Raw genomic sequence first — 57,671 nt, 5'->3', positions numbered from 1 at the left:
ACACTGACAATTGGTTTGTGAATACCGGCTCTCCACATGATGTACGATTGGTTAAAGACTTGCACTCGTACGATGTATACACAGAAGGAAAGCAGATCCGTAACAGCGTTTATGGAAAGGAAGGTAGCAATGTCAATTTTGTAGAACAACTCAACGACGACACCTTTAAAGTACGAACCTATGAACGCGGAGTTGAAAACGAAACACTTGCTTGTGGTACAGGGGTTACCGCAGTAGCACTGGCGATGTATACAGGTAACTACACCCAAAGTCAAACCGTAAAACTCCCTGTGCAAGGCGGACAATTGGAAGTTAGCTTCAAAGCAACGCCGAACGGATTTACAGATATCTTCCTGACCGGACCTGCCCAACAAGTATTTCAAGGAACCATTAAAGCGGCAGACTCATGACCATTTTACAAGGAAACCGAATAGGCCTGCGCCCGTTAGAACCGGAAGACTTGGACTTTTTGTATACTGTTGAGAATACTGAGGATTTCTGGGAAGTAAGTCATACCCAAACTCCGTACTCGCGATTTGTACTGCACCAATACCTCGAAAATGCGCATCAAGACATTTACGAAGCCAAACAACTGCGTTTAATAGCATACCTTAAAAGCAGCCAAGAAGCTATTGGAGCGGTTGACCTCTTTGATTTCAACCCGCAACACAGACGCGCAGGTATTGGCATCCTTATCACCAAAGAACAGCAACATCAAGGATACGCATCAGAAGCCTTGGACCTTATTATCCCCTATTGTTTTAAGCATTTACAACTACACCAGCTCTTCGCAAATATTACAGAAGACAATAAGGCCAGCTTAAATTTATTTAAAAGCAAAAATTTTCGTAAAATTGGTTCCAAGAAAGACTGGATTTTCCACGCAGGAAAATTTAAGGACGAACTACTATTTCAATTAATCAATGACTAAAAAAACACTACTTATAGCAGGAGGCGCCCTGCTTTTAATTGCTCTTATTGCCGGCGGTTTCCTCCGACAAAAAATATACAGTTCCTCAGTTACAAAAGACACAGAACTCTACGTAAAAACAGGTACTACGTTCGAAGAACTGGAACAACAGCTAGGACCACTTTTAGCCAATCCAGCTAGTTTTTCATGGGTGGCCGGCTTAAAAAAATTCAAAACTCCGAAAGCAGGAAAATACGAGCTAAAAAAAGGAATGAATAACGACGAACTCGTCAATCTATTGAGAAGCGGACGACAAACGGCTATCAAAGTCGCTTTCAACAATCAAGACACATTAGAAAAATTGGCAGGTCGAATCGCTACTCAGATTGAAGCAGACTCCACTGCCTTGATCACCGCTTTCAAAGATCCTGACTTCTTATCCAAAAACAACCTAAACAAGGCTACTGTACTCGCTATTTTTATTCCCAATAGTTATCAATTTTACTGGAACACTTCTGCGGAGGGCTTCCGTAACAAAATGCTCAAAGAATACAAACGATTTTGGAATAAAGAACGTTTACAAAAAGCAAAGGCACTTAAGTTAAGTCCGCTAGAGGTAAGTTCGTTGGCTGCGATTGTACACAAAGAAACTGCTAAAATTAGTGAGCGTCCTGTTGTTGCCGGACTCTACCTTAACAGACTTAAGAAAAATATGATGCTTCAAGCCGATCCGACCCTTATTTACTGTTTAAAGCAGTTGCACGGGCAAGATTACGTCGTGAAAAGAGTCCTATCAAAAGATCTCACGATTGCATCGCCTTACAACACCTATCAAAATACGGGGGTTCCTCCCAGTCCTATAGGCATGCCTGATATCTCAGCAATTGATGCGGTATTAAACCACACAAAGCACAACTATTACTACATGTGTGCCAGTATTGATAAACCAGGATATCACGCCTTTGCCAAAACACTCCGACAACACAACAGAAATGCCATCAAATACCATAAATGGATTAACCAACAAGGTATCAGGAGATAATCGTAAAACTTACAGCCGAGTTCTTGCTCGGCTATTTTTTTACCCCTTCACAACTCACTACATATCAGTATTTTGACTAATTTTTAACAGTTTTGTCATTTTACCCAAGAAAACAGACATTTATTAACATATCCTCAATACAAACACTCAAATACAGCATTTAACGCAAAAAGAAATAGCAATCCACGTAAAATCAGGATTTTACCCCTACAAACTGGAGTGTTACCCTTAGACTTAATTACAGTATTTGTCGTATCTTTGCCCCCGCTTAACAGAAAGTTATTCATTATCAAACATTTAATTGTAAGTATTTTTGGGATACTCTTGCTTTCGAGCTTTGCTAGTAAACCCGAAAAAAAAGAAAAAAAGGAAATCTTACCTCCAATTGTAGCAGTAGCTAAAAAGGAAGTATTTACCTTTCCTTTTTTAAAAAGAGACTTTATCGGCTTTAGAGAAGCTTTGGCCTTTAAGGAATCACAGGGGAACTATACTGTAATTAACAGCTTAGGATATTTGGGGAAATATCAATTTGGGAAATCTACTTTAAAACGATTCAGAATTTACAACACTCGAACTTTTTTAAAGGATCCAGAATTACAGGAACGCACATTTATAGCCTTGTGTAAGGTTAATAAATGGATATTGCGAAGAGATATTCGTCGCAGTGTTGGTAAGCGTATTAACGGTATTACCATCACCGAATCCGGAATTTTAGCAGCAGCCCACCTCAGTGGTGCTGGAAATGTAAAAAAGTTTTTAAGATCGCGCGGAAAGCACAAATTTAACGATGCCTACGGAACGTCTATTGAAGACTACTTAAAGAAATTTAGCGGATACGACGTATCGAACATAACGGCCAATAAAAAGGCCACTGTTTAACAACAAAAACTTCAGAACCGATTTACGACCTGTGGACTATAAATATACTAGGACGCTTGTGTAAATCGGTTTTAATTTTCTTCCACTCTCTTATTGTATAGGTCTTAATATACTCTGTTGGCAATGTGATATCACAAGCTACACAAACACGTGTGTCTGGTGCTAAAATAGCCCTTAAATCGTCTAACATCTTTTCATTGCGGTACGGCGTTTCAATAAATACCTGCGATTGATTTTTATCTTTTGAAAGTTTCTCTAATTCTTTTATAGCGCGTTTGCGATCACTTTTATCAATAGGTAGGTAACCGTTAAACGCAAAACTCTGACCGTTCATTCCCGAAGCCATCATAGCCATTAAAATAGAGGAAGGCCCTACTAAAGGCACCACTTGAATTCCTTTTTCGTGCGCCAATTTTACAATAGTTGCTCCTGGATCAGCAACAGCCGGCACGCCAGCTTCCGAAAGCAAACCTACTGAAACACCTTCCTGACACATATCTAAGTAATGACGTGTTTCCAGTTCGTCAGAATACTTATCTAACAACATTAAATTCAGGGAAGGTTGCGGCTTATTAGGAGTAATTTTTTTAATAAAACGCCTAGCAGATTTTTCGTTTTCCACGATAAAATAATCGAGGTGTTCGATCACCTTTTTCACCGAAATTGGCATTACTTCTAGAGGTTCAGTATCTCCTAAGGTAGTCGGAATTAAATAAAGCTTAGCGTTCGTCATAAGGTTACATTTTAGAGGAAATTACATCACAAGCATCGTCGAGCATCGCATATACATTTTCAAAGCCATCAGTCCCTCCGTAATACGGATCTGGGACATTGGCAGTACTGCCCAATTCACTGAGAATCATTTTTACTTTCAAAGCATCTTCATCATTTCTGGCCAATGAAAGCACGTTGTGATAGTTGCTGTCATCCATCACATAAATAAGGTCAAAATAATCAAAATCAGCGACCGTAAACTTTCGCGATCGCTGATTTGTAATATCTATTCCGTATTTCTTTGCTACTGCTATAGAGCGTGTATCGGGCAATTCCCCTTCGTGATACCCAGCCGTTCCGGCTGAATCTACCTCTACTTCAGAAGATACTTTAGACTTTAAAATACCTTCGGCTAACGGAGAACGACAAATGTTCCCCAAACACACCATTAGTATTTTCATAATATATCGTTTAAAGAGTTAACTTCTTTGTCAAGTCTTCCACGTATTTTTTAAACTGTTTATCGGTCTCTGTCAAGTTATCAACAGTTTTGCATGCATGCAATACTGTAGCGTGATCGCGTTGTCCGATTTGGCTACCGATACTCGCAAGTGACGATTTTGTCATTCTCTTGGCAAAGTACATTGCCAACTGTCTCGCTTGTACGATATGACGCTTACGTGTTTTTGACTGTAAAGTAGCAACGTCCATATCAAAGTATTTCGATACTACTTTTTGTATATAATCAATAGATAATTCCTTTTTGGTATTCTTAACGAACTTATCTACGATTTGTTTTGCCAATTCAATGGTAAACTCCTTTCGGTTAAACGAAGCTTGTGCAATCATCGAAATGATGACTCCCTCTAACTCACGTACGTTTGACTTGATATTCTTGGCGATGTATTCAACAATTTCTTCAGGCATTTCAACACCATCTCTGTACAATTTATTTTGTAAGATAGAAACACGAGTTTCGTAATCTGGTGATTGGAGTTCAGCTGACAACCCCCATTTAAAACGCGACAATAAACGCTGCTCGATATCTTGCATATCAACAGGTGCCTTATCCGAGGTCAGGATCACTTGCTTTCCATTTTGGTGTAAATGGTTAAAGATGTGGAAGAACACGTCTTGTGTACCCGCCTTTCCTGATAAGAATTGAACGTCATCAATAATAAGTACATCTATCATTTGATAGAAGTGAATAAAATCATTACGCGTGTTCGACTTTACAGAATCGATAAATTGCTGTGTAAACTTCTCAGATGAGATGTACAATACCGTTTTATCTGGGTACTTATCTTTGATCTCAACTCCTATGGCGTGTGCAAGGTGAGTTTTACCTAACCCTACTCCACCGTAAATCAACAAGGGGTTGAAAGAAGTTCCTCCAGGCTTATTGGCAACAGCCATACCTGCAGATCGCGCTAATCGGTTTGAATCACCTTCTACAAAATTCAAAAAATTGTAGTTAGGGTTCAATTGAGATTCAATTTTAACCTTTTGTAATCCTGGAATCACAAATGGATTTTTCAATTCTCTCTTCGACTCTAATGGAACAGTAACCTTTTGAGGTTTCAAAGGGTTTCTATTCGAACTTGGAATTTTTACCGTTTGTGGATTATTACTACTATACGTATTTTCCATACGTACATCATACACCAACTTGGCATCGTTTCCAAGTTGTCTTACCAAAGCGACTCTTAGTAATTTGATGTAATGCTCTTCTAACCACTCGTAAAAAAACTTACTAGGTACTTGAATAGTCAAAGCCTCCCCTGACAATTTAATGGGCTTAATCGGCTCAAACCAAGTCTTATATGCCTGTGGCTTGATATTGTCCTTTATAAAGGACAAGCATTCCATCCAAACTGAATCAGCTGTTTTAGTCATATTGGTGAAAAAGGATTAATTTGTTTAATTTTATTTAGATTATAGGGGACTCTAAACTCACTTATTTGGAGGAACAAAAGTGTGAATAATTTTCAGTAAAAAAAAACCAAATCACTATTGATTTTTATTTTTTTTTTGCGTAACGTTAATACTAAATAACAAGAAAAAAACATGTTCTATCAGCATACCAGCACCTTACGTATTCGATACGGTGAAACCGACCAAATGGGCGTGGTTTATCACGGTAATTATGCACAATTCTTTGAAGTCGGACGCACCGAATGGCTACGCCAACAAGGGGTCACTTACAAAGATATGGAAAATTCAGGCATCATTTTACCGGTAATATCCCTACAATGTAATTTTAAAAAATCAGCTTACTACGATGAGTGTATATATATAAGGACTCGCTTAAAGAAATTGCCAACTGTCAAAATTGAATTTGACTATGAAATTATCAACGAAGCAGGCGAGTTATTATGCACGGGAAATACGGTCCTGGCATTCATGGATCGCGCCAAACAAAAACCCATGCGCTGCCCAGAAGAACTCATCGAAAAATTCTCACTAAATACCTTGAACTAACAACACATGAAGATTTATACAAAAACAGGAGACAAAGGAACCACTGCCCTATTCGGAGGTAGCAGAGTTCCAAAACACCATTTGCGCATTGAAAGTTACGGTACTGTCGATGAGCTCAACTCACATATTGGCCTTATTCGCGACTGTGTTGCCGACGAAATACTCCGCGAACAACTCATTAAAATTCAACACGACTTGTTTACCTTGGGAGCGATGCTCGCTACCCCACCAGAGAAAGCTACCTTAAAAAACGGTAAAGACCGATTAAACATACCCAAAATCACCGAAGCCTCAGTGAGCTATTTAGAGACTGCCATGGACGAGATGAATGAAGACTTACCGCAGATGACACATTTTGTATTGCCAGGGGGTCACCCAACCGTGTCATATTGTCATATAGCTCGTTGTGTGTGCCGTCGTGCCGAGCGTTTATCAGTGGCTTTACAGGAAGAAACTGCCGTTGAAGAGACCGTTTTACAATATTTAAACCGACTTTCTGACTACCTTTTTGTGTTGGCACGGAAGTTGACACAGGATTTACAAGCAACGGAAGTTAAATGGATTCCGGAGAAGCTTAACTAAGTTCTTTAATTTACGAAATTAGATTTTATAAAAAAAACTTGACTTTTTAGAAAAAAAAAATTATTTTTGCGAAAATCAAAAAAACCGATAAAGAAATGTATTGGACACTTGAATTAGCATCGTATTTAGCAGATGCACCATGGCCAGCCACAAAAGACGAATTAATTGATTATGCAATTCGTACAGGAGCCCCTCTTGAAGTAGTAGAAAATTTACAGGATATTGAAGATGAAGGTGAAGCATACGATTCAATTATAGAGATTTGGCCTGATTACCCATCAGAAGAAGATTATCTTTGGAATGAAGATGAATATTAGAAAATAACACCCTAAAAAGTCTCTTTACGAGGCTTTTTTTTTGCTTATTTTTAAGCACTTATACTATATCATAAAATATATGTTAGGCATCACCAGATAACTAACTATAAACCAATAAATTAAAATGAGTATCTTAAATTCGATCATAAAGATGTTTGTTGGAGACAAACAACAAAAAGACCTGAAATTACTTCAACCTATCGTTGAAAAAGTAAAGATGTATGAAGACCAGCTTGCGAGTTTGTCTCACGATGAGCTGCGTGCTAAAACTGTCGAATTTAAGCAAAAAATTCAGGAGGCTACTGCGCCTTTTGACAATCAAATTGCTGAATTAGAAACCAAAATTATCGATGCAGACATCGATATGCAAGAAGAATTGTACACTCAAATTGACAAGTTAAAAGACGAAGCCTACGAAGCTTCAGAACTTGTTTTACAAGATATCATGCCAGAGGCTTTTGCCGTTGTTAAAGAAACGGGAAAGCGCTTTGCTTCTAATCCAGAAGTAGAGGTTACCGCTACTCCATTTGACAGAGAGCTTTCAGGTACCCACGAACACATTCGCCTCGAAGGAGACAAGGCATTTTGGGCCAATTCATGGGATGCTGCCGGAAAAGCAGTGACCTGGGATATGGTGCACTACGACGTACAGTTAATTGGTGGATCTGTTTTACATCAAGGTAAAATTGCTGAGATGATGACGGGAGAAGGGAAAACCTTAGTATCTACCCTACCTGTATATTTAAATGCCCTTTCAGGTAAAGGAGTTCACGTAGTAACCGTAAATGATTACTTAGCAAAACGTGACCGCGCTTGGATGGCTCCAATTTTTGAATTCCACGGATTAAGTACGGATTGTATTGATTTCCACCAACCGAATTCAGAAGCTCGTAGAAAAGCCTATAATGCGGACATTACCTACGGAACCAACAATGAATTTGGTTTTGACTACCTCCGTGACAATATGGCCAACTCAAAAGAAGATTTAGTGCAACGCGCACCGAACTACGCTATTATTGACGAGGTCGATTCTGTATTGATTGACGATGCGAGAACACCGTTGATTATTTCAGGAGCTGTGCCACTAGGAGATCGTCACGAATTTAATGAGTTAAAGCCTTTAGTAGCCGACTTAGTAACCCTGCAAAATAAATATTTAGTAGGAGTATTAGCAGAAGCTAAAAAATTACTCAAGGAAGGAGATACTAAAGAAGGAGGTTTCTTACTGTATCGCGTATACCGCGGTTTGCCTAAAAACAAAGCTTTAATTAAGTTCTTATCACAAGAGGGAATTAAGCAAATTCTACAAAAAACTGAAAACTACTACATGCAAGACAACAACAAGCTCATGCCTGAAGTGGATGCAGAATTGTGGTTTACCGTAGAAGAGAAGAACAGTCAAATTGATTTAACTGACAAAGGTATTGCTCACCTATCAGCTGTCACCAATAACAATACGTTCTTCGTATTACCAGATATCAGTGTAAAAGTTGGTGAAATTGAATCAAGCGATAACAGCCCAGAACAAAAGGCTGAATTAAAAGAAGAATTGTACCGCGACTTTAGTGTAAAAAGTGAGCGTATCCATACGATGAATCAATTATTGAAAGCTTATACTGTTTTCGAGAAAGATATTCAATACGTAGTTATGGATAACAAGGTAATGATCGTTGACGAGCAAACTGGACGTATCATGGATGGACGCCGTTACTCAGATGGTCTTCACCAAGCAATTGAAGCTAAAGAAAGCGTAAAAATTGAAGATGCTACGCAAACCTTTGCTACAGTAACCTTACAAAATTACTTCAGAATGTACCGCAAATTATCAGGAATGACTGGTACCGCAATTACAGAAGCTGGGGAATTTTGGGAAATTTACAAATTGGATGTAGTAGAAATTCCTACCAACCGTCCAATTGCTAGAGATGACAAGCAAGATTTAGTGTATAAAACTACCCGTGAAAAATACAATGCCGTTATTGACGATGTTGTGAAATTAGTAAACGAAGGTCGTCCTGTATTAGTAGGTACTACTTCTGTTGAAATTTCGGAATTACTTGGACGTATGTTACAAATGCGTAAAATTCCTCACAATATCTTAAATGCGAAACTACACAAAAAAGAAGCGGACGTCGTTGCGGAAGCAGGAAAGCCTGGACAGGTAACTATCGCGACAAACATGGCGGGACGTGGAACGGATATTAAACTTTCTGACGAGGTTAAAGCCGCAGGTGGTTTAGCTATTATCGGTACAGAGCGTCACGATTCACGTCGTGTTGACCGTCAGTTAAGAGGTCGTGCAGGACGTCAGGGAGACGTAGGTTCTTCTCAGTTCTACGTAGCCTTAGACGATCACCTAATGCGTTTGTTTGGTTCGGAAAGAATTGCAAAAATGATGGACCGCATGGGATTACAAGAAGGTGAAGTTATCCAGCACTCAATGATTTCTAAATCGATTGAACGCGCTCAGAAAAAAGTTGAGGAAAACAACTTCGGTATTCGTAAACGCTTATTAGAATACGATGACGTGATGAACGCTCAACGTGAATTTGTTTACAAACGCCGTAGACACGCCTTAGATGGACAACGCTTACAAATCGATATCGCAAACATGATTTACGATACCTGTGATGTGATTGTTAGAGCCAACAAAGGAACCAACAACTTCCAAAATTTCGAATTTGAGTTGATTCGTTTCTCATCGATGACTTCTCCTTTCTCAGAAGAAGAATTCAAAACTGGAGATGAACAAGCCTTAATAGACAAGTTGTATAAAATTGTTTCTGAACACTACCAAAACGATGCAGAGCGCAATGCAACTCAGGCATTCCCAGTGATCAAAAACGTTTTTGAAACAGAAGGTGACCGCTATGTAAACATTTTAGTTCCTTTTACCGATGGTACCAAAACACTCCAAGTAGTGACCAACTTAAAGGAAGCCTATGAGACAGAAGGTAAATCGCTCGTTCGAGATTTTGAGAAAAACATCACACTTGCGATCATCGATGAAAACTGGAAAGATCACTTGCGTAAGATGGACGAGTTAAAACACACCTCTCAAAACGCTTCGTACGAGCAAAAAGATCCTTTATTAGTATACAAGTTTGAAGCATTTGAATTGTTCCAAACAACGATTGATAAAATCAACAAAGAGGTGCTTTCTTTCCTTTTCAAAGGGAAATTACCAACTTATGATGAGTCACAGATTTCAGAGGCTGAAGAACAACAACAAGAAGCCTTAGAGTTGCATAAAGACGAAGTTCAGAATTCAACGCAGCAGGCAATTAGCCAAGCTCGTCAGCAACAAACGCAGCAAGAACAACCCGTTATTGAAACTGTAATTCGCGAGCAACCAAAAATTGGAAGAAACGAACGCGTTACGATCAAAAACATCAGAACAGGTGAAGAGAAAGAAGTTAAATTCAAACAAGCAATCCCTCTTTTAGAAGAAGGTACTTGGGTACTTTACAACCACTAGTCACCAATTCACATACGATACAAAGCCCGGTTTTTACCGGGCTTTTTACTTTTATATAACACTGAACTTACAGTAGGGTAATTATTTGATTACCAATTATTGATAATTACATTTCACAGTCAAAACATAGGCCAACTACCTTTGTTAAGGTATCCATACTGAATATTTTCATTCCTTAAACAGTACCTATGACCAACCTTAGAAAGCGAAAATTAGAGATAGCTGTAATATCAGATGTACATTTAGGCACCTTCGGGTGCAGAGCAACTGAGCTCAACAATTACCTCAAAACCATCGATCCCGAAATTCTAATTCTGAACGGAGATATCATTGATATATGGCAATTTAACAAACGTTACTTTCCCAAACCACATTTAAAGGTTATTAAACAATTAATGAGTTTTATAACCTCTGGGACCAAAGTCTATTACATTACGGGGAATCACGATGAAACACTCCGAAAATTCAAAGGATTTCGATTGGGGAGCTTTGAAATTGTCAATAAAGTAGTTTTGAATATCGATGGTAAAAAAGCATGGTTTTTTCACGGGGACGTTTTCGATGTCACCATGCAGCATTCTAAGTGGTTGGCCAAACTAGGAGGCGTGGGTTACGACACCCTCATCATGATTAACACCGCCGTCAACTGGATTAGTGAAAAGCTAGGCTACGGACGTCTGTCCTTTTCAAAAAAAATTAAAAATAGCGTAAAAAGCGCTGTAAAGTTTATCAATGACTTCGAGACCACGGCGTCTGATATTGCCATTGAGGAAGGCTATGATTACGTAGTATGCGGCCACATTCATCAGCCCGAAATGAAACGCATTGAACGCGAAAATGGAACGACCATGTACCTCAACTCCGGTGACTGGATAGAGAATTTGACAGCCTTAGAGTACCAGCATCAACGCTGGAGTCTCTACGAGTACGAAAAGGACGAACTCGCTCAAAAACCTCACCTCAACCAACAGGTAAACGACCTTGAACTCGTCAGTGTAGAAAGTAACAACGCTCAACTATTTGCAGCGTTACTCGCCGAATTTAACATTACAAAACACCATAAATAAACGCCCTTATGAAGATTTTATACGCCATTCAAGGTACGGGAAATGGGCACGCTAGTAGAGCCATCGAAATCATCCCCTACCTCCAACAAAAAGCAGACGTTGATGTATTGATTAGCGGGTATCAATGTGAACTTGATTTTCCTTTTGACATCAACTATAAAATGTATGGTTTGAGTTTTATTTTTGGAAAAAAGGGAGGCATCGATTTTTCTCAAACGCTGAAAAAACTTCGGCTTAAAACACTCTATCAAGAAATAAAATCACTCCCCGTAAAAGAGTACGATTTGGTGATCAATGATTTTGAACCCGTTTCAGCTTGGGCTGCAAAAATCAACAATGTTCCCATTATTTCTCTAAGTCATCAAAATGCTGTACTCGATGAGAACGCACCAAAATTTGGGGTTTATAAAATTGAGCGCTTACTATTAAAGTACTACGCTCCTGCCCGAATCAAATTCGGTTTTCATTTCAAACCCTATTCTTCGGCAATATTCACACCGATTATTCGAAAGCAAATCCGCTATCGAAACAGCACCAACAAAGGACATTACACCGTTTACTTGCCCGCCTACAGCGATAAAAAAATCATCAAGGTCCTCTCCGAAATTAGCCAAGTTAAATGGGAAGTATTTTCCAAGCATACAGACAAACACAAATACAAAAACAATATTACCATACGTCCAATTAACGGATCTGATTTTATTAAGAGTATTGCTACCTCTGCAGGAGTGCTCTGTGGCGCAGGTTTTGAAACCCCGGCAGAAGCTCTTTTTTTAGGAAAGAAGCTGTTAGTTATCCCAATGAAAAATCAATACGAACAGCAATGCAATGCCTTGAGTTTACAAGAAATGGGAGTTCCCGTACTTAAAAAATTCAATAAAAAACAGTATCAAAAAATCGCGCAGTGGATTAAATCAACGGAAACTGTCTCAGTACACTACCCAGACTGTACCGAAGATATATTAGCAGCCATCACCCTTCCGTTTTACAACCAAACTATATTACCTACCATTGTATAGGGGAAAGATTGCGCTGTTCGAGCGCTCTATTGGCCGACGAAAAGTGTTTATTACCAAACCAAAACCCGCGATTTGCACTCAAGGGAGAAGGATGTCCTGCTTCAAGTACCGTATGTTTTGAAGTCGCAATCTTTCTTCCTTTCTTCTTTGCATACCCTCCCCACAACATAAATACCAGTCCTTCCTTTTCTTCTGAAAGCTTAGCAATCACAGCATCGGTAAACTGTTCCCAGCCTTTGCGTTGATGACTTCCGGCCTCACCTTCTCTCACTGTAAGTGTAGCATTTAGCAACAGTACTCCTTGTGAAGCCCAAGACGATAAATCACCCGAAGCTGGATACAACTGATTCGTATCGACGGTCAATTCTTTAAAAATATTTACGAGTGATGGTGGATGCTTAATTCCATCGTGCACAGAAAAACACAGACCGTTTGCTTGTCCTTGACCGTGGTAAGGGTCTTGCCCTAAAATAACGACCTTTACTTCCGAGAAAGAGCAATGCTGAAATGCCGCAAAAATCTCCTCTTCTGGAGGAAAACAACGCTGATGTTCGTATTCGTGTGCTACAAATTGACGCAGTTCCTCAAAATACGGCTTTTCGAACTCCTCTTTTAAAACATTTTTCCAGCTATCCTCTATTTTTAGCTCCATAGTTTGTTATTTTTGTGCACCCTAGCAAATGTAGACGTCAAACGTCGGTTAGGCCTTAATTTTAATCAAAAATAAACATTGAAAACTGTAATTACCGATAAAACTTTACAAGATTTAGAATTCACGACTGTTCTCGAACAAATTGCTACCTATTGCCTTTCGGGCTTGGGAAAAGAACGCGTACTTCAAATTCGACCGTTTACGGATTATAAGCAGCTTTTTTTTGAGCTCGCTCTCGTAAACGAATATTTGAGTTCGTTTGTCAATGAAAACAGAATACCGAATCACGGGTTTGATAACATTACAGAACATATCAAAAGATTAGCTATAGAAAACAGCTTTTTAGAAGCTGAAGCATTTTTACAACTCGCTACTACCAGTAGCACAGTAAACGAGCACATCAAATTTTTTGACAAGTTCAAAGAATACTATCCAAAATTAGCCGAATTAACAGGGGAAATCCCCTTGACTAACGATATTATTACTGCAATTCAACGCGTGGTCACTTCTTATGGTGAAATTCACGACAACGCCTCTCCTGCCCTAAAACAAATTAGAAGGGATATTAAAGGGGTTCGCGGTAAAATATCAGAGAGCTTTTCTAGAGCCCTCAGCCGAAGTCACAGCAATGGATACTTAGATGATATCAAAGAAACCATTGTCGACAATCAACGTGTATTGGCCGTACTCGCCATGCACAGACGAAAGGTTCAAGGAAGCCTCATGGGATCGTCCAAATCAGGAAATATCGTTTATATAGCTCCACAGGCTACGTTGAGTTTTAGCCGAGAGTTACAAAATCTCCTCTACGAAGAAAAGCAAGAAATTGTGAGAGTACTGAGGAGCCTAGCAGAAGAAATACGTCCTTATACGGCACTGCTCGACGAATACCTAAAATACCTTGTCCACATCGATAGCATTCGCGCAAAAGCGACCTATGCACATGAAATAAACGGGTTATTACCCACCATTCGCAAAGACAAAAAACTGTTGTTACGCGATGCCTACCACCCTATTTTGTGGAAGAAGAACAAAGCTCAGGGAATTACCACAATTCCGCAGACCATTACACTGCATCCAAAGCAACAGATCATCGTTATATCTGGTCCTAATGCCGGCGGTAAAAGTATTACGCTAAAAACCATTGGGCTCTTGCAATTAATGTTGCAAAGTGGGATGCTCATACCGGTTCACGAACGCAGTGAAACAACGTTGTTTTCAAATATCCTAACAGATATCGGAGACAATCAGAGTATCGAAAACCAGTTGAGTACCTATAGCTACCGATTAAAGAACATGCGTTCATTTTTAAAAAAATGCAACGACCGAACACTTTTCTTAATCGATGAATTTGGAACCGGATCTGATCCGGAATTAGGAGGTGCCTTGGCTGAAATTTTCTTGGAAGAATTCTATGAGAAAAAAGCATATGGAATCATTACAACACATTACGCGAATTTAAAAGTATTAGCTAATGAATTAGAGAATGTGACCAATGCGAATATGCAATTCGACGAACGCAGCTTAGAACCTCTTTACAAATTGTTTATCGGGCAAGCAGGAAGTTCGTTCACCTTTGAAGTAGCTCAGAAAAATGGAATTCCATTTAGTTTAATCAACAGAGCTAAAAAACGTGTTGAAAACGAAAAAATTAGACTGGATAAAACCATTTCTAAACTTCAAAAAGAACGCAATCGCTTACAAAAGACCTCTGATAATTTGGAAAAACAACAATCCAAAGAGCAGGAACAATTGGAGAGCTTGCAACAAAAAGAACTCAAAATCCGAGAAAAACTCGAAGGATTCCAAGAGCTTTACGATAATAATCAACGCATGTTGAGCCTAGGAAGAACCATTAACGAGTTGCTAAACAAGTATTTTCAGACCAACAACAAAAAAGAGTTGTCTACTGGTTTCTTTAAATGGGTAGCTGCGGAAAAAACAAAATACACCAAAAAAAATCCGCCTAAAAAGAAAACCAAAACCGAAAAGAAACAAGACAAAATTGCCGAACAAAAACAACAGGCAACGATCAAGCAAGTAGAAAAAGAAGTACTGCAAAAAGTTGTTAAGGTTCGTGAGGAAAAGAAAAAAGAGGCTGCCATAGAAGCACAAAAACGAGCTGCCTATGTGTATAAGATTAACGACAGAGTTCGATTAATCGATGGTAATGCAGTGGGAACTATTGATAAAATTGAAAAGAATACCGTATTTATCAACTACGGTTTGTTTACCACCAAAGCCAAAATAGAACAATTAGAACTCGTTCAAAAAGCAAAATAACGAGCTCCTTATAAAACCCAATAGCTTGCCAGTAAAATTCATCGTATATTGAACTTTGTATGAAGCATTTTAAATCTATCGATGACTACTGTCAAGCTATTTGCATTCCCGCTCCCAAGCATCCCTACTTCGATATACGAAGTTTTGAAGAAAACATGCCAACGGTTGTTGCTCAAATGCCTTCTTTTAAGCATGAATTTTATGCCATAGCCATCAAAATTGAAGGTGGAGGAACCGTTACTTCAGGTGTACATCAGCAACTTCCTAAGGGCGCCAGTGTTTTTTTTAACACTCCTTTCCAAGTACTTTCTTGGGATATTATCCCCGATTGGCAAGGATACTACCTCATGTTTACCAAAGAGTTTATCGCTCAATCTCAATACCTACAATCGCTGTTACACGAGTTTCCCTTTTTAAAGATTGACACCTCTCAACCCTTTAAGGTCTTTCCTCACGAAATTCAGCGATTGCTTCATATTTACGAAGGCATACACAGAGAATACCAGCACCTACAACCCGACTCTCTCCGTATTATAGAAAGCCAGGTGCTCGTATTGCTAAATTATGTAAAACGGTATTTTACGCGACAATTCGATGCCCGTGAAGCCCAAAATGCGATTAGAAAAGCTGACATTAACCTGCTTTCTCGTTTCCAACACCTACTCGAAGCGGCTTTTTACAAGGAAAGTCTTAGCGATCAAAAAACACACTCTCCCAGTTTTTATGCCGATCAGCTCGCAGTGCACACCAACCACTTGAATGCCATACTTAAACAAATAACAGGCAAAACGACAAAAAATCACATACACCTACACCTACTCGGTTTAGCCAAGTCAAAACTAATTCACAGTAATTTGAGTATTAAGGAAATTGCTTACGAATTGCACTTCGAATCTCCGAATAGATTTAGTAGTTTTTTCAAAAAAATGACCGATACTACCCCAAACAAATACAGAAAACAACAGGTTCTTTGATTTCTGTACTTTTCACTTTGATTCTGTAAATTAAGACTTCTGGAGTTATGAGACCTTTGTATTGTTCAACAAAGACAATATGAAACAGCTCTTAATTTTATTCATAGGACTGAATTGCCTCACGGCAAAACATCCTGAAACACCAGAAGAAAACATGTATCCATTAAGCAACCCTGTACAAACCGTTACCGACCTTTTTATCGCAACTGACCGAGGAGACTGGAATACACTCCACCAACTATTCGCTCCAGAGGTACGCCTTGATTATTCATCTATGAACGGGCAACCAGCGCAAATACTCACTCCAAAAGCCATCAGTTCGGCTTGGAAATCTATTTTACCCGGTTTTGAATACACGCACCATCAAATCGGAAACTTTAATTCCAAAAGTACCGAAACCACTGCGAAGGTGTTTTGTTATGGAACAGCACAGCACTACCTTTCAGACCCACAGGGCTCAGTGTGGACTGTGGTTGGAAGCTACGATTTCGAATTACAATTGATCCATAAAGAATGGCGCATTACGGCCATGACTTTCCATTACAAATTTCAAACGGGAAACAGTTCATTAATTAAAAAAGCACAAGAACATGCAAAAACTCACTAAGTTATCACTGGTAGCGTCAGTCCTACTCTGGTGCTACTCTTGTCAGACTCCACAGTCCAGTAGTACGCCTCCCCACAAAGCTACCTCAGCTGCGATGAAAATTGCTACCCGTAATAAAACGACTGTGACGAATTTTTTTACAGCACTCGAAACTAAGAATCTCGAGAAACTCGTTTCGCTATTCGCCGACGATGCGCAGCACATTAATCCGTATCATTCGGATATATTTCCCAGAGGGGCCATCGGTAAAGAGGAAATAGCATCTTACTGGAAACCTGTCTTTCCTGCAATTAACTCTATGCGTTTCGTCATTGAAGAAATGTATACGCTGGAATCACCAACCAGCCTTTTTGTCAAGTTTAAAGGCGCCATTGATTTTCTGAATACTACAGATGTGTATACCAATCAATACTATGCGACTTTTACTTTTAACAGTCGTGGAGAAATATTAGAATACGTTGAAATTTTTAACCCCATACCTGCGGCTAAAGCTTTTGGCTTGTCCGTAGCTACTAAAACCTCAAACACTATGAAACAACAAATAATCCCAGTCCAATTTAACAGTGAAGGACTACGTATCAAAGGAAATTTATTTTTACCTAAGAACTATGAAAAAGGAAAAAAATACCCAACCATTATTTCAGTTGGAAGTTGGACAACGGTAAAAGAGCAAATGGCCGGATTGTATGCCAAGCGTTTTGCTGAGCAAGGATTTATCAGCTTGGTCTTTGACTTTAGAAATTTTGGTGAAAGTGAAGGATTACCAAGAGCATGGGAAAATCCAACCATGAAAATCAAAGACATACAAAACGCTGTAAGCTTCTTGCAAACACTACCCGAAGTAGCTGCTGACAACATTGGAATCTTTGGTGTTTGTGCAGGGTCTATGTACGCCTTAATGGCAACCGCTGAAACCCCTAGCATTAAAGCGGTAGCAACAACGGCTTCTTGGTTACACGACGCCGAGGCTGTCACCCTATTTTACGGAGGTGAAGCCGGAGTTCAAGAAAAGATTAAAGCTGCACAACGAGCGAAAAAACACTACGCCGAAACAGGTGACATTGCGTATATCAAGGCCATCTCAACTACCGATTCCACGGCTGCCATGTACGGAGAGTTTGACTACTACCTCAACCCTTCACGAGGAGCCGTCAAGCAATGGGATCCCAATCAGTTTGCGCTAGCGAGTTGGGAAGACTGGCTTACTTTGGACCCCTTTCCATCGGCAGCTCAAATACAGCAACCCGTTTTAATGATTCATTCTGATGGTTGTGTACTACCAGACTATACCAAAAAGTATTTTGAAGAGCTCCAAAGTAGTGACAAAGAACTGTTATGGGTACCTACAACACTAGCATCCCCTATGCATCAATTCAACTTTTATGATCAAGAACCAGAAGTGAGCTTGGCCGTAGAAAAAACCAGTAAATTTTTTCATCAAAAACTGCGTTAAAATAACAGCAACTCGTCGAGTTGCTGTTTTTGTATTCATTTATAATCTCTATTTTTACAGCAAAGAAAATCACCTGATGAACACCCCTAAAAAAATTGACATTAGCACATGGAACCGTCGTGAAATTTTTAATTTCTTCAAAGATTTTGACGAACCCTTTTACGGTCTTACAGTCAATGTTACCTGTACCAAAGCATTTGAATATTGCAAAGCCACTACCTGCTCTTTCTTCTTGTACTATTTACACGCCTCATTGAAAGCTATCAACCAAACAACGGCCTTTAAATACCGTATCAAAGAAGATGCTGTATATCTTTACGAACAAATAAATGCCTCTCCAACCATAGACAAACCCGATGGAACTTTTGGTTTTTCCTATATGAATTACCATCCCGATTTCGAAGAATTTCAGAAAATTGCTAATCTGGAAATAGACCGCGTTCGAGGTAGAGCCCCATTAATCCCTGCTGTGGGTGGTGAAAATGTAGTCCATTTCTCTTCTTTGCCATGGATAAAATTTACGTCCTTATCACATGCGCGACACTATGCTTACAAAGACAGTTGCCCGAAAATTTCCTTTGGAAAAGTATTTGAAACTAATGGCCAATTAGAAATGCCCGTGTCTATTCACGTACATCACGCCCTGGTTGACGGTAAAGAAGTTAGTCAGTTTATTGATCTATTTCAAAAACTACTAGAAACTCCACCTTACTAAATAATTAGGCATACTATTTGATGCCTATTTGACAATAAAAAAAATAACACTATGAAAAAACTACTACTGCTTTTAGTACTCATGAGCAGCAACATCTCAATGGCTCAAGAACAAGGCTTTACCAAACCCGACTATAACGGTATTCGCAAAGCAATTCAACAACCAAACACTCCCCTATTCTATAAAAGACTCATGGAGCGCTTTCACGAGGGAGACAGCAGTATGACCTTGCAACAAAAAAGACATTTGTATTACGGATTTATTCATCAAACCCATTATCGACCTTACCACCGTTCTGAATACGGGGACAGTCTTCGACAAGTAGTGAAAACTATCAAAGAATTGATACCTCTACAAAACAAAATCCTCAAATACACTGACGCTATGCTCCAAGAGAATCCATTTGACTTACAGGCAATCACCTACCAAATGAATTTGCTAGACGTACTCGGTAAAACACAGACTTTAAACAAAAGGCGAGCGCAAATGCACATTATTTTCGATGCCATCGTTAGTACAGGAGACGGGAAATCCAAAGAAACTGCTTATTACGTAATCTTTGCGGCACATGAATACGCGCTCCTATCCGCTCTGGGCTATGACTTCGGAGGTTTACAAAGACTTACTCGTCCCTGCGATTATTTACAACTAGCCGAAAACGACGAAGGGATTACGGGGCTCTATTTCAACATCGCTCCTTGCTTAGATCATTTGAGAGCCATGTTCAAAAAGGATTAAGCTCATGATAAAAAAACGAGTCATCCTAGGCTGTCTTCTATTATCACTGAGTTCTTGCCGTCTCTTTTTCGAATCACAGGTAAGCATGCGACGTTTTAATAATGACTTGACCAACACCCATAGAAAGTTAGAAAAACCTGTACTAATCTCTCTGATATACGAACCCAAAATAAATATCCATATCGATCGAGAACAGGGAGAGTTTCTCCAAAAAGTGGATAGTAGCTTTATTAAAGCCTTCCCGAGTAAACTCATGAATGCGTTGAAAGATGTAAATATCATTCCATCTGAAACTGGAAAACCTCAACACACCATTTATATAAGCGAGCTAATACTCAGCGAAGCTACCTTTGAAGGTACTGATTCTAACCATGAAACAACTACTGAATTAGCTGTTGAACTGTTACTTTCGGGCTATATACACGATGTAAAAACTGGGCAAAACCAACCGGTGAAAGCCTACCTACACACGCAAACTCATTCAGGAAGTTCTTTAATGATGGAGGCACTTTTTAACGACACCACCAATTATCGTAAAAACGACAGCTATACCGCGGGTACTGCTGAAAATAATCTCATAAAACTCTTTGCTAGAAAATGCGCTTCAAAACTATCCTCATCACCTTCATACTGACACAGCTATTCGTCGCTTGCTGCGGCCAAAAGAATTTGATGTTAAGTAACGGACCTCACGATTATAAAATTGTGCGAAGTTATCGCATAAAGCGGATTGCACATAAAGATACGCTGGCTAATACGTCGTATATATATCGACAAGTACCCCTTAGTAAAAGTCATTTTATATACCAGAATTTTCAGACGTATTACCGTTTTCAAAACGATAAGGAAGTACTGCGTTTTGAAGTACTAGATGGTGAAACTGTAAATCTAGATCTGCTAAAACCTGTGGCCATTGGTGAAAATGGCTCCTGTCGACTCAGTTTTGTATCGGAACAACGCTATTTCAAAGTACTCCGTGAGCATCCCGACAGTCTAACACTCCACAATACAGATAAAAATACTTGGCACGTGCTGAGTAAAATCCATTAAAAAAGCCCTGGCTATTACCGGGGCTTATTGAAGTTGTGTCTAAAAAGTATTACTGCACGTATTTCGTTTTCTTCAAAGTACTCAAAACTATAAATGAAGCTAAGAAAAACAATGCCAAACACAATACTGACCACTGCATAGAATCCGTTTTAGAATACAAAAATCCATAAACGAAGGTTCCTAATACAATGGCTATCTTTTCTGTTACATCGTAAAAACTAAAATAGGTAGCATGGTCTTCTGTTTCCGGTAATAACTTAGAATAAGTTGAACGTGTTAACGACTGAATAGCACCCTGTACCAAACCGAGTAAACCTCCCAATCCATAAAAATATACAGCGACATTTTCTTGATTTTTATCTAATAAAAAGGCACAAAAACACACCAAAGTCCAAATACCTAAAGTAATTTTTAACGCAGAAATATTACCGTATCGCTCTGACAATCTCGAAAATATAAAAGCACCAACAATGGCCACAATTTGTACCAAGAGTATGGTGACAATCAGATTCATTTTTCCCAATCCTAACTCCGATGAACCAAAAATGGCAGCCATCAAAATAATCGTTTGTACCCCTACGCTCAAGAAAAAGAAAGACAATAAAAACTTAGATAAGGATGGATATCCTGCAAGTTCTTTCAATACTTTACGCAATTCTATATATCCCTTCCAGATATAATCAGCATCGGGCTTTCTATTGTAAATATCATCGGGTAATCGCTTGAAAGTAATCTGAGCAAAGCCCAGCCACCAAAGACCGACCATTACGAATGAAATTCGAGAGGCCATCCCCGTGGTTATCCCAAAAACGTCGGGAAACTGTATCATTACCAAATTGATAATCAACAAAATTACGGACCCTATATAACCGTAGATAAATCCACGTGCACTGGCCCTATCCTGTTGTTCTGGGTGTGCTACTTCGGGTAAAAAAGCATTGTAAAACACCAAACTGGACCAAAATCCAATACTTGCCAATATGGTGAATACAATTCCTACCCAAACGGTATCTAATCCATCAAAAAAGTACAAACTCATCACGGACAACGATCCCATCCAGCAAAAAAACTTCATGAATTTTTTCTTGCTTCCCGTGTAATCTGCAATTCCCGACAATACTGGAGACATCAAGGCTACGACCAAAAAAGAGAAGGAAAGTGAATAGCTGTATAAGCTATCGGGATGTTCCCAATCAATACCCAAGAACTGTACGACGCTCTTATCTGTTACTGCGTCGTAATACAGCGGAAAAACTGCCGTACTGATCACTAGTGAATATACCGAATTGGCCCAATCGTAAAACGCCCATCCGTTGATTAATTTTTTGCTTCCAATTTTATACATAAACTAAAAAAACCGTTCGAATTGACGAACGGCTTGCAATATAGTATAAAATACTAGTTATTTTATTTTTTAGCTGGGACATTGTATTTCGCCGCTAACTGTCGTGCTTCGGGTAAAAATGCACGCAGTGTTTTAATTCTCGTTTCATTAGAAGGGTGGGTACTTAAAAACTCAGGTGTACCTCCTTTACCACCTCTTTTACTCATACGAACCCAAACCTCAGCGGCTTCTTCACCCTTATATCCGGCCATGAGCATAAACACCAATCCGAGTTTATCGGCTTCTGTTTCGTGATTACGACTAAACTTTAGCATCCCTACCTGTGAACCAATCCCGTAGGCCATGTTCCAAAGTTGTGAATTTTTATTATTACGGGTACCGTAGGCAACTCCAACAGCAAGTCCTTGTTGAATCATGGCGTTTGACATACGTTCTTGTCCGTGTTTGGCAAAGGCATGTGCTACTTCGTGTCCCATTACTGCCGCTACTCCATCTTCATTTGCACAAATAGGCATAATTCCAGTATAAAACACCACCTTACCACCTGGCAAACACCAAGCATTTACGGTTTTATCATCTACTAGATTAAACTCCCACTTATAAGAATTTGCTTCAGCAACCATTCCATTGGCACGCATAAAACGGTCAACTGCAGCAGAAATTCGCTTTCCTACACGTTTAATCTGGTTTGTTTTAGCCTTGTCTTTTGATAATTTGTTTTTCTCCAGAAATCCTTTGTACTGTGCAAAACTCGCAGGTAAGACCTTCGAATCGCTCACCATATTTAATCGTTTTCTTCCGGTAATTGGCACCGTGCTACACTGAACCAAAAAAGCACTGGCACATGCGAAAGCAATTAATTTTTTCATGCTGTATATTGTTTGGGTTATATTCATCTGACACAAAATTTAGACTTGCGTCACACCTAATACCAAAATTAAGTTTATAAATTTACAAATCCTATTTTAGCATTAAATCTATTTGAATGGACTTTATTAACGAACGAAAAAACCCAAAAAGTATACTCATTCCAACATTTATAAAAATTAGCGCACAAGTACTGCAGTTTTTTTCCAAATCACTGGCAACGAAATTCGCTACCAAACTCTTTATCACTCCTGTAAATTTCCCGATTCCTAAACGGGAAAAAGCACTCTACAAAAGTGCGCAAAAGAAGCGATTACAAATTCCTGCTATCGACAAGGAAATTGACTTGATATCGTATGGGTACTCTAAAAAGAAAGTTCTTTTTGTACACGGATGGGCAGGTCGTGGCACCCAACTGTTCTTAACCGCTGACAAGTTGTTGGAAAAAGGCTATATGATGATTGCCTTCGACGGCCCAGCACATGGGAAATCGACTGGTAAAACCACTTCACTACCCGAATTTGTCGCGACCATTCAAGAGGTGAACGCTCAATACGGTCCTTTTGATATAGCCATTGGGCATTCTTTTGGAGGGCTCTGCCTATACAATGCAGTCAATGAAGGTTTTGAGGTACAAAAATTAATTACCATTGGGGCGGCTGATAAAATAGAAGACGTCCTTTTAAATTTCGCAGCAAGCCTAGATATAAAACCCGTAATTGGTAAAAAAATCAAACAAGCCTTTGATAAACAATGGAATAAAAACATCGATGAACACGCTGCTAGTGAGATGGCTAAGAGCATTGACATCCCTACCCTTGTCATTCACGACAGTTGTGATGGTGATGTCGATGTAAGTTGTGCATTGAATATACGTCAAAACTTAAAGAACGGAGAACTTTACATTACCAATGGTCTTGGTCATACCAAGATTTTGAGGTCACCTGAAGTTTCCAGAAAGATTATTGACTTTATTGTAAGTGACGTATGAAAAAATTAATGTACTGCCTGGTATTGCTGTTCGCAATAAGCACAGCGACCACAGCGCAAACCAAGAGAAAAAAAATTAACAAAACGGAACGAGAGTGGAAACAACTCCTAAGTCCTGAACAGTTTCGAATTTTGAGAAAAGCAGGAACAGAAGCGCGCTTTTCTAGCCCGTTAAACAAGAACTACAAAAAAGGGATTTACGTCTGTGCTGCATGTAAAACTCCCTTGTACAAATCAGAGCACAAGTACGACTCGCGTTCTGGCTGGCCTTCTTTTGACCGAGAAATCAAAGGAAACGTAAGTTTTGACGTCGATTACAAAATTGGTTATGCACGTACAGAATTAAAATGTGCTACCTGCGATGGGCATTTAGGACATTCTTTTTCTGATGGTCCGAGAGAAACCACCGGAAAGCGCCATTGTATTAATGGAGTTGCCTTAAAATTCATACCCAGAAAATAAACTATTTATTTTTAGTATTTTAGAGCTGATAACCAATCAGCTCTTTTTTTATGTCCAAATCCTATCTTAACAGCGCGCTTAAACAAGCCAACTACTACAAATCGTTGGGCGATAAAACGCTCGAAAGATTAACGACCGCCCAACTTTTCTACACGGTCAATTCGAACAGTAACTCGATTGCTGTACTTGTAAAGCACCTCGCTGGTAATATGTGTTCACGATGGACCCGGATTTTTACAGAAGACGGAGAAAAGCCTGACAGAAATAGAGATGATGAATTCGTAAACACCTTTGCTGACAAAGAAGAAATGCTCGCCTATTGGGAACGCGGTTGGCATTGTTTTATCCATACTCTTGAGCATTTAGAAACGGAAGATTTAGAACGCATTATCTATATCAGAAATCACGGTCATACCGTAGTTGAAGCTATTAACAGACAATTGAGTCATTATCCATATCACATTGGTCAAATGGTTTTTATTGCCAAACTTTTACTAGACGATGAGTGGCAATCACTTTCCATAGCTAAAAACGCTTCTGAGACGTACAACCACGAAAAGTTTCAAAAAGAAAAAAGTAGAAAGCACTTTACTGACGACCTGTAATCCGTTACTTTTGTGCAATGCAATCTTATGAATTTACCAGCGAACGACTAGGCTTTAGAACTTGGAAAACTAGTGATTTCCCAAAGCTTCTAGAAATGAATACCCATCAGGAAGTGATGCGTTACTTCCCTACTATTCAAACAGCTATTCAATGTAGAGAATTTATAGAACGCATGAAAACGCACTACCTACAACACGGATACTGTTATTTTGCTGTAGAAGAATTAGCTACCGAGGAATTTATTGGTTTTATTGGACTCTCGCTACAAACCTACGACATCGACTTTAATCCTTCGACAGATATTGGATGGCGTTTACTCCCTAACTATTGGGGTAAAGGATACGCCACCGAAGGTGCAAAGGCATGCCTAAATTACGGTTTTAAAGAGCTCAACTTAAAAGAAATTGTTTCGGTGGCTCCGACCGTGAACCTCCCTTCTCTAGCGGTAATGAAAAAAATTGGGATGGTCAAAGTCAAAGATTTTAAACATCCCTTGCTCACTGCATATCCTGAACTTGAAACCTGTAGCCTCTTTGCAATACAGGCCTAAGATTCACGTTACAAAACTTCCTGTGGGTCGTCTTGCACTTAGAAACCTAATCTTAAGTTCGAGTTTATGCGCACACTACCTTCAGGATATTTTTTTGGATCTCACTATTCGGAAAATCAATTTGAGCAACTCAAAATAACCGATACCGTTTACACGCATGAACGGGTAGATTGGCATCGACACGAACACCCTTATTTTACTTTTTTACTCCGAGGAAAACTCTATGAGGAAAACAAGAAAGAAGCGTACTATTTACAGCCAGGAAATTTGGTATTCCACTATTGGCAGGATGCGCATTACAACAAAAAACCCCCTGAATATACACGAGGCTTTCACATCGAAATCAATACGGAATGGCTCGATAAATACGAATTGAACCTCTGGCATTTGGAAGGGAGTCATCAGCTCGACCATCCTGCAATTATCCGAGAGATCCAGCAACTATTTCTCGCTACAAAACGCAACACTTCCGATACTAAACTCATTGTTGAAAGTGCACTTATCAACGCATTATGCCACTCCAATTCGCCTGTTGGCACTCAACGGAAGCCAGCGCCAAACTGGGTTGCACAACTCAAAGACCTTCTTCACAGCGATCCAACAGCTCAGCTTGACCTGAGCTATATTAGCAATATCCTCGGTGTGCACCCCGTACATATTTCAAGGGCATTTCCGAAGTACTTTGGTCAAAGTTTCACCGATTACCTCCGCACCTTGCGCATTAACCAAGCCTTTACCCTTATGAGTAATCCTGAATACAACCTAACAAACATCAGTCATACCTGTGGATTTTTTGACCAGAGTCATTTTATAAAAACTATTCAAAAACATCATACCCTCACTCCAAAACAATTGGTAAAACTTCTTCACAGTGTTAAGCAGGTACAATTTTAACTGCTCAGGATACTCCAACTTTGACATCTAAATACATTACCAATGAAAAACATTTTACTTCTTTGTTTATTAGTGAGTTTTCACACACTTATAGCACAACAACACAGCATGAATTCGTACCGAGGTCAATGGGAAGGTGAATTTGACAATGCCCAACCTCTCAACTTTACCATCAACCTTGAAAAAATCAGTGATCACGTGTACAATTTTACCATTAACGCGCACCATATCCGTTATACCCAACGCATAGAAAGTTCAACCTCCACTCCTGACAAATACTCCATAGGCAACGAGCAATACCTCCTACTGGATACTGAGAACCCCAACCAATTACGCGGTTTTATTAGCAGTGGTATTTACTTTTATCAGCTATCATTTACCCAAATTGATGAGACGCACTTTCAAAGCCGTTGGGATCTCTTTCAAGTTCGAAGGCTTCTCAATAAAAAGGTATTTTTAAGTATTGAGAATGTCAGTGCCTCCTCCTTTGATGCCTATCCTTTTTTTGGGGAACGTCGATTTCCAGGAACTTGGTGTTTTGGTGCCAAGCAACGAGCAAGCACTATAAATTTCCAAGATTTCCGCACCGGCTTGCAGTTCGAAGCTGATTTAAAAGAGAAAGCAATACTCCTTAAGTTCAAACTTTTCGACACCGTTTTCACAAGTGTATTACTCCGTCGCAGCACCACTGACTGGGACCTATCAGACTCCAAACTCACCGACAAAAACGAAAATTTACCCAACCCCATTCATCATCCATCACTTAGAGAAATGGAGCAAAAAATCATTGCTGGAAGCTATCCTAAAATCCACAGTATACTTCTTATGAAGGAAGGGAAAATAGGCTATGAACACTATTTTAGTGGGTTTAATGCAACAGCGCTACACGATCAACGTTCTGCCTCAAAAAGTATTAGCTCAACCTTGATTGGCATCGCTCTGGATCGCAAGGAATTGGCCTCTGTTAACCAGCCATTAGCATACTACCTTCCTACCTCTTACCAACAGAACCTCAACGTACAGCAAAAACAAATTACACTCAAACACTTACTAACGATGAGCTCCGGTATGGACGCCATCGATTTCGGAACGTCCACTCCGTCAAAGGCCTCTGAACAAGTCTATCAAAACACCCCCAATTGGACGCAAACTATTCTAGACGCTCCAATGCGCTCTGCTCCGGGAACCAAGGCAAACTACGGAACGGCCAATCCGTACCTCTTGAAATATCCTTTAGAGCACAACAACAAACTTCCATTACCTTTGTTTATAGACCGATATTTGTTTGCTCCCCTAAAGATTAACCAGTACGCAATTCAAAAAGATAGGGACGGAAAGGTATATCTCGGAGGTGGGATGCTACTCAGTTCTCAACACATGTTGCGCTTTGGGCAGCTGGTGCTTCAAAACGGACAATTTAACCAAGAACAGGTGGTTTCTAAAAAATGGATTCAAGAAGCCACTCAAGCCTCCGTTCGACTAGAAAATACAGTCTCAAAAAATGCCTATGGATATCTGTGGTGGATACAGAAGTACCGTCATGCCGATAAATCAATTACTACGATAGAGGCCCGTGGCAATGGAGGTCAATACATTATCATCATTCCCAAATTAAAAGCCGTTTGTGTAATCACTGCAGGCAACTACAACAGCAGTCAAACCAAACTTCCTGAAACCCTGTTTCAAAAGTATCTTCTACCCGCTTTGCTAGAATGATAATTTTTTCTGTCCACATAGGTTAAATTCTGCCTAGTAAATAGTATATTTGTGCCTCTAAAAATGAAGTCGATACATGTTTAATAATTTAAGCGAAAAATTAGATAAGGCCTTTCACACGCTTAAAGGTCATGGAAAAATTACCGAAGTTAATGTAGCTGAAACCTTAAAAGAAGTTCGACGTGCATTACTCGATGCCGATGTTAACTTTAAGATTGCCAAGGAATTTACCAAGCGCGTAAAAGAAAAGGCAATAGGTCAAGACGTATTGACAACCTTAAATCCAGGTCAGTTAATGGTTAAGCTCGTGAAAGATGAGCTTACACAATTAATGGGAGGAGATACTGTTGGAATTACACTTTCAGGAGCACCATCTGTTATTTTAATGTCTGGTTTACAAGGGTCAGGTAAAACTACTTTTTCGGGAAAACTAGCAAACTATTTAAAAACTAAAAAAACCAAACAGGTTTTATTAGTAGGATGTGACGTTTACAGACCTGCGGCAATCAATCAGTTGCGCGTGGTTGGTGAGCAAATCGGTGTGGAAGTTTACGCTGAGGAAGGCAACCAAAACCCTGTAGAGATTTCATTAAACGCGATCAAACACGCAAAAGCTAATGGAAAAAATGTAGTAATCATCGATACCGCGGGACGTTTAGCTGTCGACGAGGAGATGATGACAGAAATTTCTAACATCCACAAAGCCGTTACTCCACAAGAAACGCTTTTCGTCGTAGACTCCATGACAGGGCAAGATGCTGTAAACACCGCAAAAGCCTTTAACGATGTCTTGAACTTCGACGGAGTTGTATTGACCAAGTTAGATGGTGATACACGTGGTGGAGCTGCACTATCGATTAAGTCTGTTGTTGACAAACCGATTAAATTCATCGGAACTGGAGAAAAAATGGACGCCATTGATGTTTTCCACCCTGATCGTATGGCCGATCGTATTTTAGGAATGGGAGACGTTATCTCGTTAGTAGAACGTGCACAAGAACAATACGACGAAAAAGAAGCCCGCAAGCTTCAGAAGAAAATTGCAAAGAATCAGTTTGGATTTGACGACTTTTTAAATCAAATTCAGCAAATCAAAAAGATGGGTAGCATGAAAGACCTTATCGGAATGATTCCAGGTGCTGGAAAAGCATTAAAAGACATCGATATTGACGATGATGCTTTTAAAGGAATTGAGGCGATTATCTTTTCAATGACACCATCGGAGCGAAGCACTCCATCCATGATTAATGCCAGTAGAAAAAGGCGTATTGCAAAGGGGTCAGGAACTACGGTTCAAGAAGTAAACCAACTTATGAAGCAGTTTGACCAGATGAGCAAAATGATGAAAATGATGCAAGGTGGCGGCGGAAGAAAAATGATGCAAATGATGCGCGGTATGCGCTAAAAAATACAAAAAGAGAAGATTCATCTTCTCTTTTTACTTTTACACAACACACAATCAAAACAACACAACACCTAAACACATGATCTTACTTGACGGTAAAAAAACTTCTGCGGATATCAAAGAAGAAATTGCTCTAGAAGTAGCTTCCTTAAAACAACAGGAAAAAAAATCCCCACATCTTGCGGCTATCATAGTCGGTAATGACGGAGCGAGTTTAACCTATGTAAACGCTAAGGTAAAAGCCTGTGAGCGCGTTGGATTTGAATCGACGCTCATCCGTTTACCAGAGACTACGACAGAAGAGGAATTGCTCAACGAAATCGCGGTACTCAATGTCGATAAAGACATTAACGGGTTTATCGTACAGCTTCCACTTCCCGACCATATCGATGAACAAAAAATACTAATGGCTATTGCTCCTGAGAAGGACGTTGATGGGTTCCATCCGATGAATGTTGGAAAATTAGCCTTGAACTTACCTACCTTTATCTCTGCTACGCCTTATGGTATTTTAGAATTACTCGAGCGCTACCAGATTGAAACTTCAGGTAAAGACGTAGTGGTTATAGGACGTAGTCATATTGTAGGAAGCCCTATGAGTATTTTATTGGCTCAAAAGAGAACCGTTGGTAACGCTACTGTTACTTTGACCCACAGTCGCACGAAAAATTTAGCAGAAATCACCAAAAAAGCAGATATCATTGTCGCAGCACTTGGAATTCCTGAGTTTTTAAAGGGTGCTATGGTCAAAGATGATGTAGTGATTATTGACGTAGGAATTACACGCGTTGCAGATGCTTCAAAGAAACGCGGTTTCCGTTTGGTAGGTGATGTTGCTTTTGACGAAGTTAAAGACAAAGCCTCGCATATTACTCCCGTGCCTGGAGGTGTAGGACCTATGACCATTGCAATGCTATTAAAAAACACCTTATTGGCCTATTACCGCCAAAATGAACACTAAGTAACACCAATTACCATATATCAAAAAAGACTGCCTTAAAAGCAGTCTTTTTTAGTATTATTCCATTCAGGGACCTGAGGTACTTCATGCATCTCGATCTAGAGTACACACCCGTTCCGCCCCTTGACATCAATCCATAAAAAAAGACCGTAAAAAACGGTCTTCTTTATTGTATATGATTGTCAGATTTAAGCGTTTAAACTCGCTAAACTGTTCTTAATCGTTTCGATCTTTGCCAACGCATCTGCCTCCTTCTTTTTCTCCATAGCTACTACTTGCTCAGGAGCATTGTTAACAAAGCGCTCATTAGCTAACTTCTTCTGAACTGATTTCAAGAAACCTTCCGTGTATTTCAACTCTTCCGATAACTTTTCGATCTCCTCTTCTACATTGATACTGTCAGCTGAAATTGGCACAAAATATTCATTAGACTTCACACGGAAACTCATAGCTCCATCAACTTTTGAATCGGTATAACTCAAGTTCTCTACATTGGTCAGCTTCTTAATTACCTCATCAAAATTTGTCGTTGCTTGCTCATTGTTAAGCACACATAAGTCAATACTGTCTTTAAAAGCAATATTTTTATCCTTACGAATGGTACGAATTCCAGACACTACATCGGCAGCGAAATCAAATTCAGCAATCAACTTTTCTTCAGTTGCAGTCATTTTAGGATACTTTGCAATAATTAAAGCTTCTTCTGGAGAACGCTCTGCAATCGTTTGCCAAATTTCCTCAGTAATAAACGGCATAAAAGGATGTAATATCTTCAAGTTATCTTCAAACAATTGCATTACTTCTCTATAAGTAATGGCATCAATTGGCTGTTGATACGCAGGCTTTACAATTTCTAACAACCATCCACAGAAATCGTCGTAAATCAACTTGTAAATAGCCATGATCACATCACTTAAACGATACTTACTGTAGTGATCTTCGATTTCCGCTAGGGTTTGTTGAAACTTTGCTTTGTACCACTCAATAGCGATTTTACTCGATGCTGGTTGTGCCACCGCTTCTGAAACTTCCCATAAGTTGGTTAAATAAAATGCACTCCACACTTTATTCCCCAATCCTTTTCCTTGTTGGCACAATCCTTCGTCAAACAACAAATCATTTCCTGCTGCCGAACTCAACAACAATCCTACACGTACACCATCGGCACCGTAATCTTCAATCAATTTCAAAGCGTCTGGTGAATTTCCGAGTGACTTTGACATTTTACGACGTTGCTTGTCACGCACTAATCCTGTCAAATACACATTTTCAAATGGACGTTGGTCTTTGTACTCATATCCTGCAATAATCATACGGGCCACCCAGAAGAACAAGATGTCTGGTCCGGTAACCAAGTCATTGGTAGGATAGTAATATTTTATTTCTTCATTTTCAGGATTTCTAATTCCGTCAAACACACTCATTGGCCATAACCACGATGAGAACCACGTATCCAAAGCATCAGGATCCTGGGTTAAGTCAGCTTCTGTTAAGTTGGCATTCCCTGTTTTCTCAATGGCCAAGGTCAATGCATCTGCGCTATTTTCAGCGACTACAAAGTCGTCCTTACCATCTCCGAAATAGTAAGCAGGAATTTGCTGCCCCCACCAAAGTTGACGTGAAATATTCCAATCACGAATATTTTCCATCCAGTGACGATAGGTATTTTCAAACTTTTTCGGGAAAAGCTTTACTTCTCGCTCTTCTCCTAATACAGCTTCCAATGCTGGCTTAACCAACTCTTCCATTTTCAAAAACCACTGATCCGAAAGTCTAGGTTCAATAACTGCTTTGGTTCTTTCAGAAGTTCCTACCTTGTGGGTGTGCTGTTCTGTTTTCAACAAGAAGCCTTTTTCTTCCAACTCTTTGGCAATCTCCTTGCGAACTACGAAACGATCTTTCCCTTCGTAATGCAAACCAAATGAATTTAGACTGGCATCTTCATTGAAAATATCGATTACCTCCAGCTGGTGCTTATCACCTAACACCTTATCATTCTCGTCATGAGCTGGAGTAACTTTTAAACATCCTGTTCCGAACTCTACATCTACGTATTCATCTTCAATAATCGGAATTTCTCTACCACACAACGGAACGATTGCTTTTTTTCCTTTGAGGTGGGTATAACGTTCATCATTTGGATTGATACAAATAGCAGTATCCCCCAAAATGGTTTCTGGACGCGTAGTTGCAATAATCACTTTCTCGTCAGAATCTACGATGTTGTATTGCAAATAATACAAGTTCCCTTGACGCTCTTCGTAATTTACCTCTTCATCAGACAAGGTAGTTTTTGCCTCAGGATCCCAGTTAACCATACGGTATCCTCGGTAAATCATCCCTTTGTTATACAGGTCTACAAATACTTTGATTACAGATTCTGACAACGCAGGATCCATCGTAAATGCAGTACGTTCCCAATCACAAGACGCTCCTAACTTCTTTAATTGCTCTAAGATTATTCCTCCGTACTCCTCTTTCCATTGCCAAGCGTGCTTTAAGAACTCCTCACGTGTTAAATCACTTTTCTCAATTCCTTGTTCTTTTAACTTTGCGACCACCTTCGCTTCAGTGGCAATAGAGGCGTGATCGGTACCCGGTACCCAACATGCATTTTTACCTTGTAATCGCGCTCTTCTAATTAAAACATCTTGAATGGTATTATTCAACATGTGCCCCATATGTAAAACTCCCGTAACGTTTGGTGGTGGAATTACAATCGTATAAGGCTCTCTTTCATCTACTTCCGAATGAAAATAATTGTGTTTCATCCAGTAATCGTACCATTTCCCTTCTACTTCTTGTGCGTTGTATTTTGATGGAATTTTCATGTAATTAACTATATTAAGTCCAAAATATTTTTTGGCATTATTTTTGAAATCTGATTAGCAAAAATACAACTATCTATGAGGTACAGAAAAATAGTTGTCATTTTTTAATCCAAAAAATAATTATAAATTTGTGTAACGGTTATAATAATAACCCCCTAATTAAAATTAACATTATGAAGACAATTTTATCATTAGTAGCTATTTTCTTAGTCACCTTAACAGTAAGTGCGCAAGAATTTAAGTTTGAGAAGGAAGTTATTGACTACGGAAAGGTAGCAGTAGGTTCAGAAGGTAAGCGCGTATTTGAGTTTACCAATGTTGGTGATGCTCCACTTATTATTAAAGATGTAAGATCTACTTGTGGATGTACTGTACCTAAAAAACCTGAAAAGCCAATTATGCCAGGTCAAAAAGGACAGATTGAAGTTTCTTACGATACTAAGAGACCTGGAGGATTCTCTAAATCAATCACGATCATCTCTAATGCTAAGTCTGCGAGAAAAGTAGTTAAAATCAAAGGATTTATCGACAAAAATGCAGCTCCAGCGAAAGCGAAAAGCATGATGTCAACTGGTGGTACTAACTAAGAGAAAAACACTAATTACAACATAAAAAAACCTGCAGCCCTAGCTTCAGGTTTTTTTAGTTTAGAATACCTCTTGTCGTAGTTTCTCTTATCCCACTCCTCTTTCCTCAATGTTTTTTTGTTACCGTACATCCTAAATAGGTATGAAATTCCGTAAAAAAGCTTTCTTTACCGCTAGGATTGGCAATCACAAATGTTAAATTAATCACAAAAAAAACACCGAGTACAACTCGGTGTTTCTGATACATGTAATGAAAATTATAGTTCTCCATCGTCATTACTAGACTTTTGCTTGTCGACTTTGTTCCAAATTTTGATTTCATCTTCCGGACCTACCCCTTCCAATACCTCAACATTGACACCGTCAGACAATCCAAGTTTTACTTTGCGCTTCTCGAATTCTTGCTCTCCAATTAGCACCTCTACAAAAGGCTTTTCTGTTTTTCTGTCAAATTGTAACAACGATTCTTTTATCGACAATACGCTATCTCTTTTATCCAATACAATTTCTGCATTGGCACTGTATCCTGCTCTGATAAAGTACTTATCGTCTAATGATACATCTGCTTTAATTTTAAATTGAACAGCACCTCCATTATCCGTTCCTTTAGGAGCGATAAAATTCAATACTGCTGGAAACTTCTTTTCTTCAATTGCACCAATGGCAACATCGATATTGGTTCCTTTAATTAACTTCCCTACTTCCGATTCATCTACATTTCCTTCAAAAATCATCTTTGTCATATCTGCAATTCTCGCAATCGTCGTCCCCGCATTAAAGTTGTTACTCTGAATAACTTGGTATCCTTTTTTCACAGGAATCTCTACCACCATTCCTGTAGCCGTAGCACGGATATTGGTATTTGCTGTTTTTCCTAAACCTGCAGTAGTACCTCTCTTAATGATATCCAAATCCGATTTTGCATTGTACAAGCTTTGCTTGGCATTGTTGTAACTCAATTCTGAATTCTCATAAGCTTGACGTGCGATCACTCCTTTATCAAAAAGCTTCTTATTTCTTTCAAATTGAACCTTCGCATTATCAAAGGCCAATTGCGCATTTTTAACCTGACCATTTGCCGCATTTAACGATTGGATATTAGGTACCACACGAACCGTTGCAATGAGATCTCCAGCTTTAACTAAGGCTCCTTCTTCTAAATAAATTTTATCGATGATTCCTGAAATTTGTGGTTTAATTTCCACTTCTTCTAAAGGAACTACTTTTCCTGTGGCAGTACTTTTCTTTACAATAGATGTTTTGAATGCTTTTTCCGTGTCATAACTAATTGGAGAAGCGCTATTCTTTTTACCAAACCAAAGTAGAACTACTATGAGTAATAATCCTATACCTCCAAAAATGATTACTTTTTTCATTGTTTTTATATCTAATTTATCTCGTTATTATTGTTAATTGACTGTTTTATTCTTCTCTTAATGCTTCAATTGGTTGTACCACAGTAGCCATGTAGGCAGGTATGAATCCAATCATCGTTCCCAATACAATGAGTACAGTATAGGCGATGAGTACGATAGGGATATCAACCGTTGGGTTGGTTAACAAATCCGCTTTATCGATCATCATCAATATTAACCCACCTGCAATGATCCCTAAAGAACCCGCTAATAAGGTTAAAAATACGGACTCAAGGATGATTTGTTGCTTTATTTTACCTGGCGTAGCTCCAAGTGCTCTACGGATACCTATTTCTTTCGTTCGCTCTTTTACGGTAATCAGTAAGATGTTTCCAATGGCAAACACTCCAGCGATTAAGGTAGCAATCCCAACAAACCAAGTTAAAAACTGCATTCCCGTTAAAAAGCCTGTTACCTTGGCAATTTCTTTCCCGAGGTTAAACCCGTCAAAAGCTCTGTTGTCTTCAGGATGTACTTTGTGCAAATTCTTTAGTAAGAGTTTTACATCCGACTCTACTTGTTCTATATCTGCATCAGCTTTTCCAGTAACTACCATCCAACGAAACTTATCTCCTTGGTTGTATACCAGACGATAGGTACTAAATGGAATGTGGATATTATTACTCCCTTCAAAACGTCCTGGCTTATACACTCCTACGACCATGTATCCGATATTGTTAATTTTGAGAAAACTACCAATAGCTTCTTCATCTATGTCATACAATTGCTTGAACACCTCCGTACTTATCACACATACCTTTCTATTCTGATTTATATCAGATTGATTGATAAAGCGTCCAGCGGTCAACTTTTTCTTTTGAATTTTATCCAATTCTGGGTAATCACCAAAAATAGTCAGGTTGGCGGTTTTCGTCCCCTTCACCACTAAACTTCCAGTCACATTTCGAGGTACGACGAACTCGATTCCATTGATCTCAGATCTAATTTTTTCGACGTCACTATTCGTTAAATTGATCTGACGTCCCTTTTGGAAACCTTTAAACGGCATCGACGTTCTTCCTCCTGCCATAAATACACTGTTGGTCGCAAAATCACCAAACAAGCTGTTAAACCCATTTTCTATTCCTTTTGCTGCTCCTAAGAGCCCCACCAAAAGTAAAATTCCCCAAAAGGCTCCAAAAATGGTAATCGCAGTTCTCATTTTGTTCTTGCGAATGCTCCCGTATATTTCTTGCCAGGTATCTTTGTCAAATAAAAATTTCATAATTAATCAGCTCTTAATGCAACAATAGGTTTAATTCTGGCAGCTCGTTTTGCAGGTAAATATCCGGCGAGCATACCTGATAAAATTAAGGTGATAGTGGCCCCAACAACTACAGGAGTAGAGACACCAGGGTTGAGTATAAAATATTGCTTTAAACTTGGACCTACAACTTCTAATATACCCACTCCGATGGATAATCCGATATATCCTGACAAGGCTGTAATGATAATTGCTTCCAACATAATCATCATAACAATCGATTTCGGAGTCGCCCCTATTGCTTTTCGAATTCCCAATTCTTTGGTACGTTCCTTCACGATATATACCATGATATTACTAATCCCCACCACACCGGCAATTAAGGTTCCAAACCCGATAATAAGAATCAAGATTCCCAAACCAAACATCATACTCGATACCTGCTTGTTATCTGAAGCGTAATTATTGATTCGGATACCGCGTTGATCATTCGGTGCTACTTCGTGTTTTATCTTTAACGCTTTGCGCAATTGATTTCCAAAAACGATGGCCTGATCAACACTTAACTTTGGATTGTACATCATTCCAAACTCATCAATGTGATCGTTATTACCATAAATACGTTGTAAAGTAGTAAAGGGAGCATAAATATAACGTTCATCACTATCGCCTCCTGGATCAGAAAATACCCCAATTACGCGGTACATGATTCCACCGATATTGATTAATTTACCGTAAGCGCTCAGCTGTCCAAACAAATCCTTTTCAACCATACGACCAATAACGACTACTTTCGATCGCTCTTTGATATCGCGATAGTTCAAAAATCGACCTTCAGTAACGGTAGCCGACTCTAACAAGTCGTATTTTGGATACACCCCTCTCAAGGTATAATTATCCTCTTTGGTTTTGTATACCACCTTGACACCGCGTTGAATACGTGGACTAATCATTTGCAACTTATCTGCAAACTTTTCCTTTATAAACTCAAAGTCGTCATTTCTAAATTGGATGCGCCTTCCTATTTGATTTCCTTTATAGGCCTTTGTAGTTCTGTTTGACCAAACGTACATAGAATTAATGGCATCCCCTGCAAACTCTTTTTTAAAGGTATTTTGAAGCCCGTTTCCAATTCCGAACAGCAAGGTAAACAGTAAAATCGCAAACGCCACCGTAAAGCCTGACAATATCGAACGCAGCTTATTTTTACTGATACTCTGAAATATTTCTCTCCAGCGATCTAAATCAAACATACTTATGAACTTTAGCTTTTGATTTACCCGACTCTGTTAATTCATCACTGATGATGACCCCATCTTTCAATCGAACCACCCTATCTGTTTGTTCTGCAACATCTTCTTCGTGAGTAATAACGAATACCGTCATTCCTTCGTCATTAATTTCCTTCAGTAAATCCATTACCGAATCCGTTGTCGATGAATCGAGGGCTCCGGTAGGCTCATCCGCCAATACTACTTTGGGCTTGGTTGCCAAGGCTCTGGCAATGGCTACCCGTTGTTTTTGTCCTCCCGACAACTCATTAGGCAGGTGATTTGCCCACTCCTTTAAGCCTACTTTTTCCAAATAGTCCAACGCTATTTGAATGCGTTCTTTTCGCCCAACTCCTTTGTAATACAGCGGAAGTGCGACATTTTCAACGGCTGTCTTATATGAAATCAGGTTAAAAGACTGAAAAACAAATCCCAAGAATTTATTTCTTAGAATAGCAGCTTTCTTCTCATTTAAATCCTCAATTAACTGATCATTTAAATAATATTTTCCTTCATCGTGTACATCGAGTAAGCCTACTATATTCAGAAGTGTTGATTTCCCAGATCCCGATGATCCCATAATAGAAACAAATTCTCCTTCTTTAATATGTAAGTTCAATCCTTTTAAAACGTGCAGTGAATCTTTACCAATTGGATAAGATTTGTGCAGATTTTCGATTCGTATCATCTGTTAGTTTGTTTTATGATAAGTAATCCTTCTCATCATTAGAAAATTCTTACTCAATATCCGCTTTCTTTTACAAGACGCTCATTTATAATTAATGTTACAAAAACAATTGGTAATTTTATCAAATAAATAACAATCTGAATCAAATGTTCGATATTCCCGAGGGCAAGCGACTTGTTTTATTTGATGGAGTATGCAATTTTTGCGATGCTTCGGTCCAGCGCATTTTAAAATATGACAAAAATAATTTGTATGTTTTTGCGGCCTTGGATTCGAAAACTGGTAGTGCGGTGCAAGCCCATTTAAATCTCACATCTGAAGCTGTGGATTCCATCATTCTTTATGAACCTGGGGGTTCCTGCGATATAAAATCGACGGCAGTGCTCAAAATAGGGACTAGTTTTGGCGGATTTTGGTACCTCCTTGCCATCGGATGGTTGGTGCCGAGATCACTCCGAGATGTACTGTACGATTGGGTGGCCAAAAACCGCTATCGTTGGTTTGGGAAAAGGGCTGCATGCCGCATTCCAACTCCTGTTGAACAGGCAAAGTTTTTACCATAAAAAAAGACGCTCCGAAGTGCGCCTTTTTTGGAAACAAACAATTCGTTTAAAAGTTTAAACGAACTCCTAATTTTACATTTCTTCCTAAGGTTGAAAACCCTAAGGTTTCTTCAAAATCAGTATTGAAGATATTCGATACCGTTCCGAAGAAGGTAACTTTTTTGTTTAACAATGAATAATTCGCTGTAAAGTCAAGTAAATTATAACTGTCAATGGTTACCGTTTCACCACGTGGTCCAAAAGATCCGTACTTATCAAATACTGTACGATCACCAATGTGCTTATACACAAAGGCAAAAGCTGCATTTTTAATAGGCGTTAACTCAACTCCTGCCACAACTTTGTGTTTCGGAATATAATTGTTAGCTCCTTCATTATCATCTTTATTCGTATAGGTATAATTTGCCGTCAATTTAACATACTCGAGAGGTTTCGCCTCTGAAAGTACTTCTACCCCATTGGTTTTTACAGTTCCATTAGAGTTTGCATACACTCCCCAAGGAGCAGCTGACAAACTTTGGAATACTATCGCATCGTTCACCTTACGGTTAAAGAATACGGCATTCAACTTGTAATTTTTATAATAAGACTCAAATCCAGCTTCAAAAGTAGCACTGGTTTCCGGGTTTAAAGTAAGTGCTCCGTATTGTGAAAATAACTGGTAAGTACTCGGTGCAATAAAGGCCGTTCCGTACGACGCTAACAACTTCACTCCGTAATCATTAGTATTCATTACATTGTATGATACGTTTCCGTCATAAACAAAATGATTCCCGTAATTACTGTGAATATTAAGACGTCCTCCTGCGTTCACATTCAATCCAAAATCACTGATATAAACCATAGATACGTACGGATCTGAAGTAGTAAAGTTTGCTACGTCCTTATTAATTTGGGCAAAAGGCGTATTGGTTTCGTTCTTGTGCTCTTGGAAATTGAAACCAGTAATCACTTGGAATTTGTTATCCATAAAAGCATATTTGTTTACCACGTCAATGTTTACCGCAGTTCCTTCATACATACTTTCGTTAATCGATTTAGAAAAGCTACTGTACTGCTTTAAATCACGTGTTATTTTATTAAAAGACGCCAACACGTACACTTCTCCATTTTCATAACTAAACTTCGGTTTTACACCGTAGCGAACTTGAGAAAATGCCCAAGTATTTCTCGCTTCATCTCTGTAGGCACCTGCATCAAATTCCGAATCAAACTCATCGTAGTTAAGAAATAATCCTAAATCGAGATTCTCCGTAAAATCATAGCCTAATTTTACCAAGGCATTTTTGCTGTAAAAAGAATCATCTTCAAAAACTTGATCCGTTTTGCTCTTAGCAGCTGACAATCCTTCAACTCCAGTTAAATCAAAATAGGCCAAGTACTTCAAATTCCCAAGCGTTCCGTTGATACTAACGTTTTGATTTTTATTATTTGGACGGGCACTAAACGACTTGCTATCGTTGTACGTACCGATACTCGCTTCATAGGTAGCGCGGATCGCTTGTTTTGACGATTTCTTTAATATGATATTAATTACCCCTGTTGCAGCTCCTGTTCCATACAAAGTAGAAGCAGCTCCTTTTAAAACTTCAATTTTTTCAATCTGGTTTAACGACAACAGACGCAAATCATAGCTCTGATTGATCCCCGATGCATCAGATACCGGAATACCGTCTATCAACACCAACACCTGTCTACTTCTTCCTCCACGGATATAAGTTCCTATTTGACGTCCTCTATTCGAGTTTGCACCATTAATTTCAATTCCTGGTAAATTGTTTAATAACTGAACTACTGTGTTTCCAGCGTTTTGTTGAATTTCCTTTTGAGAGATGGTATAGATCACCTTACCCGTGTGCTCTTTTTTCAAATCAAACTTGGTTGCCGTTACCACAACTTCGTCCAACTCTTCATTTTTCGTTTGCTCATTTTCCTGAGCGTACAAACTTCCCCCTACCATTGATAGTGCCAAGGCACCAACAAAAAATAATTGTTTTCTCATTAGTAAATGTTACTTTAATTTTTAAATATTCAGGAAAAAAATCAGCGCAGTAAACCGCCCCCAAACTTTTATCCCGAAAGTTCGAATTCTTGAAAATTGGCAGGTCTCCTGGCTTGCGTCTTATTATCTACCTTCCCATAAATACAGTGGTAATCTTGAATGATAATAAGCGGTTTAGCTTACAGTTGCGGGAACAGCTTCGGATTTACACCGAATTCCCTTTTAATTTTCCTCGCCCGTTGGGCAACAAAGGAAAAACCAAAATTCGGGGCAAATGTATAGCATTCTTTTAATTACTGAATCATATATTACCGTTTTTTTATCAATATTTTAATTTTTCATTTCTTTTCGTGCTACTTTCTAACGAATTCGTGATAAAAAGTCTTTTTTGCTATCAAAATCTTTCTAATCTTTGTATTTCAAAATTTATCTTCTATGATTTACTACATCTCTGGAGGAGAACGTTCCGGAAAAAGCTCTTACGCAGAGCGACTTGCAGAGTCCTTGTCATCAGCACCAATTTACTTAGCCACCTCTCGTATTTGGGATGCTAATTTTAAAAAGCGCGTACAACGACATATCGATGATCGCGGAGAGCAGTGGAGCACCGTTGAAGAAGAAAAAAAACTCAGTACAGTCATCGCTGCAGGACAAACCGTGGTAATTGACTGTGTAACGCTTTGGCTCACGAATTACTTTACAGATACAGAAAGTGACGTACAGAAGAGCTTACAACTCGCTAAAGAAGAATTCGGCAAACTGCAGCAAATCGACGGTAATATCATTATCATTTCTAATGAAATTGGCATGGGACTGCACGCAACGAGTTCTATTGGAAGAAAGTTTGTAGAACTTCAAGGCTGGATGAATCAATATATTGCACAACGTGCAGACAAAGCGACCTTTATGGTTTCTGGACTCCCTTTACACTTAAAATAAACAACATGTTTACGATAGCACCATTACCGACAACCTTAATACCTGAACTTCAACAGGCCATCGACACCAAAACAAAACCTTTAGGAGCCCTTGGCACTCTCGAAAAAATAGCCTTGCAAATAGGCCAAATACAAGAAACTTGTACTCCTGAAATAGTTGCCCCTACCATCGTTGTTTTTGCGGGTGACCACGGAATCGCAACTACCAATAAAGTAAGCCCATACCCACAGGAAGTTACCCAACAAATGGTGCTTAACTTTTTACACGGTGGGGCAGCAATCAATGTTTTTTGCCAACAAAACCAGTTGGATTTGCGCATCGTTGATGCTGGCGTAAATGCCGATTTTGAGGCACAGGCAAACCTTATACAGGCCAAAATTGCGAAAGGTACTCGCGATTATAGCCAAGGCCCAGCCATGAGCATGGAACAATTAGAAAACGCCATGAATCAAGGAGCTGCCATCGTCGATACACTGTATCAGAACGGAACCAATGTCATTGGCTTTGGTGAAATGGGTATTAGCAATACATCCTCAGCTGCCTTGCTCATGAGCTACTTTACCAACACGCCCATAGCTGACTGTATCGGCAGAGGTACTGGACTCGATGATGAAGGACTTGCACTTAAAATAAAAACGCTGAGTGATATCTATGTTCTTCACCGTGAAAAGCTAGAATCTCCTTTGGGTGCTTTAGCTACTTTTGGAGGATTTGAAATTGCCATGATGAGCGGTGCTATGCTGAGAGCAGCCCACTTAAAAATGACCTTACTCATTGATGGCTTTATTGTTACCGCCGCCTTACTAGCTGCACATGCACTACAACCTAACATCACAGCCTATTGTATTTTTTCGCATACTTCAGGTGAACAAGGACACCTTAAAATGCTCAATTTCCTCGAAGCGACGCCCCTACTCAATTTGGGCTTGCGTTTAGGAGAAGGTACCGGCTGTGCCCTAGCCTTTCCTATTATTAAATCAAGTGTAGCATTTTTAAATGATATGGCAACTTTTAACAGTGCCCAAGTATCATCAGCCACCACAAAAAACGCCTAAACCCATGAAAAGACAAGTGCATTACTTTTTAACTGCCGTGCTGTTCTTTACGAGAATTCCCTGTCCTTCTTGGGTAGATCACTCACCTGATTATATCAACAAAAGCAGTCGTTACTTTTCTTTGGTCGGTATATTAATCGGTGCAATTTCCGGTCTATTGTATTGGTTGAGCACACAGGTCTTTGACAACGATATCTCGGTGCTTATAAGTATGATTAGTTCGGTCTGGATAACAGGGGCTTTTCACGAAGATGGATTTGCTGATGTTTGTGATGGATTTGGTGGAGGATGGACCAAAGCTAAAATACTTACCATTATGAAAGACTCGACCTTAGGAACCTTTGGTGTGTTAGGTTTACTCTTTATCATCGCGCTCAAGTTTTTGGCCTTGTATAAACTGAGTACCCTTTCAACTGTACTTCCTTTTATCCTTATTGCCGGACATAGCCTCAGTAGATTTGTAGCAACCTTATTGTTGTATACACATCCGTATGTACGCGATAACGACAGTTCTAAAATCAAGCCAACAACCAAACAAATGAGTACCAAAGCACTCATTATATCCGGATTTTTTGGCCTTGCACCTTTGCTGTTATTAGAAAACACCTTGGTTTACCTAAGCCTATTCCCCGTTCTTTTGTGCTATTTGTACTTGGGTAGGCTGTATACGAAATGGATTGGTGGACAAACAGGCGATTGTGCAGGTGCCCTACAGCAAGTTGCAGAAGTTGTATTTTATTTAAGTTTAGTTGCCTTATGGAAGTATATTTGATTCGTCATACCACCCCTGAAATTGCCAAAGGAATCTGTTATGGTCAGTATGATTTAGACCTAGCTAGGAGTTTTCCTTCTGAACTAAAGACCATTCAACAAGCGCTTCCAAAGCAAGTATTCAACTATCCCTGTTTTAGTAGTCCATTACAACGCTGTTCTCTTTTAGCTCAGCAGTTATTCAAAACCGTACGCTTTGATGAGCGATTGAAGGAATTGAATTTCGGACATTGGGAAATGCGTGCTTGGGACGATATTCCCAAAGCGGAGCTCGATCCTTGGATGCATGACTTTGTCAATACTCCAACTCCTCAAGGAGAATCGTATGTTGATCTCCACAAAAGAACTACTGAATTTCTAGAAGAACTCAGACAACAAAATCTCACGAATGCTGTGCTCGTTACCCACGGAGGAGTCATGCGAAGTATTTGGGCTCATGTCCACGATATCCCTCTCAATAAATCATTTGATCTTAAACTGTCTTATGGTTCCATTTTAAAACTACAACTATAACATGAAAAAATTATACGCTCTTTTCCTACTCTTGATACTGAGTTATAAATGTACTTCTCCAAGTAAAAAGACAACGCCTACAAAAGAAGTCACTACTAGTACCATTAAATACGCGAATGGTTTTGATATTCGCACAGAAAATGGCGAAAAAAAACTCATCGTTAAACGGGTTTTCCAGAAAGGAAACAAAACTACTACCTATACGCTTGGTGCTACTACCGATATTGAAGGCAATAGTCTTCAGGTTCCTGTTGAGAATATCGTGGTTACGAGTACCTCTCATATTCCTATGTTAGAGCTACTGCAGGCAGAAAAACGAATCGTTGGCTTTCCGAATACCCGTTATATTTCCTCTGAGAAAACAAGACAGCGCATAGCCGATGGACTCATTGTTGACTTAGGCTCTGAACGCAGCATGAATACCGAAAAATTACTGGAATTGAACCCTGCTCTGGTCGTCGGTTTTTCATTGCACCCTAACAACAAACTCTACGAAAACATTAAAAAAGCCGGCATTCCTGTGCTCTACAACGGAGAGTGGCTTGAGGAAACTCCTTTAGGACGTGCAGAATGGCTTAAATTCTTCGGAGTACTCTTAGGAAAGGAAAAGGAAGCTGACAGTATTTTTAATCATATAGAACAGGAATACTTGAACGCAAAAAAACTAGCTCAAAATGCGCAACACAAACCGACCGTGCTCTCAGGAAGCCTGTATAAAGACGTTTGGAATGTACCCGCCGGTAACAGTTATACCGCCCGCTTTTTTAAAGATGCCAACCTAGACTACTTTTGGAGTGACACCTCCGGAACAGGTAGCCTACAACTCGGGTTTGAAAGTGTACTCGAAAAAGGGCAACATGCCACCTACTGGATCAAATGCGGTTCATACGGTACCAAGGAACAAATGCTCACCGCGAATAAAAACTATGCAGAGTTTGATGCTTTTAAACAGAACAAACTGTATTCTATTGGAGTTCACAGAGGTCCTACTGGAGGTATTATCTATTACGAACAGTCTCCCGTTCGCCCTGATTTAGTATTAAAAGATTTGGTTAAAATTACACAGCCAGAGATACTTCCTGACTATGAATTGCACTTTTTTAGTCCTTTGCAATAACGATGGCTACAGTTGAAACTAACTCAAAAGGAAACCTCAGAGAAATTGCTGGTTTATTTTTTAAACTAGGCTGTATTGCCTTTGGTGGACCTGCAGCGCACATTGCCATGATGGAAGAAGAAGTTGTTCAAAAGCGAAAATGGATGACCGAACAGCACTTTTTAGATTTAATCGGTGCTACCAATTTAATTCCTGGTCCAAACTCGACAGAATTAACCATGCACTGTGGTCAAGAACGCGCTGGATGGAAAGGCTTGCTCGTAGCTGGGATCAGTTTTATCTTCCCTGCAGCCCTGGTTACCGCTCTATTTGCACACCTCTACCTAAGCTATGGAACACTCCCTGACGTTGCTCCGTTTATTTTTGGTATCAAACCCGCTGTGCTTGCCATTATTGCTAGTGCCGCTCACAAGCTCAGCAAAAAAGCCATTACATCGAACTTCTATGCAGTTGTAGGAGTTCTTGTTTTCTTATTAAGCCTTAAAGGTATCAATGAATTTACCTTACTCTTTGCAACGGCCATACTCGGTATTCTCTTAAGCTTAAGATCTGCTAAAAGTGTACCCTCAGTCACCATTGTTCCTTATTTTTTAGGGACTACAGGAATCAGTCATATGCCTCCTTTACAATTGTTTTTAAGTTTTTTAAAAATTGGAAGTATCTTATACGGAAGTGGATATGTATTATTCGCCTTTCTAGACACTGAACTCGTTCAAACTGGTTGGCTCACTAGGCAAGTATTGCTCGATGCTGTTGCAGTAGGACAACTAACACCAGGCCCTATACTTACGACAGCCACATTTATAGGCTGGCAACTACATGGATTTTACGGAGCTTTATTAGCCACTTTAGGCATCTTTCTGCCCTCTTTTGTATTTGTATTACTCCTCAACCCTATATTGCCTAAAATACGAGCATCCGCTAAAATTAGCCGTGTATTAGACTTGGTTAACGTAGCTGCCGTAGCTCTTATTTTTAGTGTATGTGCTCAAATGGGAACCGAAATTCTAATCGATTGGAAACCTTTAAGCATAGGCATCCTATCGTTTATCGCTGTGTTCTTTTATAAAAAACTGAGTAGTATCTATATCATCATCGGTGGTTCTATACTCGGGTATTTGTTGCATCTCATCGGATAAACCTTACCATACACCAATCGAGCATCATCGGGCTTCGGTGCTCGGCTAACCGAATACACGTATAAAACTAGATTCAAAACAAAAAACACACCCTAAGGTGTGTTTTATTATGTTCTTTATATCAGTGATTACTACTCTTTGTAAACACCCATATTTGCATACTTATCCATTCTTTTCGCTACTAAATCAGTATCGTTTAAGTCTTTCAACTCAGAAAAAGCACTCAAAATTTGATTTCTAACAGCTTCGAATGCACCCTCTCTGTCAGTATGTGCACCTCCTGCTGGTTCTTGGATAATTCCATCGATTAACTTCAAATTTTTCATATCCTCACCAGTCAACTTCAATGCCTCAGCAGCTTGTTCTTTGAACTCCCAGCTTCTCCATAAAATTGACGAACAAGATTCTGGTGAAATTACCGTATACCAGGTATTCTCCATCATATAAACACGGTCACCTACACCAATTCCTAAGGCACCTCCTGAGGCTCCTTCACCAATAACGATAGAAATGATTGGAGTTTTTAAGCGTGTCATTTCAAAAATGTTACGAGCAATAGCTTCTCCTTGTCCTCTTTCTTCAGCCTCCAAACCAGGATAAGCTCCAGGAGTATCCAAGAAAGTTACTACAGGAATACCAAATTTCTCAGCCATACGCATTAAACGCAACGCTTTACGGTACCCTTCTGGGTTTGCCATACCGAAGTTACGGTATTGACGGGTTTTGGTATTGTAGCCTTTTTGTTGCCCGATAAACATAAAAGATTGATCTCCAATTTTTCCAAGACCACCGATCATGGCTTTGTCATCTTTTACGCTTCTATCACCATGTAGTTCCATAAAAGTATCGCCACACAATGCCTTGATATAATCTAAAGTATAAGGTCTATTCGGGTGACGAGACAACTGAACACGTTGCCATGGTGTTAAATTTTTATATATATCTTTTCTAGCTTTCTCTAATTTTTTTTCGATTTTTTTACATGTTTCTGTCACGTCAACATCGCTCTCCTTTCCTATGTCATAACATTTTGCCAATTGTTCCTCTAATTCCTTAATCGGCATTTCAAAATCTAAATATTCCATAGTATACAGTTTGATTTTCTACTTAATTAATAAGTTGTTTGTAAAAGCAAACATACTAAAAATTTGTACAGCTCAAATACAACACCTTATTTTTTACTCGTTTTTTAGTTTAATTTTTAACTTAGAATTTAACTTATTTTTTATCAGACCATTAACCAACACAACTCCAAGTACGATTACTGCCCCTAGGTAAAACTCGGGTTTCATTTCCTCCGATTCACCAAAAATTAGCAGGGCTAAAACGATCGCATATATGGGTTCCAGATTAATTGTCAACATGACCGTATAAGGGGTCAAGTATTTCATAACTTTTACAGAAGCGATAAATGCATAGGCAGTACATACACTACTCAATACGAAGAGATATACCCAATCCATTGTTGAAATTGCGAAAAAAGAACTCGTAAAGGTTGCTTGACTCGCCAAATAACAACTCACTCCCACCACCCCAAAGAGCAGCTGGTAAAACGAGATTGTTGTGGCATCGTACTTTTTTACATACAGGCCATTCAATACTGAGAACAACGCCGATAAAAAAGACGATAATAAGGCATACAAAATACCTAAAGTGTATTGGCTCTCAAAATTAAAAATGATATACAACCCAACTACCACCAAAAAGCCCATTAAAAATTCTACGGGATTCATTTTCCTTTTAAAAAAGATGGGTTCTAAAAAAGCGGTAAAAAAAGCTCCTGTACTCATAGTTACCAAGGCTACTGAAACATTAGAAACTTTTATAGCCTTAAAAAAAGTAATCCAGTGTACCGCAATAATGATTCCTGAAAATACAAACTTTAGGACAGCCTTCTTTTCCAAACGGAACTTAGCGGGTGTACGCAACAAATAAAAAGCGATAAAGATCACAGCCAATAACATTCGGTACCAAACCAAGGAAACCGCCTCTATTTGAATTAATTTACCGAGTATTGCAGTAAAACCCCAAATAAAAACTATGAAGTGGAGCTGCAAATAATTTTTCAACTTACTTCCTGGCATTTAGGTAAAGATATATAGAATACAAGCCAAAGAAGATGTTTGGCATCCATACGTTCAACCACGGATTTGCTCCGGGAACAGCTCCTAAGACCTCTCCTATCTTCATAAAGAAGACGTATATAAACATCGCTGCCAAGCCCAAGGCCAGGTTTACCCCTAGTCCTCCTCGCTTTTTTTTATGCGCCAAACCAATGGCTATCAAGGTTAAAATATAAGAAGCGATTGGTAAACTGGTACGCTTGTACAATTCAACGTAATATTGGTTAAGGTTTTTAATCCCTCGCTTTTTGGATATTTCAATGAATCGCATCAATTCGCCAGAGCGCATTTCCTGCGCTACAATCGACTTGTAATTTAAATCACTAGGATAAAAGGCAAAGATCGTATCCATGGTATTACCATAGCTAATGCTATCTCTATCTTTAAAAACCCAACGCTTTTTCCAGTTGTACAATTTATAAGTACTATCTGTATGATTCCAATTAATGTTATCAGCAATCAACTTGTACTTCAACTGTATACCGTTGTATATTTCCTTCGAAAAATTGTATCCAGAATTGCGATCTAAATTAAAGTTTTGGATGAATACAAACGTCGAATCATTTAATTGCAGACTAAAATCTCGAATCGTATTGTCTTCGTATTTTGTCGATGACAAATATTTCTTTTCAAAGGTCCTACGCGTTTTACTACTCGACGGAACAAAGAAATGATTCATCAACAAGGCCACCACGGTAACGATAGTAGCTCCAACAAAATAAGGGTATAAAAACCTAGTAAAGGACACTTGAGAGCTATTGATCGCAACTATTTCCGTGTTGTTCGCCAATTTAGACGTAAACAGGATCACCGCGATAAACAACGCCAACGGCATAAAAGTATTTGCATAGTAGATGATGAAGTTTTTATAATAATCGTCAACCACTTCCAGCAATGTAAGGTTTTCATGACGTAAAAACTTATCGATTTTTTCAGCAATATCAATCGCTACTGCAATAGGGATCAAGATAAGTAACGTAAATAAAAACGTTACTAAATACCGTTTTAATATGTACCAGTCTAGTATTTTCAAATTACAAACGTTTATTCATTTGCTTTACCATTTTATCTTTCCACTCCGCGAAATCACCTGCGATAATATGCTTACGAGCTTCGCGCGTCAACCAAAGGTAAAATCCTAGATTATGAATAGAAGCTATTTGTTTCCCCAACATTTCGCGCGCAGCAAACAAGTGGCGTAAATATGCCTTTGAATACATGGTATCTACATAAGTGATGCCCATTTCATCAATTGGTGAAAAATCATTTTCCCATTTCTTATTTTTGATATTGATGGTTCCGTGGGCGGTAAATAACATTCCATTTCTGGCATTTCTCGTCGGCATCACACAATCGAACATATCTACTCCTAGAGCGATATTCTCAAGTATATTAATCGGCGTTCCTACTCCCATCAAATAACGCGGCTTGTCTTCTGGTAAAATACTACATACCACATCGGTCATCGCGTACATTTCCTCTGCAGGTTCTCCTACTGACAATCCTCCAATGGCATTTCCTTCAGCTCCAACAGAAGCGATAAATTCAGCCGACTCTTTTCTCAAATCGGTGTAGGTACTTCCTTGTACAATAGGGAACAAGGTTTGGTTATAGCCGTATTTTGGCGGCACCTTTTCTAAGTGATTTATACAGCGCTTTAACCATCTATGCGTCATATGCATAGACTGCTTCGCATAGCGAAAATCACATGGGTACGGGGTACACTCATCAAAAGCCATGATAATATCAGCCCCGATAGAACGTTGGATTTCCATGACATTTTCAGGAGTAAAGAAGTGTAATGATCCATCAATATGACTCTTAAACTTCACTCCTTCTTCGTTAATTTTACGTCTTCCCGAAAGCGAATACACCTGGTATCCTCCACTGTCGGTAAGTATATTGCGATCCCAATTCATAAACTTGTGCAAACCTCCCGCTTGTTCAAGAATTTCCGTTTGAGGACGCAAATACAAATGGTAGGTATTCCCTAAAATGATATCGGGGTTAATTTCATCTTTTAATTCAGACTGATGTACGCCTTTTACCGTCCCAACGGTTCCCACAGGCATAAAAATTGGAGTTTCAATTGTTCCGTGATCAGTAGTAATAACTCCTGCTCGAGCTTTACTTTTAGGGTCTTTATTTTTTAAATCGAACTGCATAGTTGGCAAAGATACGGATGAATGGTTAATGTTAATAAGTAGAAAGTTAAAAGTTTCTTATAGTTTGTTCAGAAGTCGCTATTTGAGTTACTTAACGTCTTTTCCTTCCGAATTTATTTGAGAAATTCCCTGGCTTTTTGGAGTTATTTGCTCCTTTTCTTTTAGAACTATTCCCCCTCGTACCAGCATTTCGACTTGGTTTTCGTCGCGAGTTAGCACGTGACTTGGTTGGCGTATTCTTTTGCAGTGAAGCTTCTTCGGTTTTGACAGAAGACTTTACCATTCGGTTAATTTCTTCCATTTCTTTCGCAGTGAGTTCACGCCACTCTCCCACCTTTAAGGTATTCAAGTGTACATTCATGATTCGCACGCGCTTTAATCGAGTTACTTCGTACCCCAGGTATTCACACATTCGTCGAATTTGGCGATTTAATCCCTGGATCAAGACTATTTTAAAAGTAGTATCGTTGATTTGTTCCACTTTACATTTCTTGGTCATCGTTCCGAGAATAGGTATTCCATTTCCCATTTTTCGAACAAACTCTTGTGTAATTTTTTTATCGACACTTACGATGTACTCTTTTTCATGATTATTACCAGCTCTGAGTATTTTGTTTACAATATCCCCATCGTTCGTAAGAAATATTAAACCTTCAGAAGGCTTGTCTAAGCGACCTATAGGGAACAACCGTTCCGGATGTCCTACAAATTTTACGATGTTCTTACGTTCTTTACTGTCTGTAGTACACACGATGCCTACGGGCTTATTTAAGGCGATATAAAGCGTTTTTGGCTTTGCTTGTAAAGCTTTCCCATCAACCGTTACTACATCTCCTTCAAACACTCTATTTCCAAGCACAGCTACCGCATTATTGATACGGACTCTACCTTCTACTATTAGTTTTTCAGCGTCTCTACGCGAACACACACCAGTGCTACTGATAAACTTGTTAATATTTGTAGACGCTTCATTCAAATTTTCCATGACCACAAAGAAAAAGAAAAATCCCCAAGCAAGCGAAAGCTTTCCTGAGGATTTCAAATTATTGAGCTATATTTTTCTTAAAATATCATCATTTTTTGGGTACAACGCGCTAAACTAGGTCTACGCTCGTAATCAAACCCAATGGTAATCATATGCGTTCCGTAGTTAAAATCTTGCGTTTTATTCATATTAATACTAAATCCGTACGAAGCGTAAAAATTACTTTTCTTTAACCCGAACAATGGCGCTATAGCATTTGGCTGAAAGAACTGATCGTTCAAGAAGGTATAACTTACCCCTGCCCAAACATAACCATCGCGAATTCCTTTACGAGCCTTTACATTGACATCCGTTCTAGAACGTTGATCAAACTCTCGGTATTCCATCAAAATCGAAGGCTCTATTTCGAAATTTCTACTCAAACGCGCAAATACATAAGACGAATACAACAAGTACTTACGAAGTACCTTAGGCTCGTTAGAAGCAAAGTCTCGAATCTTCTTATCTAATAAATTAGTCACGTTGGCACTGATACTAAAACGCTCGTATCGGTATAACATACCCACATCGAAATTCGAATTTCCAAACGATCTGTTAGGCACACTCGATCCGATATTGTTTTGAGAAGTATCAATTCCAAATTGAATATAACTATACGTCAAGGCAAACGATAAAAAGCTATCGTGAAAATCACTCAACGTTAAGTGACTCGCCAAAGATAATTTTGCTCCTTGCTGAGAGGTAAAACCGTTTTTGTCGTTAAAAACGGTAATTCCACCACCAAATCTATCTGCCAAACGCGCTTCTACGGTTAGCGACTGTGTGTCTGGTGCTCCTTTTACACCAATCCATTGGCTAACCCCGTTGAGGCGAATTTGCAACCCCGATCCAATACCAGCATACGCTGGTGAAATTAGAAAGGGATTATCCGCTAAATGACTTACGTAGGTAGGAAGTTCTACTTCTTGGGTATATGCCTTTACACTAGACAATAAAATCCCTAATACTATTATTATTTTTTTCATTTTTTATCTGTATAAAGTAAAGTGACCCATTATTTTTCTTTCCTGTCCTGATAACTCTTTAAAGTAAATAGTATACCAGTAATCACCTGAAGGTAAGTCTCTACCTTCGTACTTACCGTCCCAACCTTGTTGAGAACCAGTAAATACCTTTATTTGACGTGCATATCGATCATAGATGAATACGCGTACTTCATGATAATCTTCTACTTGAGTTGGGTACCAGTAATCGTCTTGTCCATCGCCATCAGGCGTAAATAAGTTCGGTACTTCAATAGTGATGTAAACTCCTTCCACGATCATTTCAACAATACATCCTCTACTATCTCTCACGCGTATTCTGTAATCACGTGTTTCAAGTATGGTCATTTCGTTGTCCGATGAAAAGTCTCCATCATCGAAGCTATACTCATACGGAGGTAATCCGAAGTTACCAGAGGCAATGAGTTTATTTTTCTGTGAATCATCTACAGCCATTGCTAAGGCAGTAATATCACGTACTTCTGGAATGGTTACACTTACCGGACACGAACTCACTACGTGTTCAACGCTCACCGTATAATTAGCACTTGGAGCCACGTTGGTAAAGATTCCTGTATCATTTGATGCGACTATCGATCCGTTGTCTAATAACGAATACACCACTACTGATTTGTATTCATCCTGAACTCCGGCATTAATTACATTTCCTGTCGGACAAGTATAGGTCAATCCTGCTTGTAATTGTAGGGCGATTGGTTTTACAGTCTCAATTACCGTTGGGATAAACACTGGTGAACATCCACCGCTTACACTGCGTACTCCAATACCGTACTTCTTATTCGCTTCAATACCTTCTGCTGCACCAAGAACTACAGTTCCGGCATTATAAGTACCTGGTAAATCAATTCCGTTTAGGCTAATGATGTACGTTGTAGGTCCTCCAGCTGGTAAGATTCCTCCTCCAATAGTAATCGAAATCGTCGGTGTCGGATCAGCACTACAAACTTGTTGTGTTACATTCACTAGGGCTGCAGTAACCGCTGATGGCTGTGCAATTTGAACCGTAATGGTATCGTAACATCCTACCTGATCTTTTACAGTAATCGTATAGGTACCTGGCGCCAAATTGTCAAATACATTATTAGACACAAATTTACTTGGAGCAAAACCAGGACTAATGTTGTATTGGTAACCACCATTACCTCCTCGTGAATTAATAGTAATTCTACCATCGTTTCCTCCGTTACAACTTACTTGTTTCACGTCAGAAGCAATTCGCAAGGCATCAGGTTCCGTAATTTCATGAACGCTCGTATCTATCTGACAAATATCTCCTCCTGCATTAGAACTATACACTCTAATCTTGTATCTACCTGCTGATAACTGATCGAAACGACTCGTAGTTTGTAATGGACGAACTACATTATTGGCATCATCCAATAATTCGTATCGATAGTTTCCTAATCCTCCCACAACAGTAGCAGATAATACCCCGTTGTTTTCTCCATTACAGGTAATAACTCCGGCATTCACTACTAATCTCGAACGAATTTCTTCGTAAGGATCTACGGTTACTAAACTTACAGGATCAGAAATACATCCGTTAGCATCTCTTACATAGAATTGGTGTTTACCAGCATCTACGTTAAATACATTGCTCGCAACGAAGTTCGTTCCGTCCATACTGTACATATAGGCTCCAGTTCCTCCTGTTCCTGATACTTGCACTGACGATTGCGATCTCGTACACGTAATAGGCGCTACGATTGTAGCCTGAGCAACTACTCTAGTCGGATCAGTAATAGTTACTGGGATTGGAGCACTTTGACACGAATAATCATCGTATACTCTAATCTCATAATTACCGGCTTTTAAGTTCGTAAACACGTTTCCAGTCTGAATCGCTGAAATTGTACCATTTGGATACGTTAAGCTGTATCGGTACACGGCTGGAGTTCCTTGACCACCTGTAGGGTTGGTTACTGTTATACTCGCAGCTGCATCAGCGTAACACGCGTTATTAGCTACAGTAAACGTAGCTGTAATCGCCGTAGGATCTGTTAATTCAAAACTTACTGTTGTTGTACATCCATTAAGGTCTCTTACCGTTGCTTCGTATCTACCCGCAACTAAACCGTCAATCACATTCTTGTTCGCATAAGCCTGAACCGTCGTGCTGGTTGTCGTATTCACCAATTGGTACTGGTACGATCCCCATCCTCCTGCTGCAGTTAATTGAACTTCTCCTGAGTCAGGACGCACACAACTAATTAACGATGGATTCGCTGTAAGTGTCAAGGCCGCTGCAGGTGCTTCAATGGTAATGTTACCTGAACGAACTGGACAGAATGGCGATGCTACCATTGTCAATTGTACATAGTACGTACCCGCTGGTAAGGTTGAAACAGTTGTTGTACCATTTACATTATTACCTGTGATACCCGTCGTGGTTCCACTTGACTGGAATACCTCGTAGTTATAGTTTCCTGTATATGCAGGAGCTGCACTAAATCCGAATGAAATTGCTCCGGTTGCAGTTCCTAAACACGCTACATTGCTTACTTTATTAATATCTACCGTGTGGCTTGGTGGTGTACTTACACTGTGTGAAGTTGTCAATACACATCCCGTACCTGTATTAGTTACAGCGATATTATAAATATCCGTAGCTAAATTGGTAAATACTCCGGTGCTATTTGTTGCTGTAAATCCAGTATTTGCACCAGTAATAGTATAGCTAATATTCGCTGCAGGAATTGGATTACTCGACGTAAAGGTCACAGTAATATTTTCACCAGTAGCACAGTCAATTGCTTTATCAACCGCTACAGGAGCTGTTAATAATTTAGCAAACGGTGCAATGGTTGCCGTAGTACTACCCACACATCCTCTATCATCATATACATTAATTTGGTAGGTACTACCTGCTTCATCCGTAGTTGAATATGTAAAGTTATTACTGTCTTGAACTACAAAGTCATCAGCCGTATCAGGAGTTCCTTTCGTATCGATAAACTCAACTCTAACATAGGTTCCACTACCTCCAGTAATCACTGTTGCTCCAGTATTTGGAATTGTGATTGTTGCTGGGTTTGTCGTATTCGCAGTGGTACAACCAAATTGGTTGACAACTGGTGTTGGTACCGCAATGGCAGCAAATTCTGTAATGACAATGTTGTTCACTGTCGTTGTACATGAGTTTGCTCCTGTCGCTGTAATGCTATACGTATTTGGAGGTAAGTTCTCGAAGCTGCTAGTTGCAGTATTGAACGTACCCGCCGCTGGTGTAATAGCATAAGTTAAAGGTTCTGCTCCGTTAGCAACTGCAGTAACACGGATGCTTCCTGAATTACTTCCGTTACAAACGCTATTGGTTACCACATGTGTAAAGCTAGGGTTGATACTCGGTGCAATATTAATTGTCTTCGTTTCAGAACAGTTAGGAGTTACTCCGACATCAAACACACGAACGGTATAGGTGTCAGCAGTAGCTGCACTAAAGGTAACTGTAGTACCAGCAATAGCAACTCTTGTTACAACATTTACACCCGCACTGTTCAACACTTCGTATTCGTAGTTTCCTGACCCCGAACTAACCGCTACCTGAACCGTTGCTGCCGGACTTGCCGTACAGTCAATTTTCTTGGTCTCAGTTACCGTAAATTCTAGTTCTGGTAACAATACGATGTTTTGTGCTGCTGCAGTACATCCTTTACTATCTCTTACTTCAACGGCGTAATTTCCTGCACCAAGGTTGGTAAATACATTAGATGCTTGAGATCTAATGACTGTACCTCCACGTGATAAAATATAGGTATACGCTGGGCTACCTCCTGCTGCCGTTACCGTAATACTACCTCCTGAGGTAGCCGTACATGCATTGTCGTCTTTTACCATGGTAAAGGTTACTGGCGTCGGATTGTTAACTACTGCGTTGTTAGTAACGATACATCCATTCGCATCACGTACACGTACTACGTAGGTATTTGCACTCAATCCGTTAAAGATGTTCGTCGCTGTATACGCTGTTAATACAGTTCCACCAGTACTCTCTAATTGGTATTGATAACTTCCCCAACCACCTGTGGCATTCACAGTGATAGATCCGTTATTTCCTCCTGTACAATCAATCTCTCCAATAGTCGAAGTAAAGGTCAAGGCTGCTGCAGGAGCTTCGATGGTAATATTACTAGACTGTACTGGACAGAATGGTGATGCTACCATAGTTAAACGTGCGTAGTATGTTCCGGCTGCTAAATTAGAAACCGTAGTTACTCCAGTTACGTTATTTCCGGTAATTCCAGTGGTCGTTCCGCTTGATTGGAATACTTCGTAGTTGTAGTTTCCTGTATACGGTGTACTTGCACTGAATCCGAATGATATTGATCCTGTTGTTGAACCTAAACACGTTACATTACTCAAACGGTTGATGTCTACTACAAAACTAGGAGCTGCTTTAACTTCATGTGCTGTCGTTAACACACAACCTGTTCCTGCATTTCTTACCGTTATTGTATAATTATCTGTTGCTAAGTTTGTAAA

53 protein-coding genes and 1 riboswitch (1 of these 54 running past the window's edge) are annotated in these 57,671 nt (G+C 39.3%); of the genes, 34 read left to right on the top strand and 19 right to left on the bottom strand.

Translation table 11 applies throughout. The features are described from left to right. The 4 genes from dapF to ACKTS5_RS07505 all read left to right on the top strand — a co-directional run. A protein-coding gene (gene dapF, locus ACKTS5_RS07520; protein ID WP_408043248.1) for a diaminopimelate epimerase crosses the window boundary here: on the top strand, positions 1-410 show its 3' portion. 376 nt of this gene lie to the left of the window's left edge; only the last 410 of its 786 coding nucleotides appear in the window; its start codon lies beyond the left edge, outside the window; the stop codon is at positions 408-410. Then, positions 407-931 (top strand): GNAT family N-acetyltransferase, encoded by a 525-nt coding sequence (locus ACKTS5_RS07515; protein WP_408043247.1) that lies wholly within the window; start codon positions 407-409, stop codon positions 929-931. The genes dapF and ACKTS5_RS07515 overlap by 4 nt, the downstream gene beginning before the upstream one ends. Beyond that, positions 924-1,952, top strand: a complete 1,029-nt coding sequence (mltG, locus tag ACKTS5_RS07510) for an endolytic transglycosylase MltG (RefSeq protein ID WP_408043246.1) — start codon at positions 924-926, stop codon at positions 1,950-1,952. Before ACKTS5_RS07515 ends, mltG begins: the two co-directional genes overlap by 8 nt. 219 nt (positions 1,953-2,171) lie before the next feature. Further along, the gene (locus ACKTS5_RS07505) at positions 2,172-2,831 is read left to right on the top strand and encodes a peptidoglycan-binding protein LysM (protein WP_408043245.1); all 660 of its coding nucleotides are present in this window, start codon (positions 2,172-2,174) and stop codon (positions 2,829-2,831) included. A gap of 22 nt (positions 2,832-2,853) precedes the next feature. Here ACKTS5_RS07505 and ACKTS5_RS07500 read toward each other — a convergent pair whose 3' ends face one another. From ACKTS5_RS07500 to dnaA, 3 genes are read right to left on the bottom strand one after another with little or no spacing between them, the layout of a single operon-like run. Beyond that, positions 2,854-3,564, bottom strand: coding sequence for an SAM-dependent methyltransferase (locus ACKTS5_RS07500; protein ID WP_408043244.1), 711 nt, complete (start codon positions 3,562-3,564; stop codon positions 2,854-2,856). A 4-nt stretch (positions 3,565-3,568) separates the two neighbouring features. Further along, positions 3,569-4,006: a low molecular weight protein-tyrosine-phosphatase gene (locus tag ACKTS5_RS07495; RefSeq protein WP_408043243.1), complete on the bottom strand. Its 438-nt coding sequence runs from the start codon at positions 4,004-4,006 to the stop codon at positions 3,569-3,571. 10 nt (positions 4,007-4,016) lie between these two features. After that, a complete protein-coding gene (dnaA, locus tag ACKTS5_RS07490; protein WP_408043242.1) occupies positions 4,017-5,441 on the bottom strand; it encodes a chromosomal replication initiator protein DnaA in 1,425 nt (474 codons plus the stop codon). A gap of 171 nt (positions 5,442-5,612) precedes the next feature. On the opposite strand from dnaA, the gene ACKTS5_RS07485 reads away from it, so the two are divergent. From ACKTS5_RS07485 to ACKTS5_RS07460, 6 genes are all read left to right on the top strand, one after another. Continuing rightward, the gene (locus tag ACKTS5_RS07485; protein ID WP_408043241.1) at positions 5,613-6,026 is read left to right on the top strand and encodes an acyl-CoA thioesterase; all 414 of its coding nucleotides are present in this window, start codon (positions 5,613-5,615) and stop codon (positions 6,024-6,026) included. 6 nt (positions 6,027-6,032) lie between these two features. Then, positions 6,033-6,608 carry a cob(I)yrinic acid a,c-diamide adenosyltransferase gene (locus tag ACKTS5_RS07480; RefSeq protein WP_408043240.1) on the top strand — a complete coding sequence of 192 codons (576 nt, stop codon included), beginning with the start codon at positions 6,033-6,035 and terminating at the stop codon, positions 6,606-6,608. A gap of 95 nt (positions 6,609-6,703) precedes the next feature. After that, positions 6,704-6,925: a DUF2795 domain-containing protein gene (locus tag ACKTS5_RS07475; RefSeq protein WP_408043239.1), complete on the top strand. Its 222-nt coding sequence runs from the start codon at positions 6,704-6,706 to the stop codon at positions 6,923-6,925. Positions 6,926-7,049: 124 nt separating this feature from the next. Next, complete coding sequence (gene secA / locus ACKTS5_RS07470) at positions 7,050-10,403, top strand: preprotein translocase subunit SecA (protein ID WP_408043238.1); 3,354 nt, start codon at positions 7,050-7,052, stop codon at positions 10,401-10,403. Positions 10,404-10,591: 188 nt separating this feature from the next. Continuing rightward, complete coding sequence (locus ACKTS5_RS07465) at positions 10,592-11,470, top strand: UDP-2,3-diacylglucosamine diphosphatase (protein ID WP_408043237.1); 879 nt, start codon at positions 10,592-10,594, stop codon at positions 11,468-11,470. An 8-nt stretch (positions 11,471-11,478) separates the two neighbouring features. Continuing rightward, entirely contained in the window at positions 11,479-12,489 is a 1,011-nt protein-coding gene (locus tag ACKTS5_RS07460) for a glycosyltransferase family protein (protein WP_408043236.1), read from the top strand. Here the strand turns inward: ACKTS5_RS07460 and ung are convergent. Further along, a complete protein-coding gene (gene ung / locus ACKTS5_RS07455) occupies positions 12,476-13,141 on the bottom strand; it encodes a uracil-DNA glycosylase (RefSeq protein WP_408043235.1) in 666 nt (221 codons plus the stop codon). The two genes, ACKTS5_RS07460 and ung, sit on opposite strands and share 14 nt — an antisense overlap. A gap of 78 nt (positions 13,142-13,219) precedes the next feature. Between ung and ACKTS5_RS07450 the strand changes: the two genes are divergently transcribed. The 8 genes from ACKTS5_RS07450 (at position 13,220) to ACKTS5_RS07415 (ending at position 20,961) form a co-directional block, all read left to right on the top strand. After that, entirely contained in the window at positions 13,220-15,424 is a 2,205-nt protein-coding gene (locus ACKTS5_RS07450; protein ID WP_408043234.1) for an endonuclease MutS2, read from the top strand. Between the two features lie 59 nt (positions 15,425-15,483). Then, the gene (locus ACKTS5_RS07445; protein ID WP_408043233.1) at positions 15,484-16,398 is read left to right on the top strand and encodes a helix-turn-helix domain-containing protein; all 915 of its coding nucleotides are present in this window, start codon (positions 15,484-15,486) and stop codon (positions 16,396-16,398) included. Between the two features lie 79 nt (positions 16,399-16,477). After that, on the top strand, positions 16,478-17,005 hold the full coding sequence (locus tag ACKTS5_RS07440; protein WP_408043232.1) for a nuclear transport factor 2 family protein: 528 nt from the start codon (positions 16,478-16,480) through the stop codon (positions 17,003-17,005). Beyond that, the gene (locus tag ACKTS5_RS07435) at positions 16,989-18,458 is read left to right on the top strand and encodes an alpha/beta fold hydrolase (RefSeq protein ID WP_408043231.1); all 1,470 of its coding nucleotides are present in this window, start codon (positions 16,989-16,991) and stop codon (positions 18,456-18,458) included. Before ACKTS5_RS07440 ends, ACKTS5_RS07435 begins: the two co-directional genes overlap by 17 nt. Before the next feature lie 76 nt (positions 18,459-18,534). Further along, positions 18,535-19,173 carry a CatA-like O-acetyltransferase gene (locus ACKTS5_RS07430; RefSeq protein WP_408043230.1) on the top strand — a complete coding sequence of 213 codons (639 nt, stop codon included), beginning with the start codon at positions 18,535-18,537 and terminating at the stop codon, positions 19,171-19,173. Positions 19,174-19,224: 51 nt separating this feature from the next. Then, positions 19,225-19,911, top strand: coding sequence for a DUF4919 domain-containing protein (locus ACKTS5_RS07425; protein ID WP_408043229.1), 687 nt, complete (start codon positions 19,225-19,227; stop codon positions 19,909-19,911). A 4-nt stretch (positions 19,912-19,915) separates the two neighbouring features. Beyond that, the gene (locus ACKTS5_RS07420; protein WP_408043228.1) at positions 19,916-20,545 is read left to right on the top strand and encodes a hypothetical protein; all 630 of its coding nucleotides are present in this window, start codon (positions 19,916-19,918) and stop codon (positions 20,543-20,545) included. After that, positions 20,509-20,961 carry a hypothetical protein gene (locus ACKTS5_RS07415; RefSeq protein ID WP_408043227.1) on the top strand — a complete coding sequence of 151 codons (453 nt, stop codon included), beginning with the start codon at positions 20,509-20,511 and terminating at the stop codon, positions 20,959-20,961. The genes ACKTS5_RS07420 and ACKTS5_RS07415 overlap by 37 nt, the downstream gene beginning before the upstream one ends. Before the next feature lie 49 nt (positions 20,962-21,010). Here ACKTS5_RS07415 and ACKTS5_RS07410 read toward each other — a convergent pair whose 3' ends face one another. Together ACKTS5_RS07410 and ACKTS5_RS07405 are read right to left on the bottom strand one after the other, a co-directional pair. Next, positions 21,011-22,306 (bottom strand): MFS transporter, encoded by a 1,296-nt coding sequence (locus ACKTS5_RS07410; protein ID WP_408043226.1) that lies wholly within the window; start codon positions 22,304-22,306, stop codon positions 21,011-21,013. A 62-nt stretch (positions 22,307-22,368) separates the two neighbouring features. After that, positions 22,369-23,175 carry a M48 family metallopeptidase gene (locus tag ACKTS5_RS07405; protein WP_408043225.1) on the bottom strand — a complete coding sequence of 269 codons (807 nt, stop codon included), beginning with the start codon at positions 23,173-23,175 and terminating at the stop codon, positions 22,369-22,371. A gap of 116 nt (positions 23,176-23,291) precedes the next feature. On the opposite strand from ACKTS5_RS07405, the gene ACKTS5_RS07400 reads away from it, so the two are divergent. The 8 genes from ACKTS5_RS07400 to folD all read left to right on the top strand — a co-directional run bounded on the left by ACKTS5_RS07400 (position 23,292) and on the right by folD (position 30,757). Beyond that, positions 23,292-24,164, top strand: a complete 873-nt coding sequence (locus ACKTS5_RS07400; protein ID WP_408043224.1) for an alpha/beta hydrolase — start codon at positions 23,292-23,294, stop codon at positions 24,162-24,164. After that, positions 24,161-24,625: a peptide-methionine (R)-S-oxide reductase MsrB gene (gene msrB, locus ACKTS5_RS07395; protein ID WP_408043223.1), complete on the top strand. Its 465-nt coding sequence runs from the start codon at positions 24,161-24,163 to the stop codon at positions 24,623-24,625. The genes ACKTS5_RS07400 and msrB overlap by 4 nt, the downstream gene beginning before the upstream one ends. A gap of 50 nt (positions 24,626-24,675) precedes the next feature. Further along, positions 24,676-25,230, top strand: a complete 555-nt coding sequence (locus tag ACKTS5_RS07390; protein WP_408043222.1) for a DUF1572 family protein — start codon at positions 24,676-24,678, stop codon at positions 25,228-25,230. 17 nt (positions 25,231-25,247) lie between these two features. After that, positions 25,248-25,781, top strand: coding sequence for a GNAT family N-acetyltransferase (locus ACKTS5_RS07385; RefSeq protein WP_408043221.1), 534 nt, complete (start codon positions 25,248-25,250; stop codon positions 25,779-25,781). A 66-nt stretch (positions 25,782-25,847) separates the two neighbouring features. Beyond that, positions 25,848-26,675 (top strand): helix-turn-helix transcriptional regulator, encoded by an 828-nt coding sequence (locus tag ACKTS5_RS07380; RefSeq protein ID WP_408043220.1) that lies wholly within the window; start codon positions 25,848-25,850, stop codon positions 26,673-26,675. A 42-nt stretch (positions 26,676-26,717) separates the two neighbouring features. After that, entirely contained in the window at positions 26,718-28,391 is a 1,674-nt protein-coding gene (locus ACKTS5_RS07375) for a serine hydrolase domain-containing protein (protein WP_408043219.1), read from the top strand. A gap of 76 nt (positions 28,392-28,467) precedes the next feature. Next, positions 28,468-29,796, top strand: coding sequence for a signal recognition particle protein (gene ffh, locus ACKTS5_RS07370; RefSeq protein ID WP_408043218.1), 1,329 nt, complete (start codon positions 28,468-28,470; stop codon positions 29,794-29,796). Positions 29,797-29,875: 79 nt separating this feature from the next. Next, a complete protein-coding gene (gene folD / locus ACKTS5_RS07365; protein ID WP_408043217.1) occupies positions 29,876-30,757 on the top strand; it encodes a bifunctional methylenetetrahydrofolate dehydrogenase/methenyltetrahydrofolate cyclohydrolase FolD in 882 nt (293 codons plus the stop codon). 188 nt (positions 30,758-30,945) lie between these two features. Here the strand turns inward: folD and ACKTS5_RS07360 are convergent, their stop codons facing one another. Then, the gene (locus ACKTS5_RS07360; RefSeq protein WP_408043216.1) at positions 30,946-33,588 is read right to left on the bottom strand and encodes a valine--tRNA ligase; all 2,643 of its coding nucleotides are present in this window, start codon (positions 33,586-33,588) and stop codon (positions 30,946-30,948) included. Between the two features lie 173 nt (positions 33,589-33,761). On the opposite strand from ACKTS5_RS07360, the gene ACKTS5_RS07355 reads away from it, so the two are divergent. Beyond that, complete coding sequence (locus ACKTS5_RS07355) at positions 33,762-34,175, top strand: DUF1573 domain-containing protein (protein WP_408043215.1); 414 nt, start codon at positions 33,762-33,764, stop codon at positions 34,173-34,175. 257 nt (positions 34,176-34,432) lie between these two features. On the opposite strand, the gene ACKTS5_RS07350 is transcribed toward ACKTS5_RS07355, so the two are convergent. From ACKTS5_RS07350 to ACKTS5_RS07335, 4 genes are read right to left on the bottom strand one after another with little or no spacing between them, the layout of a single operon-like run. Then, positions 34,433-35,551: an efflux RND transporter periplasmic adaptor subunit gene (locus tag ACKTS5_RS07350; protein WP_408043214.1), complete on the bottom strand. Its 1,119-nt coding sequence runs from the start codon at positions 35,549-35,551 to the stop codon at positions 34,433-34,435. A gap of 46 nt (positions 35,552-35,597) precedes the next feature. Beyond that, positions 35,598-36,815 carry an ABC transporter permease gene (locus tag ACKTS5_RS07345; protein WP_408043213.1) on the bottom strand — a complete coding sequence of 406 codons (1,218 nt, stop codon included), beginning with the start codon at positions 36,813-36,815 and terminating at the stop codon, positions 35,598-35,600. A gap of 2 nt (positions 36,816-36,817) precedes the next feature. After that, on the bottom strand, positions 36,818-38,047 hold the full coding sequence (locus ACKTS5_RS07340; protein WP_408043212.1) for an ABC transporter permease: 1,230 nt from the start codon (positions 38,045-38,047) through the stop codon (positions 36,818-36,820). Beyond that, positions 38,040-38,753 (bottom strand): ABC transporter ATP-binding protein, encoded by a 714-nt coding sequence (locus ACKTS5_RS07335; RefSeq protein WP_408043211.1) that lies wholly within the window; start codon positions 38,751-38,753, stop codon positions 38,040-38,042. Before ACKTS5_RS07335 ends, ACKTS5_RS07340 begins: the two co-directional genes overlap by 8 nt. Positions 38,754-38,899: 146 nt before the next feature. On the opposite strand from ACKTS5_RS07335, the gene ACKTS5_RS07330 reads away from it, so the two are divergent. After that, entirely contained in the window at positions 38,900-39,316 is a 417-nt protein-coding gene (locus ACKTS5_RS07330; protein WP_408043210.1) for a thiol-disulfide oxidoreductase DCC family protein, read from the top strand. 46 nt (positions 39,317-39,362) lie between these two features. Here ACKTS5_RS07330 and ACKTS5_RS07325 read toward each other — a convergent pair whose 3' ends face one another. Beyond that, on the bottom strand, positions 39,363-41,318 hold the full coding sequence (locus ACKTS5_RS07325) for a TonB-dependent receptor plug domain-containing protein (protein ID WP_408043209.1): 1,956 nt from the start codon (positions 41,316-41,318) through the stop codon (positions 39,363-39,365). An 81-nt stretch (positions 41,319-41,399) separates the two neighbouring features. Then, a riboswitch (cobalamin riboswitch) is annotated at positions 41,400-41,596 on the bottom strand. A 157-nt stretch (positions 41,597-41,753) separates the two neighbouring features. Here ACKTS5_RS07325 and ACKTS5_RS07320 point away from each other — a divergent pair. The 6 genes from ACKTS5_RS07320 to chrA are packed head-to-tail and all read left to right on the top strand — an operon-like array spanning position 41,754 to position 46,852. Further along, positions 41,754-42,257 carry a bifunctional adenosylcobinamide kinase/adenosylcobinamide-phosphate guanylyltransferase gene (locus tag ACKTS5_RS07320; RefSeq protein WP_408043208.1) on the top strand — a complete coding sequence of 168 codons (504 nt, stop codon included), beginning with the start codon at positions 41,754-41,756 and terminating at the stop codon, positions 42,255-42,257. A gap of 5 nt (positions 42,258-42,262) precedes the next feature. After that, positions 42,263-43,312: a nicotinate-nucleotide--dimethylbenzimidazole phosphoribosyltransferase gene (cobT, locus tag ACKTS5_RS07315; RefSeq protein ID WP_408043207.1), complete on the top strand. Its 1,050-nt coding sequence runs from the start codon at positions 42,263-42,265 to the stop codon at positions 43,310-43,312. Positions 43,313-43,316: 4 nt separating this feature from the next. Further along, the gene (locus ACKTS5_RS07310; protein WP_408043206.1) at positions 43,317-44,084 is read left to right on the top strand and encodes an adenosylcobinamide-GDP ribazoletransferase; all 768 of its coding nucleotides are present in this window, start codon (positions 43,317-43,319) and stop codon (positions 44,082-44,084) included. Next, positions 44,069-44,596 (top strand): alpha-ribazole phosphatase, encoded by a 528-nt coding sequence (gene cobC / locus ACKTS5_RS07305; RefSeq protein WP_408043205.1) that lies wholly within the window; start codon positions 44,069-44,071, stop codon positions 44,594-44,596. The genes ACKTS5_RS07310 and cobC overlap by 16 nt, the downstream gene beginning before the upstream one ends. A gap of 1 nt (position 44,597) precedes the next feature. After that, complete coding sequence (locus ACKTS5_RS07300; RefSeq protein WP_408043204.1) at positions 44,598-45,713, top strand: ABC transporter substrate-binding protein; 1,116 nt, start codon at positions 44,598-44,600, stop codon at positions 45,711-45,713. 2 nt (positions 45,714-45,715) lie between these two features. Continuing rightward, entirely contained in the window at positions 45,716-46,852 is a 1,137-nt protein-coding gene (gene chrA / locus ACKTS5_RS07295; RefSeq protein ID WP_408043203.1) for a chromate efflux transporter, read from the top strand. Between the two features lie 131 nt (positions 46,853-46,983). On the opposite strand, the gene ACKTS5_RS07290 is transcribed toward chrA, so the two are convergent. From ACKTS5_RS07290 to ACKTS5_RS07260, 7 genes are all read right to left on the bottom strand, one after another. After that, on the bottom strand, positions 46,984-47,937 hold the full coding sequence (locus ACKTS5_RS07290; protein WP_408043202.1) for an acetyl-CoA carboxylase carboxyltransferase subunit alpha: 954 nt from the start codon (positions 47,935-47,937) through the stop codon (positions 46,984-46,986). Positions 47,938-48,030: 93 nt separating this feature from the next. Then, on the bottom strand, positions 48,031-48,936 hold the full coding sequence (locus tag ACKTS5_RS07285) for a DMT family transporter (RefSeq protein ID WP_408043201.1): 906 nt from the start codon (positions 48,934-48,936) through the stop codon (positions 48,031-48,033). After that, the gene (locus ACKTS5_RS07280; protein ID WP_408043200.1) at positions 48,923-50,008 is read right to left on the bottom strand and encodes an LptF/LptG family permease; all 1,086 of its coding nucleotides are present in this window, start codon (positions 50,006-50,008) and stop codon (positions 48,923-48,925) included. The genes ACKTS5_RS07285 and ACKTS5_RS07280 overlap by 14 nt, the downstream gene beginning before the upstream one ends. Before the next feature lies 1 nt (position 50,009). Further along, a complete protein-coding gene (gene tgt, locus ACKTS5_RS07275; RefSeq protein ID WP_408043199.1) occupies positions 50,010-51,140 on the bottom strand; it encodes a tRNA guanosine(34) transglycosylase Tgt in 1,131 nt (376 codons plus the stop codon). A 91-nt stretch (positions 51,141-51,231) separates the two neighbouring features. After that, positions 51,232-52,125, bottom strand: coding sequence for a 23S rRNA pseudouridine(2604) synthase RluF (gene rluF, locus ACKTS5_RS07270; RefSeq protein WP_408043198.1), 894 nt, complete (start codon positions 52,123-52,125; stop codon positions 51,232-51,234). A 77-nt stretch (positions 52,126-52,202) separates the two neighbouring features. Continuing rightward, positions 52,203-53,150, bottom strand: a complete 948-nt coding sequence (locus ACKTS5_RS07265; RefSeq protein ID WP_408043197.1) for a PorP/SprF family type IX secretion system membrane protein — start codon at positions 53,148-53,150, stop codon at positions 52,203-52,205. Positions 53,151-53,153: 3 nt separating this feature from the next. Beyond that, the coding region (locus ACKTS5_RS07260; protein ID WP_408043196.1) for a T9SS type B sorting domain-containing protein at positions 53,154-57,671 on the bottom strand (4,518 nt) is incomplete at its 5' end.

Source organism: Tenacibaculum litopenaei (assembly GCF_964514025.1).
Classification (GTDB): Bacteria; Bacteroidota; Bacteroidia; order Flavobacteriales; family Flavobacteriaceae; genus Polaribacter; species Polaribacter litopenaei.
This window is presented reverse-complemented; position numbering and strand designations above follow the sequence as displayed.

What these genes read in the sequence shown, in the direction of transcription:
- ACKTS5_RS07515 (WP_408043247.1), top strand. Translation starts at nt 407, where the DNA reads ATGACCATTTTACAAGGAAACCGAATAGGCCTGCGCCCGTTAGAACCG.
- mltG (WP_408043246.1), top strand. Translation starts at nt 924, where the DNA reads ATGACTAAAAAAACACTACTTATAGCAGGAGGCGCCCTGCTTTTAATT.
- ACKTS5_RS07500 (WP_408043244.1), bottom strand. Translation starts at nt 3,564, where the DNA reads ATGACGAACGCTAAGCTTTATTTAATTCCGACTACCTTAGGAGATACT.
- ACKTS5_RS07495 (WP_408043243.1), bottom strand. Translation starts at nt 4,006, where the DNA reads ATGAAAATACTAATGGTGTGTTTGGGGAACATTTGTCGTTCTCCGTTA.
- dnaA (WP_408043242.1), bottom strand. Translation starts at nt 5,441, where the DNA reads ATGACTAAAACAGCTGATTCAGTTTGGATGGAATGCTTGTCCTTTATA.
- ACKTS5_RS07485 (WP_408043241.1), top strand. Translation starts at nt 5,613, where the DNA reads ATGTTCTATCAGCATACCAGCACCTTACGTATTCGATACGGTGAAACC.
- ACKTS5_RS07480 (WP_408043240.1), top strand. Translation starts at nt 6,033, where the DNA reads ATGAAGATTTATACAAAAACAGGAGACAAAGGAACCACTGCCCTATTC.
- ACKTS5_RS07475 (WP_408043239.1), top strand. Translation starts at nt 6,704, where the DNA reads ATGTATTGGACACTTGAATTAGCATCGTATTTAGCAGATGCACCATGG.
- secA (WP_408043238.1), top strand. Translation starts at nt 7,050, where the DNA reads ATGAGTATCTTAAATTCGATCATAAAGATGTTTGTTGGAGACAAACAA.
- ACKTS5_RS07465 (WP_408043237.1), top strand. Translation starts at nt 10,592, where the DNA reads ATGACCAACCTTAGAAAGCGAAAATTAGAGATAGCTGTAATATCAGAT.
- ACKTS5_RS07460 (WP_408043236.1), top strand. Translation starts at nt 11,479, where the DNA reads ATGAAGATTTTATACGCCATTCAAGGTACGGGAAATGGGCACGCTAGT.
- ung (WP_408043235.1), bottom strand. Translation starts at nt 13,141, where the DNA reads ATGGAGCTAAAAATAGAGGATAGCTGGAAAAATGTTTTAAAAGAGGAG.
- ACKTS5_RS07445 (WP_408043233.1), top strand. Translation starts at nt 15,484, where the DNA reads ATGAAGCATTTTAAATCTATCGATGACTACTGTCAAGCTATTTGCATT.
- ACKTS5_RS07440 (WP_408043232.1), top strand. Translation starts at nt 16,478, where the DNA reads ATGAAACAGCTCTTAATTTTATTCATAGGACTGAATTGCCTCACGGCA.
- ACKTS5_RS07435 (WP_408043231.1), top strand. Translation starts at nt 16,989, where the DNA reads ATGCAAAAACTCACTAAGTTATCACTGGTAGCGTCAGTCCTACTCTGG.
- ACKTS5_RS07430 (WP_408043230.1), top strand. Translation starts at nt 18,535, where the DNA reads ATGAACACCCCTAAAAAAATTGACATTAGCACATGGAACCGTCGTGAA.
- ACKTS5_RS07425 (WP_408043229.1), top strand. Translation starts at nt 19,225, where the DNA reads ATGAAAAAACTACTACTGCTTTTAGTACTCATGAGCAGCAACATCTCA.
- ACKTS5_RS07420 (WP_408043228.1), top strand. Translation starts at nt 19,916, where the DNA reads ATGATAAAAAAACGAGTCATCCTAGGCTGTCTTCTATTATCACTGAGT.
- ACKTS5_RS07415 (WP_408043227.1), top strand. Translation starts at nt 20,509, where the DNA reads ATGCGCTTCAAAACTATCCTCATCACCTTCATACTGACACAGCTATTC.
- ACKTS5_RS07410 (WP_408043226.1), bottom strand. Translation starts at nt 22,306, where the DNA reads ATGTATAAAATTGGAAGCAAAAAATTAATCAACGGATGGGCGTTTTAC.
- ACKTS5_RS07405 (WP_408043225.1), bottom strand. Translation starts at nt 23,175, where the DNA reads ATGAAAAAATTAATTGCTTTCGCATGTGCCAGTGCTTTTTTGGTTCAG.
- ACKTS5_RS07400 (WP_408043224.1), top strand. Translation starts at nt 23,292, where the DNA reads ATGGACTTTATTAACGAACGAAAAAACCCAAAAAGTATACTCATTCCA.
- msrB (WP_408043223.1), top strand. Translation starts at nt 24,161, where the DNA reads ATGAAAAAATTAATGTACTGCCTGGTATTGCTGTTCGCAATAAGCACA.
- ACKTS5_RS07390 (WP_408043222.1), top strand. Translation starts at nt 24,676, where the DNA reads ATGTCCAAATCCTATCTTAACAGCGCGCTTAAACAAGCCAACTACTAC.
- ACKTS5_RS07385 (WP_408043221.1), top strand. Translation starts at nt 25,248, where the DNA reads ATGCAATCTTATGAATTTACCAGCGAACGACTAGGCTTTAGAACTTGG.
- ACKTS5_RS07380 (WP_408043220.1), top strand. Translation starts at nt 25,848, where the DNA reads ATGCGCACACTACCTTCAGGATATTTTTTTGGATCTCACTATTCGGAA.
- ACKTS5_RS07375 (WP_408043219.1), top strand. Translation starts at nt 26,718, where the DNA reads ATGAAAAACATTTTACTTCTTTGTTTATTAGTGAGTTTTCACACACTT.
- ffh (WP_408043218.1), top strand. Translation starts at nt 28,468, where the DNA reads ATGTTTAATAATTTAAGCGAAAAATTAGATAAGGCCTTTCACACGCTT.
- folD (WP_408043217.1), top strand. Translation starts at nt 29,876, where the DNA reads ATGATCTTACTTGACGGTAAAAAAACTTCTGCGGATATCAAAGAAGAA.
- ACKTS5_RS07360 (WP_408043216.1), bottom strand. Translation starts at nt 33,588, where the DNA reads ATGAAAATTCCATCAAAATACAACGCACAAGAAGTAGAAGGGAAATGG.
- ACKTS5_RS07355 (WP_408043215.1), top strand. Translation starts at nt 33,762, where the DNA reads ATGAAGACAATTTTATCATTAGTAGCTATTTTCTTAGTCACCTTAACA.
- ACKTS5_RS07350 (WP_408043214.1), bottom strand. Translation starts at nt 35,551, where the DNA reads ATGAAAAAAGTAATCATTTTTGGAGGTATAGGATTATTACTCATAGTA.
- ACKTS5_RS07345 (WP_408043213.1), bottom strand. Translation starts at nt 36,815, where the DNA reads ATGAAATTTTTATTTGACAAAGATACCTGGCAAGAAATATACGGGAGC.
- ACKTS5_RS07340 (WP_408043212.1), bottom strand. Translation starts at nt 38,047, where the DNA reads ATGTTTGATTTAGATCGCTGGAGAGAAATATTTCAGAGTATCAGTAAA.
- ACKTS5_RS07335 (WP_408043211.1), bottom strand. Translation starts at nt 38,753, where the DNA reads ATGATACGAATCGAAAATCTGCACAAATCTTATCCAATTGGTAAAGAT.
- ACKTS5_RS07330 (WP_408043210.1), top strand. Translation starts at nt 38,900, where the DNA reads ATGTTCGATATTCCCGAGGGCAAGCGACTTGTTTTATTTGATGGAGTA.
- ACKTS5_RS07325 (WP_408043209.1), bottom strand. Translation starts at nt 41,318, where the DNA reads ATGAGAAAACAATTATTTTTTGTTGGTGCCTTGGCACTATCAATGGTA.
- ACKTS5_RS07320 (WP_408043208.1), top strand. Translation starts at nt 41,754, where the DNA reads ATGATTTACTACATCTCTGGAGGAGAACGTTCCGGAAAAAGCTCTTAC.
- cobT (WP_408043207.1), top strand. Translation starts at nt 42,263, where the DNA reads ATGTTTACGATAGCACCATTACCGACAACCTTAATACCTGAACTTCAA.
- ACKTS5_RS07310 (WP_408043206.1), top strand. Translation starts at nt 43,317, where the DNA reads ATGAAAAGACAAGTGCATTACTTTTTAACTGCCGTGCTGTTCTTTACG.
- cobC (WP_408043205.1), top strand. Translation starts at nt 44,069, where the DNA reads ATGGAAGTATATTTGATTCGTCATACCACCCCTGAAATTGCCAAAGGA.
- ACKTS5_RS07300 (WP_408043204.1), top strand. Translation starts at nt 44,598, where the DNA reads ATGAAAAAATTATACGCTCTTTTCCTACTCTTGATACTGAGTTATAAA.
- chrA (WP_408043203.1), top strand. Translation starts at nt 45,716, where the DNA reads ATGGCTACAGTTGAAACTAACTCAAAAGGAAACCTCAGAGAAATTGCT.
- ACKTS5_RS07290 (WP_408043202.1), bottom strand. Translation starts at nt 47,937, where the DNA reads ATGGAATATTTAGATTTTGAAATGCCGATTAAGGAATTAGAGGAACAA.
- ACKTS5_RS07285 (WP_408043201.1), bottom strand. Translation starts at nt 48,936, where the DNA reads ATGCCAGGAAGTAAGTTGAAAAATTATTTGCAGCTCCACTTCATAGTT.
- tgt (WP_408043199.1), bottom strand. Translation starts at nt 51,140, where the DNA reads ATGCAGTTCGATTTAAAAAATAAAGACCCTAAAAGTAAAGCTCGAGCA.
- rluF (WP_408043198.1), bottom strand. Translation starts at nt 52,125, where the DNA reads ATGGAAAATTTGAATGAAGCGTCTACAAATATTAACAAGTTTATCAGT.
- ACKTS5_RS07265 (WP_408043197.1), bottom strand. Translation starts at nt 53,150, where the DNA reads ATGAAAAAAATAATAATAGTATTAGGGATTTTATTGTCTAGTGTAAAG.